General features: G+C 69.0%; 59 protein-coding genes, 2 pseudogenes and 1 CRISPR repeat array (1 of these 62 running past the window's edge). Of the genes and pseudogenes, 40 read left to right on the plus strand and 21 right to left on the minus strand.

What is annotated here, in order from left to right; translation table 11 throughout:
* From ACWD4G_RS31785 to ACWD4G_RS31905, 25 genes and pseudogenes are all read left to right on the plus strand, one after another.
* Positions 1–339 (plus strand): annotated as a pseudogene (locus tag ACWD4G_RS31785) (hypothetical protein); the annotation flags it as partial.
* Positions 340–565: 226 nt separating this feature from the next.
* Complete coding sequence (locus tag ACWD4G_RS31790) at positions 566–1,042, plus strand: hypothetical protein (protein WP_451299785.1); 477 nt, start codon at positions 566–568, stop codon at positions 1,040–1,042.
* Between the two features lie 102 nt (positions 1,043–1,144).
* Positions 1,145–1,585, plus strand: a complete 441-nt coding sequence (locus ACWD4G_RS31795; protein WP_451299546.1) for a hypothetical protein — start codon at positions 1,145–1,147, stop codon at positions 1,583–1,585.
* 11 nt (positions 1,586–1,596) lie between these two features.
* Positions 1,597–1,794, plus strand: a complete 198-nt coding sequence (locus ACWD4G_RS31800) for a tetratricopeptide repeat protein (RefSeq protein ID WP_451299548.1) — start codon at positions 1,597–1,599, stop codon at positions 1,792–1,794.
* Positions 1,791–2,657 (plus strand): relaxase/mobilization nuclease, encoded by an 867-nt coding sequence (locus ACWD4G_RS31805; RefSeq protein ID WP_451299550.1) that lies wholly within the window; start codon positions 1,791–1,793, stop codon positions 2,655–2,657. Before ACWD4G_RS31800 ends, ACWD4G_RS31805 begins: the two co-directional genes overlap by 4 nt.
* A 359-nt stretch (positions 2,658–3,016) precedes the next feature.
* Positions 3,017–3,790: a hypothetical protein gene (locus tag ACWD4G_RS31810; protein ID WP_451299552.1), complete on the plus strand. Its 774-nt coding sequence runs from the start codon at positions 3,017–3,019 to the stop codon at positions 3,788–3,790.
* Positions 3,790–4,191, plus strand: a complete 402-nt coding sequence (locus ACWD4G_RS31815) for a hypothetical protein (protein ID WP_451299554.1) — start codon at positions 3,790–3,792, stop codon at positions 4,189–4,191. The genes ACWD4G_RS31810 and ACWD4G_RS31815 overlap by 1 nt, the downstream gene beginning before the upstream one ends.
* 92 nt (positions 4,192–4,283) lie before the next feature.
* Positions 4,284–4,445, plus strand: a complete 162-nt coding sequence (locus ACWD4G_RS31820; protein ID WP_451299556.1) for a hypothetical protein — start codon at positions 4,284–4,286, stop codon at positions 4,443–4,445.
* A gap of 24 nt (positions 4,446–4,469) precedes the next feature.
* The gene (locus ACWD4G_RS31825; protein WP_451299558.1) at positions 4,470–4,850 is read left to right on the plus strand and encodes a hypothetical protein; all 381 of its coding nucleotides are present in this window, start codon (positions 4,470–4,472) and stop codon (positions 4,848–4,850) included.
* The gene (locus tag ACWD4G_RS31830; protein WP_451299560.1) at positions 4,847–5,647 is read left to right on the plus strand and encodes a DUF317 domain-containing protein; all 801 of its coding nucleotides are present in this window, start codon (positions 4,847–4,849) and stop codon (positions 5,645–5,647) included. Before ACWD4G_RS31825 ends, ACWD4G_RS31830 begins: the two co-directional genes overlap by 4 nt.
* A 30-nt stretch (positions 5,648–5,677) precedes the next feature.
* A complete protein-coding gene (locus ACWD4G_RS31835) occupies positions 5,678–6,034 on the plus strand; it encodes a hypothetical protein (RefSeq protein WP_451299562.1) in 357 nt (118 codons plus the stop codon).
* A complete protein-coding gene (locus ACWD4G_RS31840; RefSeq protein ID WP_451299564.1) occupies positions 6,025–6,843 on the plus strand; it encodes a DUF317 domain-containing protein in 819 nt (272 codons plus the stop codon). The genes ACWD4G_RS31835 and ACWD4G_RS31840 overlap by 10 nt, the downstream gene beginning before the upstream one ends.
* Before the next feature lie 323 nt (positions 6,844–7,166).
* Positions 7,167–7,463 carry a hypothetical protein gene (locus tag ACWD4G_RS31845; RefSeq protein WP_451299566.1) on the plus strand — a complete coding sequence of 99 codons (297 nt, stop codon included), beginning with the start codon at positions 7,167–7,169 and terminating at the stop codon, positions 7,461–7,463.
* Between the two features lie 2 nt (positions 7,464–7,465).
* Positions 7,466–8,224, plus strand: a pseudogene (locus ACWD4G_RS31850) (DUF317 domain-containing protein); the annotation flags it as partial.
* 61 nt (positions 8,225–8,285) lie between these two features.
* Positions 8,286–10,079: a type IV secretory system conjugative DNA transfer family protein gene (locus tag ACWD4G_RS31855; protein WP_451299568.1), complete on the plus strand. Its 1,794-nt coding sequence runs from the start codon at positions 8,286–8,288 to the stop codon at positions 10,077–10,079.
* A 602-nt stretch (positions 10,080–10,681) separates the two neighbouring features.
* Positions 10,682–11,296, plus strand: a complete 615-nt coding sequence (locus ACWD4G_RS31860; protein ID WP_451299570.1) for a hypothetical protein — start codon at positions 10,682–10,684, stop codon at positions 11,294–11,296.
* A 38-nt stretch (positions 11,297–11,334) separates the two neighbouring features.
* Complete coding sequence (locus ACWD4G_RS31865) at positions 11,335–11,490, plus strand: hypothetical protein (RefSeq protein WP_451299572.1); 156 nt, start codon at positions 11,335–11,337, stop codon at positions 11,488–11,490.
* 11 nt (positions 11,491–11,501) lie between these two features.
* Positions 11,502–12,179: a hypothetical protein gene (locus ACWD4G_RS31870; protein WP_451299574.1), complete on the plus strand. Its 678-nt coding sequence runs from the start codon at positions 11,502–11,504 to the stop codon at positions 12,177–12,179.
* The gene (locus ACWD4G_RS31875; protein WP_451299576.1) at positions 12,176–12,919 is read left to right on the plus strand and encodes a DUF317 domain-containing protein; all 744 of its coding nucleotides are present in this window, start codon (positions 12,176–12,178) and stop codon (positions 12,917–12,919) included. Before ACWD4G_RS31870 ends, ACWD4G_RS31875 begins: the two co-directional genes overlap by 4 nt.
* Before the next feature lie 290 nt (positions 12,920–13,209).
* Positions 13,210–13,578 carry a hypothetical protein gene (locus ACWD4G_RS31880; protein ID WP_451299578.1) on the plus strand — a complete coding sequence of 123 codons (369 nt, stop codon included), beginning with the start codon at positions 13,210–13,212 and terminating at the stop codon, positions 13,576–13,578.
* Positions 13,579–14,249: 671 nt separating this feature from the next.
* On the plus strand, positions 14,250–14,456 hold the full coding sequence (locus tag ACWD4G_RS31885) for a hypothetical protein (protein ID WP_451299802.1): 207 nt from the start codon (positions 14,250–14,252) through the stop codon (positions 14,454–14,456).
* 97 nt (positions 14,457–14,553) lie between these two features.
* Positions 14,554–15,426, plus strand: coding sequence for a hypothetical protein (locus tag ACWD4G_RS31890; protein WP_451299786.1), 873 nt, complete (start codon positions 14,554–14,556; stop codon positions 15,424–15,426).
* Positions 15,427–15,431: 5 nt separating this feature from the next.
* Positions 15,432–16,703, plus strand: a complete 1,272-nt coding sequence (locus ACWD4G_RS31895) for a DNA cytosine methyltransferase (RefSeq protein ID WP_451299788.1) — start codon at positions 15,432–15,434, stop codon at positions 16,701–16,703.
* Entirely contained in the window at positions 16,704–17,831 is a 1,128-nt protein-coding gene (locus ACWD4G_RS31900) for a DnaB-like helicase N-terminal domain-containing protein (protein WP_451299580.1), read from the plus strand.
* Between the two features lie 63 nt (positions 17,832–17,894).
* Positions 17,895–18,083: a hypothetical protein gene (locus tag ACWD4G_RS31905; RefSeq protein ID WP_451299582.1), complete on the plus strand. Its 189-nt coding sequence runs from the start codon at positions 17,895–17,897 to the stop codon at positions 18,081–18,083.
* An 81-nt stretch (positions 18,084–18,164) separates the two neighbouring features.
* Here the strand turns inward: ACWD4G_RS31905 and ACWD4G_RS31910 are convergent, their stop codons facing one another.
* The 3 genes from ACWD4G_RS31910 to ACWD4G_RS31920 all read right to left on the minus strand — a co-directional run bounded on the left by ACWD4G_RS31910 (position 18,165) and on the right by ACWD4G_RS31920 (position 21,869).
* Positions 18,165–18,818, minus strand: coding sequence for an HNH endonuclease (locus ACWD4G_RS31910; protein WP_451299584.1), 654 nt, complete (start codon positions 18,816–18,818; stop codon positions 18,165–18,167).
* Positions 18,819–19,054: 236 nt separating this feature from the next.
* Complete coding sequence (locus ACWD4G_RS31915) at positions 19,055–20,572, minus strand: AAA family ATPase (RefSeq protein WP_451299586.1); 1,518 nt, start codon at positions 20,570–20,572, stop codon at positions 19,055–19,057.
* Between the two features lie 100 nt (positions 20,573–20,672).
* The gene (locus ACWD4G_RS31920) at positions 20,673–21,869 is read right to left on the minus strand and encodes an IS110 family transposase (protein WP_451299588.1); all 1,197 of its coding nucleotides are present in this window, start codon (positions 21,867–21,869) and stop codon (positions 20,673–20,675) included.
* Between the two features lie 23 nt (positions 21,870–21,892).
* Here ACWD4G_RS31920 and ACWD4G_RS31925 point away from each other — a divergent pair, with 23 nt between their 5' ends.
* Together ACWD4G_RS31925 and ACWD4G_RS31930 are read left to right on the plus strand one after the other, a co-directional pair.
* A complete protein-coding gene (locus tag ACWD4G_RS31925; protein WP_451299590.1) occupies positions 21,893–22,783 on the plus strand; it encodes a hypothetical protein in 891 nt (296 codons plus the stop codon).
* A complete protein-coding gene (locus tag ACWD4G_RS31930) occupies positions 22,738–23,256 on the plus strand; it encodes a DUF317 domain-containing protein (protein ID WP_451299790.1) in 519 nt (172 codons plus the stop codon). The genes ACWD4G_RS31925 and ACWD4G_RS31930 overlap by 46 nt, the downstream gene beginning before the upstream one ends.
* 887 nt (positions 23,257–24,143) lie before the next feature.
* Positions 24,144–27,095: direct repeats of the CRISPR family, unit length 37 nt; unit sequence GTTGCGATCCTCGGTCGCCCCGGAGGGCGACCGCCAC.
* 144 nt (positions 27,096–27,239) lie between these two features.
* Here the strand turns inward: ACWD4G_RS31930 and cas2 are convergent.
* The 7 genes from cas2 to ACWD4G_RS31965 all read right to left on the minus strand — a co-directional run bounded on the left by cas2 (position 27,240) and on the right by ACWD4G_RS31965 (position 35,814).
* Positions 27,240–27,530: a CRISPR-associated endonuclease Cas2 gene (gene cas2 / locus ACWD4G_RS31935; protein ID WP_451299592.1), complete on the minus strand. Its 291-nt coding sequence runs from the start codon at positions 27,528–27,530 to the stop codon at positions 27,240–27,242.
* On the minus strand, positions 27,531–28,565 hold the full coding sequence (gene cas1c, locus ACWD4G_RS31940; protein WP_451299594.1) for a type I-C CRISPR-associated endonuclease Cas1c: 1,035 nt from the start codon (positions 28,563–28,565) through the stop codon (positions 27,531–27,533). It abuts the gene before it with no gap.
* Positions 28,562–29,227, minus strand: coding sequence for a CRISPR-associated protein Cas4 (cas4, locus tag ACWD4G_RS31945; RefSeq protein ID WP_451299596.1), 666 nt, complete (start codon positions 29,225–29,227; stop codon positions 28,562–28,564). Before cas4 ends, cas1c begins: the two co-directional genes overlap by 4 nt.
* On the minus strand, positions 29,224–30,096 hold the full coding sequence (gene cas7c / locus ACWD4G_RS31950) for a type I-C CRISPR-associated protein Cas7/Csd2 (protein WP_451299598.1): 873 nt from the start codon (positions 30,094–30,096) through the stop codon (positions 29,224–29,226). The genes cas4 and cas7c overlap by 4 nt, the downstream gene beginning before the upstream one ends.
* An 80-nt stretch (positions 30,097–30,176) precedes the next feature.
* Positions 30,177–31,994, minus strand: coding sequence for a type I-C CRISPR-associated protein Cas8c/Csd1 (gene cas8c / locus ACWD4G_RS31955; RefSeq protein WP_451299600.1), 1,818 nt, complete (start codon positions 31,992–31,994; stop codon positions 30,177–30,179).
* 7 nt (positions 31,995–32,001) lie between these two features.
* Positions 32,002–32,745, minus strand: a complete 744-nt coding sequence (gene cas5c, locus ACWD4G_RS31960) for a type I-C CRISPR-associated protein Cas5c (RefSeq protein ID WP_451299602.1) — start codon at positions 32,743–32,745, stop codon at positions 32,002–32,004.
* 792 nt (positions 32,746–33,537) lie between these two features.
* Positions 33,538–35,814, minus strand: coding sequence for a CRISPR-associated endonuclease Cas3'' (locus tag ACWD4G_RS31965; RefSeq protein ID WP_451299604.1), 2,277 nt, complete (start codon positions 35,812–35,814; stop codon positions 33,538–33,540).
* 119 nt (positions 35,815–35,933) lie between these two features.
* Between ACWD4G_RS31965 and ACWD4G_RS31970 the strand changes: the two genes are divergently transcribed.
* Together ACWD4G_RS31970 and ACWD4G_RS31975 are read left to right on the plus strand one after the other, a co-directional pair.
* Positions 35,934–36,104, plus strand: a complete 171-nt coding sequence (locus ACWD4G_RS31970) for a DUF4259 domain-containing protein (RefSeq protein WP_451299605.1) — start codon at positions 35,934–35,936, stop codon at positions 36,102–36,104.
* A 923-nt stretch (positions 36,105–37,027) separates the two neighbouring features.
* Positions 37,028–37,702, plus strand: a complete 675-nt coding sequence (locus tag ACWD4G_RS31975) for an HNH endonuclease family protein (RefSeq protein ID WP_451299607.1) — start codon at positions 37,028–37,030, stop codon at positions 37,700–37,702.
* Positions 37,703–38,121: 419 nt separating this feature from the next.
* Here ACWD4G_RS31975 and ACWD4G_RS31980 read toward each other — a convergent pair whose 3' ends face one another.
* The gene (locus ACWD4G_RS31980; protein WP_451299609.1) at positions 38,122–38,514 is read right to left on the minus strand and encodes an ATP-binding protein; all 393 of its coding nucleotides are present in this window, start codon (positions 38,512–38,514) and stop codon (positions 38,122–38,124) included.
* A gap of 275 nt (positions 38,515–38,789) precedes the next feature.
* Between ACWD4G_RS31980 and ACWD4G_RS31985 the strand changes: the two genes are divergently transcribed.
* Positions 38,790–39,068, plus strand: coding sequence for a DUF397 domain-containing protein (locus ACWD4G_RS31985; RefSeq protein WP_451299610.1), 279 nt, complete (start codon positions 38,790–38,792; stop codon positions 39,066–39,068).
* A gap of 87 nt (positions 39,069–39,155) precedes the next feature.
* Positions 39,156–40,088, plus strand: a complete 933-nt coding sequence (locus ACWD4G_RS31990) for a helix-turn-helix domain-containing protein (RefSeq protein WP_451299612.1) — start codon at positions 39,156–39,158, stop codon at positions 40,086–40,088.
* A 16-nt stretch (positions 40,089–40,104) separates the two neighbouring features.
* Here the strand turns inward: ACWD4G_RS31990 and ACWD4G_RS31995 are convergent, their stop codons facing one another.
* From ACWD4G_RS31995 to ACWD4G_RS32015, 5 genes are all read right to left on the minus strand, one after another.
* Positions 40,105–40,887 carry an SAM-dependent methyltransferase gene (locus tag ACWD4G_RS31995; RefSeq protein WP_451299614.1) on the minus strand — a complete coding sequence of 261 codons (783 nt, stop codon included), beginning with the start codon at positions 40,885–40,887 and terminating at the stop codon, positions 40,105–40,107.
* 234 nt (positions 40,888–41,121) lie between these two features.
* Positions 41,122–41,655 carry a hypothetical protein gene (locus ACWD4G_RS32000; protein ID WP_451299616.1) on the minus strand — a complete coding sequence of 178 codons (534 nt, stop codon included), beginning with the start codon at positions 41,653–41,655 and terminating at the stop codon, positions 41,122–41,124.
* Positions 41,636–42,466, minus strand: coding sequence for a helix-turn-helix domain-containing protein (locus ACWD4G_RS32005; protein WP_451299618.1), 831 nt, complete (start codon positions 42,464–42,466; stop codon positions 41,636–41,638). The genes ACWD4G_RS32000 and ACWD4G_RS32005 overlap by 20 nt, the downstream gene beginning before the upstream one ends.
* 362 nt (positions 42,467–42,828) lie before the next feature.
* Positions 42,829–43,089: a hypothetical protein gene (locus ACWD4G_RS32010; RefSeq protein WP_451299620.1), complete on the minus strand. Its 261-nt coding sequence runs from the start codon at positions 43,087–43,089 to the stop codon at positions 42,829–42,831.
* A gap of 711 nt (positions 43,090–43,800) precedes the next feature.
* Entirely contained in the window at positions 43,801–44,439 is a 639-nt protein-coding gene (locus tag ACWD4G_RS32015; RefSeq protein WP_451299621.1) for a hypothetical protein, read from the minus strand.
* A gap of 121 nt (positions 44,440–44,560) precedes the next feature.
* Here ACWD4G_RS32015 and ACWD4G_RS32020 point away from each other — a divergent pair, with 121 nt between their 5' ends.
* Positions 44,561–44,779, plus strand: coding sequence for a hypothetical protein (locus ACWD4G_RS32020; RefSeq protein WP_451299623.1), 219 nt, complete (start codon positions 44,561–44,563; stop codon positions 44,777–44,779).
* A 207-nt stretch (positions 44,780–44,986) separates the two neighbouring features.
* Here the strand turns inward: ACWD4G_RS32020 and ACWD4G_RS32025 are convergent, their stop codons facing one another.
* Together ACWD4G_RS32025 and ACWD4G_RS32030 are read right to left on the minus strand one after the other, a co-directional pair.
* Complete coding sequence (locus ACWD4G_RS32025) at positions 44,987–45,874, minus strand: DUF5655 domain-containing protein (protein ID WP_451299625.1); 888 nt, start codon at positions 45,872–45,874, stop codon at positions 44,987–44,989.
* A 476-nt stretch (positions 45,875–46,350) separates the two neighbouring features.
* Entirely contained in the window at positions 46,351–46,623 is a 273-nt protein-coding gene (locus ACWD4G_RS32030) for a hypothetical protein (protein WP_451299627.1), read from the minus strand.
* Between the two features lie 284 nt (positions 46,624–46,907).
* Here ACWD4G_RS32030 and ACWD4G_RS32035 point away from each other — a divergent pair, with 284 nt between their 5' ends.
* From ACWD4G_RS32035 to ACWD4G_RS32060, 6 genes are all read left to right on the plus strand, one after another.
* Positions 46,908–47,765, plus strand: a complete 858-nt coding sequence (locus tag ACWD4G_RS32035; protein ID WP_451299629.1) for an acyl-CoA thioester hydrolase/BAAT C-terminal domain-containing protein — start codon at positions 46,908–46,910, stop codon at positions 47,763–47,765.
* Positions 47,758–47,883: a hypothetical protein gene (locus tag ACWD4G_RS32040; RefSeq protein ID WP_451299631.1), complete on the plus strand. Its 126-nt coding sequence runs from the start codon at positions 47,758–47,760 to the stop codon at positions 47,881–47,883. Before ACWD4G_RS32035 ends, ACWD4G_RS32040 begins: the two co-directional genes overlap by 8 nt.
* A gap of 434 nt (positions 47,884–48,317) precedes the next feature.
* Entirely contained in the window at positions 48,318–48,662 is a 345-nt protein-coding gene (locus ACWD4G_RS32045) for a hypothetical protein (RefSeq protein ID WP_451299633.1), read from the plus strand.
* Positions 48,663–48,809: 147 nt separating this feature from the next.
* A complete protein-coding gene (locus ACWD4G_RS32050; RefSeq protein ID WP_451299635.1) occupies positions 48,810–49,289 on the plus strand; it encodes a hypothetical protein in 480 nt (159 codons plus the stop codon).
* Positions 49,290–49,425: 136 nt separating this feature from the next.
* Entirely contained in the window at positions 49,426–49,914 is a 489-nt protein-coding gene (locus ACWD4G_RS32055; protein WP_451299792.1) for an Imm49 family immunity protein, read from the plus strand.
* A 316-nt stretch (positions 49,915–50,230) separates the two neighbouring features.
* Complete coding sequence (locus ACWD4G_RS32060) at positions 50,231–50,689, plus strand: hypothetical protein (protein WP_451299637.1); 459 nt, start codon at positions 50,231–50,233, stop codon at positions 50,687–50,689.
* 391 nt (positions 50,690–51,080) lie between these two features.
* Here ACWD4G_RS32060 and ACWD4G_RS32065 read toward each other — a convergent pair whose 3' ends face one another.
* Positions 51,081–51,551: a hypothetical protein gene (locus tag ACWD4G_RS32065; RefSeq protein WP_451299639.1), complete on the minus strand. Its 471-nt coding sequence runs from the start codon at positions 51,549–51,551 to the stop codon at positions 51,081–51,083.
* A gap of 598 nt (positions 51,552–52,149) precedes the next feature.
* Between ACWD4G_RS32065 and ACWD4G_RS32070 the strand changes: the two genes are divergently transcribed.
* Entirely contained in the window at positions 52,150–54,711 is a 2,562-nt protein-coding gene (locus tag ACWD4G_RS32070) for a GH32 C-terminal domain-containing protein (protein WP_451299641.1), read from the plus strand.
* Between the two features lie 131 nt (positions 54,712–54,842).
* Here the strand turns inward: ACWD4G_RS32070 and ACWD4G_RS32075 are convergent, their stop codons facing one another.
* Together ACWD4G_RS32075 and ACWD4G_RS32080 are read right to left on the minus strand one after the other, a co-directional pair.
* Positions 54,843–55,145 (minus strand): putative quinol monooxygenase, encoded by a 303-nt coding sequence (locus ACWD4G_RS32075; protein ID WP_451299643.1) that lies wholly within the window; start codon positions 55,143–55,145, stop codon positions 54,843–54,845.
* Between the two features lie 75 nt (positions 55,146–55,220).
* Positions 55,221–56,183 (minus strand): carbohydrate kinase family protein, encoded by a 963-nt coding sequence (locus tag ACWD4G_RS32080; RefSeq protein ID WP_451299645.1) that lies wholly within the window; start codon positions 56,181–56,183, stop codon positions 55,221–55,223.
* Between the two features lie 423 nt (positions 56,184–56,606).
* On the opposite strand from ACWD4G_RS32080, the gene ACWD4G_RS32085 reads away from it, so the two are divergent.
* A protein-coding gene (locus ACWD4G_RS32085; protein WP_451299647.1) for a substrate-binding domain-containing protein crosses the window boundary here: on the plus strand, positions 56,607–57,107 show its beginning. The gene runs 522 nt beyond the window's last position; 501 of the gene's 1,023 nt are visible here — the first part of the coding sequence; it begins with the start codon at positions 56,607–56,609; its stop codon lies beyond the right edge, outside the window.

The raw sequence follows: 57,107 nt of genomic DNA on the forward strand, positions 1-57,107 counted from the left end.
CGAGCACCAGAGCGCGTGACGACGTTCGATGCCAACGGCGGCCACCACAACCTCGGCGACGCCATCGACGCACTCGACCACGGCCTCGAACTCAGCCGCCCCGGCGCCGGCCGCCTCCTCGTGATCGTCACCGACGCCCGGTACGGCAGCGACGAAACCGCGCAAGCCGTCACCCGCGTCAAGCAGCTCACAACCGCCGGCTGCGCCGTACTCCAGCTCACCCTCACCGCCAAGTCCCGCCACTTGCCGGGGACCACCTTGCTGCACCTGCCCCGGCCCTCCAGCGCTCCCGCCGCCATCGCCAAGGCGGCAACAGACGCCATCCGCAGGACACGCTGAGACGACGCAAAAGGCGGCAGCGTCCCCGAGACCACCGCCAAGCACTCCAGACCACCTCCGTCCGCCGCACGAATCGTGCATCTGATGCACGAACCTCCGCGACGACGCAGACCACCACCCCAACCGCCAACGAAAGGCACTCGATTTGAAGCCCCAAACCAGCAGCCCGACCTCGAACGTAACGCCCGTCAAACGGAATTCCCCGGGGGTCCGTACGAGATGGACGATCGAGCATGCTCCTTGCGGCCATGAGGTCGTCCATGACCTGTCCGACCGCCCGGCCGACCGGCGGGCGGGGTTCGCCCGCTGGCTCGCCCGACGGCAATGCTCGGACTGCTGGAAGGCCGCCCGCGACGCCGATACCGAGTCCAAGGAGCAGTGGCTCGCGGCCAAGCGCGCCGCGGAGCAGCAGGCCGCTGCCGAGTGGGCCGAGAAGTTCGACATGCCGCCTCTGGAAGGACCAGAGAAGGCACTGGAGTGGGGCGAGCGTTCCCGCCACCAGCTGATGACCGCCGCACATACCGCCCTCGTCCTCGAAGGCACCTGGGAGGAGGCGGACTGGGCGGAGCTGGAGGAGAAGGCCCGCACGGTCACCAGGGCCGGGTGGTGGATCGATCAAAGGGATGCAGAGGGCTCTGAACTGGTCGAACTCCTCGACGCCGCCAACGATTCCGACCGCGCGACGGAGAACCCGCACCGCTGACGGCAGCGGGAACATAGCCGATGATCGCCGGTTAGCCAAACCGGCGATCCTGCGGACCATTGATCCTCCCACCGCCACCCCGCACCGCGTGGAAGGACCTGCATGCTCCCGCCGTCTTGGACGCCTCCGCCGACTCCGGCCTTCGCGCCGACGCCCGATCCGCTCACTCCCGCCCGGGACATCACCCACCGGCACTTCCACGCCGGCGACGAGGTCATCGTCCTCAAGGGCGTGGCCGGCGGGGAATTGTGGGGCGATGCCTTGCGCGTGGTCGCCTCCTCGTGGCACACCCCGACCGACGAGGACGGATGGCGGCTGCGCGATGCGACCGGCGGCCAGCAGTCCTACCTCACCGCCCACCCCCGCTACATGGTCCACCTGAAGCGCCGGTGCCCGGACTGCCTGATCTACCTGCGGGCCATGGAGGACTACCTCCTGCCGAAGTACGCCTCCCGCAACGAGCTGATCGACTGCGGCTGGTACACCACCACGGCCCTCGGCCAGCTCGTGCACGTCAACGACGCCCGGGCCGGCAGCCGGTGAGCATTCCCGTCGTGCTCTTCAGGGAAGCCGGCGCACTGCGTCAGCTCGGCCGGTACGACGACGGGCTTGCGGCGATCGACCGGGCTCTGGACCTTCTGCCGCCGGGTGATGTGTCGGTGCACGCGGATCTGGTGCGCGAGCGTTCCCTGATCGCCGCCGTCGGCGAGGTGTCGCTGTCCGCACGCACCATCGGGGGCACACCGACGTGATCCCACGCGTCAACGAGCGCAGCATCGCCGCGCAGTACCCGCTCTCCAAGGCGCTGGGCCGGGCCCTGTCGGCGCAGGAGGGTCTTACCGAACACACCGTCGTCGCCTACTGGCCGGGGCTGGACGTTTGCACCCTGGACGACGAGCAGGAGATCTGGACGTCCGCCCAGTGGGCCGAGCATCTCGACGACCCGCTCATGGAGCACCCGTTCGCTGCCGGCCCGCAGGGCGACCGGCGGGCGATCTTCCACGTCGACGTCCGGCTCCACCCCGACGACCGTGATCTCACCGGCCCGGAGTGGGCTGAAGCCGCCCACCGCCTCGCCCGTGCCGCCGGGATCGAGATCCCTGGCGACGACAGCGGCTGCCGCTGGATCGGCGTCCAGGCTCAGACCGGCCGCCTCGACCTGATCGCCAACCTGATCCGGCTCGACGGCACTTGGCAGCAGCAGCCCACCAGCCTGCTCCGACGGCTCTCGGATGAAGCCCGCCGCATCGAGCAGGAACTGCACCTGATCCCCGTGCGCACAGCTCCGGAGCGCCAGGCCGTCGACCGGCCCGCGCCGACCGCGGCGACTGAGCTCGCGACCGTCCTGGCGCAGCTCGCCGACGAGCAGTGCGGGCCGCTGGCCACCGTGCGCGGCCTCATCGAGCACACCGCGCACCGCCTCGCGCGCCAGCCGGGTGCCGTCGGCCCCGGCACGGCGCACCGCCTGGAGCTGATCGCCCAACGGCTCCTGGGTATCCAGCAGGACCTCGACGCCACCGTCGCCCACCTCGCGGCCCGCCCTCCGCGCACCGTCCCTCGGCCCGGCATCGCCACCGCACCGCCAAAGGTGCGGTACACACGACGATCACTGTAGTAAGCCCCGCTCTTGCCGCGTGCCAAGCCGCTTCCTGGGCCTCGCCGTAATCCCCACTCCTATGAGGTCCTCGCTCGCGGCGAAGACCCCGAAGGCCGAAGCATCCTGCAGCGCTGCGGCGTCGTGCCCGTCGTCCACGTTCGCGTCCGCGAGACCTACCGCCTAAACCGCGGCCCGGCTGCAGCCGTCGGCTATCACATCGGCGACGAGGCGTTCGATACCGGCCAGCGCCCGCCCCGCTCGGTGCCCAGGTCGCCGACCGGCATGCCCGTACCCCGGCCGCAGCGCACGTGCCGACCCCGCCTCCGGCCATCGCGGGCCTGCGCCCTCACCCCTCCTGCTTCATTGATAAGGAAGACATGCACGACCACGACTCCGATCCCGGTCGCCTCGCCTCGTTCGCCGACGTCCTCGCCGGCGAACTGCCCGGCACGTGGAGCAGTACCTACTACTCGCCCGAGCGCAAGGACGATCTCGCCGAACTGGCCGACCACGTCTGGGACATGGACCTCGTCGCCGAGTCCCTCGCCGCGCACCCGATCCGGCACGCGGCCGTGCTGACCCGCAAGGACGGCGCCCAGCTGGCTGTCATCGACCGGCACGACGAGCGGGAGGGCTTCCTGATCGCCGCCGTCGCCCCCCGTGACGTCCCTGGGCACGCGTTCAGCGGGATGCGCGAGCCGGACGGCATCGCGCTGAGCGACGACCCGTTCCTGAGTGCCGAGACGGTCGCTGGTGACCTGCTGGCCCGCTACGACGCCGCGCTCGCCCAGGTCCGGCACAACTCCGTTGGCCTGGCCCGCCAGCCCGACGCTACCCAGCCATCCCCGGCGCGGCGGGTCGTGCTCACCTGGCAGGCCGACGGCAGCCTCGCCACGGCCTCCGCCAGCGACACGGTTGCCGCTGTCCTGGTCGCCAACGGTTTCGTCCACGACGAGCAGACCGGCTCTTATCGGCTGAGCGGGGACGACACCGCTGTCCAGGCTCGAGCCGTCCGCACGATGGGCGAGCAGCTCGCCGCCCAGGGCGTCACCACCGCGCTCCAGCATCCGACTGCGCGGCCCGCGCCCACGGCCACCGCGCCGGCGGCCCCGCCGCCCCAGGCTCGTACCTCGATAACGCGGACCCGGTGATGGGCAATCGCGCCGACGACGAAGGTACCGACGTCGAGATCTACCGCAAGCCCTTCACCGGCACCGTTCACGCCGACACCCCCACCGGTGCGCCCGAGGAGCTCCTCGCCCTGCTCGACCGTCTCGGTTTCGAGCGCAAGACCGCGGTGACGGCCGGGCCCGTCTACATCTGGCACGAGGCGCCCGCACACCTCACCGAGGACGAGAAGAAGCGGATCGCCACCCGCGCTGTCCCCGCTCTGATCACGGCCGGATACGAGGTCTTCCTTCCTGACTACCTCTTCGACGCGGTCGTCTATCAGCAGGCCGTGCACGACATACGCAGCCGCCAGGCCCAGCCCCAGACGCCGAAGCCCGCTCCAGCAGCCGCAGCCACCGCTTCGCCTCGACGTAACCCCTAAGCCCGAAGGGCGGCCCCGTCACGTGCCGGGGCCGCCCCGGCCGCCGCAGCACCGACCGGGAGAAACCCGTAACACCCCGCATACCACCGCCGATGTCCCGCCGTCTCACACCCCGCCTCGCCACCGCTGTGTTCCGCCGTTATCTGCGCGGCTGCATTCCCACCGGCGCCCACCGGATCGTTCCGCCGGCCAGCGCACACCCCGAGGCCGGCCTCGACGAAGCCCGGCGGATCGGCCACCGCCACCACCACTGACCCTCAATCCCGCCCAGGAGGGCCATGCCCCACCCCACCCCGAACCCGGACCGGCTGGCCGACGAGATCGCCCGACAGCTCGGCCAGCTCTCCGACCACCTCGCGATACTCCCGGCAGGTGAGGCCACCCGCGTCATCGCACGCGTCCTTAACCCCGAAGACGGAGTCCTCGGCCGTTTCACCCACCTCGTGGCCACCGGCAGCATCTTCGCCAAAACCCAGGCCGAACACGGCTCCCTGCCCGCGGAAGTGTGGCTCGCCCTCGGCCGCGCCGCCAACGAACTGTATGACATGGGCCTGGATCTCGACGAGCACACCGACACCCTCCAGCGCCTCCACACCCGCCCCGCCGTGACGGCCAAACCCCCGACCGCTGCTCCGCTCGTCGTACGGCGGCGCCGGTGAAGCGAAAGCAGTGGCAGGGCTGGGGACCGGGCGAGCAGGCAGAGCAGCACTACCTCGTCCAGCCCCGCGCCCTTGCCGGCGGCGGCGATCTGAGGCACGTCTGCGAGTTCCTGCGCGCCTGCGGATGGCAGGACAAGTCCAAGCGCAACGGACCGCTCGTCCTCGACAGCCCCGACCGTTCGATCCGGATCGGCTACAACCCCTACGTCCTGCCGGGCGGTTGGACGATCCACAGCAAGGCCACCGCTCACCAGGACGCATGGACCGTGTCGTTGGGCCGGCAAACCCCGGTGGAGATCGTCGCCGGACTCACCGACGCCCTCACCAAGCCCCGGAGCGCGCACGCCCCCAACGTCTGGGCCCCCCTGAAGGAACAACGCTGGAACACCACCCGTGACGATGGACAGTTCATCGCCACGAGCCCAGACCGGGCAGCGTGGATGCAGTTCCACCAAGACCCCAGCGGGCAGGCCATCTGGTGGTCGGGAGCACAGGACGAGCAAGGCAACGGCTGGACCGCGACCTTCACCGCCTCCACCCCCATGCACCTCGTCCAAGCCTTCTCCGAAGCGCTCGCCAGCCCCGAACCCGTCATGCGCCCGCGAGGCCGTGTCCCGCACAGCACGCAGATCCGCACCACCTCCGTCTCTGTTCTCCCCTCCCAGCTCAACGCCTGGCAGCAGGCCCGCGTCCACGCCGCCCGAGCCGCCACCTGGGCCCGTAACGCCACAGCCAGCCGTCCCCGCACCACGGCCCGCCCCCACGCCACCGCCGGCCGCCCCCGCGCCCGCCGCTGACCGGCCCCCTACTCCCTTTCAAGGAGCCCTGTGCCCGCGCTCACCCCGGACGACATCCACACCGCCATCCAAACCCTGTCCCGACTCACCGAGTACCTGCACGACGCCCCCGACCCCGGTGAGGCACTGGCCCTGGTCGAGCCGCTGCTGGATGAGTACACCGGCATCCCCGTCCAGCTCGGCGACACCCTGCGCGCCCTGGCCCGCGCCGTACTCGACCACCCGGACACCCCGCGTACCCCCGACCTACACCTCCTGATCGCGGAGCTGCGCACCGCCGCGTGGGAGCAGACCGACCAGCACACCCTCCACTACGCTCTCGACGACCTGCGCACCCTGCTCACCAACAACTCCCCGGACACGCCGGAGTGCGCACGGTGCCGGTGAGCGAACGGCAACTCGCCGAGTTCACCGACAAGCACGCCTGGCGAATCCCCTTCGACACCAGTCCGCGCCACCTTGCCGGCCCCGGCGATGCCCGCCACGTCACCCACGGCCTCGCCGCCGTCGGATGGACCCTCGCATCCGACCCCCTGAGCGCGGAAATCGTCCTGCGCAGCCCCGACCAGCGTCACAGCCTGCAGTTCGACCCACAGTCCGCCACCTCCGCCTGGTGGCGACTGCGGGGAGGGCACAGGGACACGAAACCGGGCTGGTACGCCGAGTTCGGCGAACTCGTCCCCGCCGAAATCCTCAGCAGCGTCACCGATGCCCTCATTTGCCCACCGCGCGCCGAACCTCCGGACCCCTGGCAGACGCTGTCCTCGGCCGGCTGGCTGCCCGACGAGCAGAACAGTGCCCACTCACCGGACGGCATGTGCCACATCGAGCTGCGACCCCTCGGCGGCCAGCAGAAGCCGTCCTGGCACATCGAAACGGGTGAGCACGGCCATGGCCATCCTGTAGGCCCGCGGATCTGGCACGCGTGGTTCGACCACCACACGCCCCCGCATCTGGTCAGCGCGTTCGTCACCACGCTCGTGGACACCGCCCCACTCCAGCGCGGCATGTTCGACCGCACCGCCCACTACAGCGTCGTACAAGGGCCGAGCCCGCTGACCCCGCAGCAGGTGGTCAAGGCGCACACCACCCGCTTGGAGAGCCTGCGCACCCAGGCTCGCCGCCGTCAGCGGCCGGCCACCACCAAGGCTGCGGGGCCGCCGCCCGCGACCGAAGTGACTCCTCTCCGGCGCTGACCAACCGGCCGCAGCCCACCGCCTCCCCCAAGGACACCGCCATTCCCACCCCCTCCGATTCCGACCGCGCGCTGCTCAAGCAGCTCGGCCGCTTCCTGCGCGACAGCCAGAAGATCCTCGATTCCTGGAACGTCTACTCCGACGAGCACACCGACCTCGACGGCTGGCCCTACGACGAGGACGCCTACGGCCGGCGCGCAAGTCTCCGTGACTCCGCGACCGCCGAGGCGTTCGAGAACGTCGGCGACGGGGCGCGCCATCTCCTGGCCACCGCCCAGGCCCAGCTCACCCACCTGCCCGCCCGTACGGTGCAAAGCCGCTGGGTGTGGCAACTCGGTGTTCTGCACGAAGCGCTCGACCGCCTTGATGGCCTGCACGAGAAGTGGCTGGAGACCCGCGACAGCCTCCCCGCCGGCGCCCGCCCCGGCACGGAGGCGTTCGACGACGCCCTAGCCGTCCATCACGCCGAAGCGTGGAGTTCCCTCGACGACTGGGCCACCCACGGCCACGTCATCCGCGACATCAACACCGCCGCCCGGCACGCCCCCTCGCCCCTGGCCCCGCCACCGACCGCGACCGCAGCCCCCGCAACCGGACGCGCGAGCCGGGTACGGAGCTGATCGTGTCCACGCCTTCCGAGACCGTGGAGGTCGACTTCGTCGCCCCGCGTCACCTGGCCGGCGCCGGTGACCCCGCATGGGTCACCGTCCCCCTGCACCGCGCCTGCGGCTGGAGCTACGGCCACGACCCCCTGCAGCCGCGCGTGATCCTCTCCAGCCCGGACCAGAAGGCCCGCTTGCGTCTGGAGCCCGATCCCGACGGACAGTGGTGGACCCTGCAGCACGCGCCCGAGCGGGACCGGCCAGCCTGGTACGCCACCTTCGGCGCCCGCACCCCAGTCGAAATTATTGCGGCCCTGACCGACGCCCTGACCGACCCGGGCGACATCCCAACCGCCCACGTCGCCCCGTACGAACCGCTCGTGATGGCAGGTTGGAGGACCGTTCCCGGCAAGGACGGGCTCGTTTCGCCCGACGGCACGGCCCACGTCGAGTTCTGCATCAGCGCAACATCCAACAGCTGGTGGGTCACCACCATGCTCAGTGAGACCCAGGGACCGGTGTGGCAGGCCCACTTCGGTGAGCACACCCCACCGCACCTGATCACCGCTTTCACCCGCGCGCTCGCCGACCCCAGCCCCGTCCCCCGCACCGGCAGCCCGCTCAGCATCCCGGCCTACGGCACCAAGCTCGTCACCCGCGGGTACCGGGAACTACCCGCCGCCCAGGTCGCCTCGGCCCTGGAGGACCGTGTGCACGCCCTCGCCGCCCGACGTACCGGGCCGCCGACGGCACCGCCTGCCCCACGACGTCCTCCGGCCGGCCGGGCCCTACCCGCTGACCGCCGCCAACGTCTGCAGCTCCCGGAAGAACACACCGCCCTTGACTCCTCCCGCCAACAGCTCATCCGCCGACGGGTACGACATCGCCTTCCGCCTCCTTCTGGGAGTGCTCGCCGTCGCCATCCCCCTGTCCCACCTCTCCTGGCTCAGCGGCAACATCACCGCCTGGCTGACCGGTCACGACTGGGCGCCCTACCAGCCGACCGCCGCCCTGCTCCACCCCGACCGGCTCTGGCCACAGACCGGGGAGACATCCCTGCTGATCGGCGCACGCATCGTCCCGGTCGCAGTCCTGCTCGCGCTCGGCGTCGTGACCGGCCTCCTGTTCTCCCGCCACAAGAACCGCGGCGGCGGCCGGAGAAAGAAGATCACCGGGATGGCCAAGCCCAAGGACATCGAGCCGCTGCTGGCCAAGGCGATCACCGCGAAGGCCCGCTCGCTGCGCCCGAGTCTGAAGAACGCCAAGCACATCGACGCCACCGACACCGGCATCCTCCTCGGCAACCTGCAGGGGACGAGGCACGAGGTCCGTATGGGGTACGAGGACGTCGCGGTCGCGATCATGGCACCGCGCTCCGGCAAGACCACCTCCCTGGCGATCCCGTCCATCCTCAACGCTCCAGGCCCGGTCCTGCTCACCTCGAACAAAGCCGCCGGCGACGCCTTCACCGCTACGCTCGACGCCCGGGCGGCAGTCGGCCGGACATGGTCGATGGACCCGCAGCAGATCGCGCACGCCGAACGCACGATGTGGTGGAACCCCCTCGCCGACGCCACAACACTCGACGGCGCCGGACGCCTCGCCGGCCACTTCCTCGCCGCGTCCGTCGACGCGAGCCAGCAGGGCGACTTCTGGTCCAAGGCCGGATCGAACGTCCTGTCCCAGCTCTTCCTCGCCGCAGCCCTCGACGACCGCCCGATCACCGACGTCATGCAGTGGCTGGCGTTCCCCGCGGACCGCACTCCGCTGGACATCCTGCGCGACCACCGCTTCACGGCCGTCGCCGCGCAGCTCAAGGGCACCGTGGAAGGACCGCCGGAGACCAGGGACGGCATCTACGAGACCGCCCGCCAGTACGCCGCCGCGCTGCTGAACAGCGAGATCGCCGCATGGGTCACCCCACAGCCGGGCGTACGGGAGTTCATCCCGGCCGAGTTCGTCGGCTCCGCCGACACGCTCTACCTGCTGTCCAAGGACGGCGGTGGAGGAGCTTCAGCGCTGATCGCGGCGTGCGCGGACTCCGTGATGCGAGCCGCGACCGGGCAGGCCGAACGTGCCGGCGGGCGGCTCGATCCGCCGATGCTCGCGATCCTCGACGAGGCCGCCAACGTCTGCAAGATCAGTGATCTGCCGGATCTGTACTCCCACCTCGGGTCCCGCGGGATCATTCCGATCACCATCCTGCAGTCCTACCGCCAGGGCCAGAAAGTCTGGGGCGACGCGGGCATGGACGCCATGTGGTCCGCCTCCACCGTCAAGGTCATCGGCTCCGGCATCGACGACCCCGACTTCGCCGACAAACTGAGCCGGCTGATCGGCGACCACGACGTCGAGACCACCTCCACCTCCCGCTCCGAATCCGGCACATCGACGTCCGTGTCGATGAGGCAGGAACGAATCCTGCCCGCCGACGCCATCCGCGCCCTGCCCAAGGGCACCGCGCTCTGCTTCGCCACCGGCATGCGCGCCGCCATGCTCGACCTGCGCCCCTGGTACCTGGAGCCCGGCGCCGACGAGCTGGCCGCCGCCTCCGCCCGCGCGTCGAAGGCCATCACCGCCCGCGCCATCGCCAAGGCGGCGCCGAAGCAGAGCGACTTCAGGCCCGCGTCCTAGGAACGGTGACCCCGGTCTGAGCGCCCTGTTGTTCCTCAGCGTCCGTCAGGAGACGGCTCGTCGCCCCGTATGGACCCAGCGATCTCAACGATCTGACGCTGCACTCTGCACCCGATGCGGTCATCGCCAGCGTCCGCCAACACGGCATCGCCGACGGCTCCGGTGGGTTCCCCACTGTCCTGCGCCGCATCAAGTTGCCCGGTCACCTCGCCATCCGGCTCGCCGGAGACGCCTACCGCCCCTCAACGAGGACCAGCCGCCCTCCTCCGCCCGGCATCCAGCCCGAAACAGGCCGCCAGACATGTCGGCCAAACCGTGGCCCGTTACCTCCAACTACCTCCAGGCCCTCGTCCCGTTCGCCGCACGCGCCAAGCCCGGCACCCGAGCCACCCTCGACTGGCAACTCGACGCGATCGACCGCCAACGGGATCTGTACGCGCGCTTGTGCAGCGCCCACCAGGCTTGGGACGAGGCCCGGGCCTCACTGACCGGCCTCAAGCCCTCATCCGGAACCCGGCAGGGGCCCACGCCGCCACCGCCCACCCGGCTGCTCATGCCAGCCCGTGCCCGTATCCCCGCTGAATTCACCACCCGGACTTCCCTTGGCCATCATCGACCACCACGACGTGTTCGTCGGCTCGACCGACGACGCCTGGACGTTCCTCGTCCTCAACCGCCCCATCCGCGGCGCCGCCCGCATCCTGACCGCGGCGGGCTTCACCACCCGCGCCCACCGGGGCCGCACCCTCTACCTCCTGCCGCCCGAGACCGCCGAGGACGCACACGAACGCGCCGGCATCGCCGCCTACGGGCTCATGGCCCACACCCTCGACTTCGCCGACCTCGCCTGGACCACCCGCCACCCCCACACCCACGCCCACGGCGCCAGACCCGAGGTCACCATCGACTTCCACAACGGCACCGTCACCGCCATTGCCCTCACCACCCGCGCCGGCGAGATCCTCACCCAGCATGGCTTCACCCCCACACCCGCCGTCACCCAAGCGGCACGGCCCTACGCGCTTCCCGCCGCACTCGGTGAGATCGACGCCCTGACCGCGGTGGTCCGTGCCGAGACCCACCTGAGCGCGGTGGGCATCACCGTGCGCGTCGGCCTCGGAATCCCCACTCCCGACGGCATCCCGCCCGCGCCCTCCCACCGGCCCGCCACTCCACCGCCGCCCTCACCAGACCAGACCCCACGCCGCCACCGCTGACCCCCACCACCCTTGCCGTCCTGCTCATCCGGAGTTGCATGCACCCCACCGACCTCGACGCCGAGATCAACCACGTACGGCGGCTCGGCCGCGACTTCGAGGACCTACGCATCGAAGTCCTCTCCCTGGCCCTGGCCCTGGCACCCACACCCTCCAGCAGCTCACCCCGAAGATCACGGCCATCAACCGGCTGACCGAGCAGGCGATGGAACGCCTCACCGTGCTCGACGCCAGCCAGTACGCCGGCGTCCCCGGCAGCCTCCTCACCCTGGAAACCTTCTCCGCCACCATCTACGCCGCCAGCCTCGCCGCCTGCGACCTGACGGCCGTGATCCAGGCCAACCCGCTGGAGGGTATGCCCTTCGCTGGAGCGTCCGTTGACAAGGCCGCCCTGCGTGCGGCACGGCTCAAGGTCGCGAGGCCGGAGATGGCCGAGCACCTCGCGGACGCTGTCCACCAGCTCGGCATCGCTTCCACCGGCTGCCGCTACGTCGCCAGCGGCATCGCCCGGGACCTGAACAAGCACCGTGAACGGTCCCCGGACACCACGGCGCCGGAGATCACCGGCAGTCAGTACGCCGCGCTCGCCGCGCTGGCGAAGGAGGGCGGCCTCCTCTACGTCTTCCGTACACACGGCACGCTCCACGCCAGGCTCACGGGCGGTGGCCGGGTCAACATCAGTACGTTCAAAGCCCTGGACCGGCGCGGCCTGGTCCGCGTCGACGCCTCCGCCCCGCTCGCCGAGGGCCGGCGTATCACCGTGACCGACGACGGGCAGCGTGCCCTGGCCCACCACCAGCCCCCACAAGCCACCCCATGGCCCAAGGCCGCGAACGCCGCGGCGGCACCGGCCGTGGCGGGGCGGGCGGGGGTGGGGCGATGAGCGAGTTCGCGCGCCACGACCGGGTGATGGTCTCCCCGCGGCATCTGGCCGGCACCGGCGAGAGGCGCATCTCAGACGCCCTGGCCCCGCTGGTCCGTCTCTTCGGCTGGCGCCACACCCACGACACCGCGGCCGACCGCCTCGCCCTGGACAGCCCCGACGGCAGCCTGTTCATCGACGTCGAACCCGACCGCCCCGCTGGCCCGTTCTGGCGCATCGCCCATCACGCCCCGTACTGGGAAGCCCAGTTCACCCGCCTCACCCCCGTCGAAGCCATAACCGCCCTCACTCAGGCCCTGCCCCAGCTGACGGGGGACACCCGGCACGCCGAACAGATCCCCCTCACCCCGCTCACCCTCGCGCAGATCGCCGACCTCAACACCTGGACCCACACCAGCGACGAGGACGGGGCGGAGTCCTTCGTCTCCCCCGACGGCCACTGCACCCTGCGCCACGAACCCGGAGCGGAGATTTCCTGGCAGGCGAACCATTCGGTGCACGACGGGTTCAACACCCATTGGACCGCCACGTTCACCCGCGACACCCCACCCCAGCTCGTCGCCCAGTTCTTCGCCCACCTCTCCAGCCCCGAACCGGTCGAGCGCGAATTCCGCGAAATCCCCTACCTCGCCCGTGACATGGGCGACGCCCTGATCACTCCCGTCCACGGTGCGGCCGTCAACCCCCACGTCCACCACACCATCGCCCAGATTCCGCACACCCGGCAGCGGCGCCGCTGACCGTCGCGAACATCGCGGCATCCGGCGATCTGGCCTCCCGGCGCTGACACGCAGCCCAGCCCGCCACGAGCCGGTCACTACGGGATGCGCCGTCTCCGCAACCGGTGACACGGACCAATGTCAGCTCTTTCCGTAATCGTTTCTGGAGCCCGACTCTGACTTCATCCGACCGCCCGGCTCAGGCCGGCGAATCATCTCAGCCCACGCAAGACGGCCACACGCCGGTGCCGGACGAACCACACAGCAACGCACCACACACCACCGCCGAACTGCGCGCCATCACACGGAGGTTGACCTGGCATCAACGTGCCGCGCTGCGTGTCATCGCCCGTACGCCCAGCCGTCTGCGGCACCGCACCGGCAACACCCCCTACATCGACACCCACACCTCGACAAAGATCGCGATCACCACCTGGCGCGCGCTGGAGGGCAAACGGCTCGTCCACCGCGACCACGACGCCCATCCCTCCTCCCCCATCGGGCAGCGCCTCGCACTGACCCCACTCGGGCTGGCCGTCCTCAACCACTTCCACCGCCTCACCTTCCCCGTCTCGGCCACACGGCTGTGGCCTCCCGCACCCCCGGCACACCTCACCACCCTCCCCACGGCTCCCCCACCAGCACGACCCGCCGCACCTACACGCCCGCCAGCCCGCTGAAACCCTCGGACCGCCCGCACAACCCGCCCCTCCCGCTCCCATTCGTTCCCTTCCAGGCCCTTCGCCGATAACCACACCACCCGACGACGACGTCATGTTCCGCGTGCCCCCGCCGCCGACCCTCGTGGAACAGATCCTGTCGCTGGCCGACTGCTACACCCGGCACAACGACACGATCGACATCCTCCGCCTCACCTACGACCCGCACCCCGATCCCGACGCCCATCTGCGATCCACACGCCGTCTGGGCCACGAGGCCCACACTGCGATCAAGGCGATCCGGGACAGCCGGCTCCGCTCGGACGCGGTGGTCAACGCCGTCGTCCGTCTCAAGCAACTTGCCCACCTCGCCGCAGGAGCCGCCCGCCGCCTCACCGCCGCGCAGCAGGCCCTGCCCGACACCGGGCAGGAACGCCCGGACCGGCTCCGCCTCTTCGACCGGCGCATCCTGCCCGCACGAAAACTGACCAGCCTGGCCGCCGAGACAGTCATCGACTGCGCGGTCGGCGTCGCCTGCAAGCTGCCCCCTCACCACCGCACAAGCACTCCGGGCACCCCGGTTCTCGACCCCCGGCCCGCATCACGCCCGGGGCGAGGTCGCCTGCGGCAACATCGCCGTCACCGAGAACCTCGGCCGCCACTACGTCTCGTCGCGCCGCCAGCTCATCCCGATGCAGGCCGTGCGTGCGCTGCTCACCCCCGACCCGGTCACGGCCGAGCTCCAGACCGCACCGCCCTCCCACCGCGGCGGCCGGCCGTACGACCTCGTCCACCTCACCCCCGCCAGCGCCCCCATCCATCAGCCCTCAGCCGTCACCACACTCTCCACAGCCCGTCCCGCGCCCGCCACAACGACCACGCCCCGGGCACGACGCTGACCACCCCTTTCCTCCGCTCCACGCAGAAGGTCCCGCCATCTCCGCAACTCCCGCTCTCACCTGTATCTCTCTCGGTGCCGGAGTCCAGTCCAGCGCCCTGCTCGCCCTCTCCGCCAACGGCCTGCTGCCCAAGGCCGATTACGCGATCTTCGCCGACACCGGCTGGGAGCCCCGCGCGGTCTACTCCCATCTCGACCGCCTCGAACGCGAGATAGCCACCCCGGCAGGCATACCTGTCCTGCGGGTCTCCGCAGGCAACATCCGCGACGACGCCCTCGACCCCGGCCACCGGTTCGCCTCCATGCCCCTCTACATCCTCAACCAGGACGGCAAACAGGGCATGACAAGGCGGCAGTGCACCGGCGAGTACAAGATCAAACCGATCAAGAAGAAGGTCCGCGATCTCCTCGGCCACCCCTACCCCCAGCGCATCCCCAAGGGCGTTTTCGTCGAGCAGTGGGTCGGCATCTCCACCGATGAGTTCCACCGGGCCAAGGACGCCGACGTCCGCTACATGCGCAACCGGCACCCGCTCATCGACCTCGGCTGGTCCCGCACCGACTGCCTCCGCTACCTCACCTCACTCGGCCTGGCCGACACCCCGAAGTCGAGCTGCCTGGGCTGTCCGTTCCACGGCAACGCCCAGTGGCGCACCATCCGGGACACCAGCCCCGAGGAATGGGCGGACGTGGTCGCGTTCGACGCAGCCATCCGCCAGGGCAACGCCCGCGCCAACGCCTCCGGCAACCCACTCCTCGGCCAGGCATTCCTGCACCGCTCCCGCGTCCCCCTCGACCAGGCCCCCATCGACCATGTCACCGCCGCCGAGTGGGCCGCCCGCCAGCAGCAACTCGACGACACGGAAACCGTGGCCGAGGAGTTGGAGCAGGGGGTCGTGGACGGCTGCTCCCCCTGGGCCTGCCGCGGCGAGGCCGAGGCGGTGCGGGAGGACTTCGGGCTCGCCTCGTGAGACGGATCATCCTCGATCTGTTCGCCGGCCCGGGCGGCTGGAGCCACGCACTCACCACTCTCGGCATACGCGATGTGGGTCTGGAATGGGATGAGTGGGCGTGCAAAACCCGCGCCGCGGCAGGCCAGTTGACGATCCGGACCGATGTCGCCGCCTACCCGGCATGGATCTTCTCCGGCCGCGTCCTGGGGCTGATCGCCTCCCCGCCCTGTCAGGCGTGGTCGATGGCGGGCAAGCGGCTCGGGCTGGTCGACCAGCCGCTCGTCCACCAGGCCGTCGCCGACCTCGCCACCGGACACGACACCCGAGAACACCTCCTCGCGGCGTGCGCGGACGCGCGCTCCCTCCTGGCGGCCGAGCCCATGCGCTACCTCCACGCCCTGAACACCGTCGGCGAACCGGAGTGGGTGGCCATGGAGGAGGTCCCGGACGTGCTGCCCTTGTGGAAGCAGTACGCGGCCATCCTGCGCTCCTGGGGCTTCAGCGTGTGGACCGGGATTCTCAACGCCGCCGACTACGGTGTCCCCCAGACCAGGCGGCGGGCGATCCTGCTCGCCTCCCGGGTCCGCACCGCCCAGCCCCCGCCGCCCACCCATGCCCGACTCGCCGAGCCGGACAGTCTGTTCGGGCCGGGCCGCGCCCGGTGGGTGTCCATGGCCCAGGCCCTCGGCTGGGGTGCCACCGACCGCCCCGTCCCCACCGTCTGCGCCGGCGGCGGACCAGGCGGCGGCCCCGAACCCTTCCCCTCCGGCTCCCGCAAAACCCTCACCGACGCCCGCACCCGCGGCACCTGGAAACCCCCCACCACCAGCACCGTGATCCACAAACCCCACACGCGCGGGGCAGGTTGGACCGCCCGGCACGGCGAACGCGCCGCCACTCCTACCGACAAGCCCGCCACCACCTTCACCAGCAAAGCCGCCCACTGGACGTGGGCACTGCGCAGCAACAACCAGACCAACGCCACCGTCCGAACGGTCGATGAACCGGCCGGGACGCTGTTCTTCGGCCATCGCGCCAACGAGTGCACCTGGGTCGCCCAACCCCCGGCCGACCAGGACGAGACGGCGGCGGATGTGGTGCCGGAGCCGATCCGGATCACTGCCCAGGAGGCCGGCATCCTGCAGTCCTTCCCAGCCGACTACCCCTGGCAGGGCAACAAGGGCCAGCAGTTCTCCCAGATCGGCAACGCCGTCCCCCCACGCCTGGCCGCCCACCTCCTCGCCCCGCACCTGAACAAGCCCTTCAACCCCGACGACTTCACCCTCGCCGCCTAAATGCCCCACACCCCCACCCCTCCCACCAACCCGGACGAGGACGATCCCGACCGCGTGCCGGCCCCGAAGCCCGCGCACTACGCCGAACAGGCCCTCCTCGGCGCCCTCCTACACGCCCCAGCCCGCCTGACCGACACCGGCTCCCTCACGGCCGACCACTTCGAAAACCACACCCACGCCGCACTGTTCACCGCAATCCGCACCCTCCCAGCGCCCGACCCCGAGGAGCACGCGAAGAACACCACCTGGATCAACCAGGTCCTGAACCACGCCCGCCCCCACGCCCCGGCCCTGAGCGCCCCCTACCTGCATGAACTGGTCCAGTTCTGCCCGAACCACCGGCACGCCACGGCCTACGCCCGGATGATCCGCGCCGACCACACCCGCCGCGCCCTCCGTCTGCATGCCGAACGCCTCGCCCGAACGGCCACCGACCCGGCACTGCCGCACCCGGCGCAGACAGTGCTGGACCAGGCCGACACCCTCGGACAGCTACTGGACGACCTCGCCGGACAGTTCACCCCGCACCCCGGCTCCCTCCCCCGCACCCCACCACCCCCCATGGACTCCCGAGAGACGGGTGAGGAGGACCTCGACGAGGAACGCGACCTCCTCGCCTCGGCCACCGCCATGCCCCAGGAAGCACGGCACATGCGGTGGCTCACCCCGGCAGACTTCACGCTGCCCCTGCACGCCGCCCTGTGGCAGTGCATCACCGCACTCGTCCACCGCGGCGACATGGTCGACCCGGTCACCGTCCTCGGCGAAGCCCAACACCACGGCCTGATCACCCACACGCTCACCCCCCGCGACCTGATGGCCCTGGTCTCCACCCCATGCGGGTCACCCGAGTACTGGGGCGAAAGAGTCCTCCAGCGCGCCCTTCTGGCCCGCGCCCACACGGTCGCCCAGACGATCACCACCTACACCGACGACCCCGCCAACACCCCCCACCAGCTCATCACCGGCACCCGCCGCGCACTGGCCGACCTCCATGCCCTGCGCACCCGCTTCAACCGCGCCACCACACCAGCACCCGCCCGCACACCAACGCGCCGGGCCGCCCCGCCGGTCCGCGCCGACCCACCTCAGCGTCCGGCCCCGACCACCACGCCTGCCCGCCGATAGCCCCTGCCGGGCCCGGCCGCATCAACAGCCGGGCCCGGCACCCCGAATCGAGCCCACCCCTTCATGCCCGACAACCCGGTCGACGCCCACGTCCGCCTCGACACTCACCCCGCCCACCCCAGCGCCGTCACTGCCACCCTCACCGGCAGCCAGCACCACATCGCCCAGGCCCTTCTCGCCGCACACGGCTTCGAAAACCTCGACGAGCACACCATGGTCCTGGCCCGGATCGACAGCGAAGAGTCTCAATGACTGAGTCAAGCGCCTGCATGGGCTTTGGCTCTCCGAGGTGGGCTCTGTCTGTAGCCGCCTTGCTCCTCCGGGGCAGAGCACTCAGCTCGACTGTGACTGTGAGGGCGAGACAGTAGCCGTTTGGCCTTGTGGGTCCCATATGACACAGCCCACGGTGCAGAACCAGTCACTGGCTGCAAGAGCCATATAGGCGGCGCCTTTCCAGTGGTTGCGCCAACGCCGGTTCCAGCTCTCGGCCTGAAGCTGAAGATAGTCCCGTACTGCCCCTGCCCCGCCAGCCTCGAAAGAACGCTGTAGCGCATACGCGTTTCCGGCAAGTTCCGTGGCACCCTGAGCGCCATACAGGTCAGCCAGGCCCAGCGTCTCGAAGTGGTGGATGACGCGCGCCCGAAGATCGTCGGACCAACCACGTGGAGGGTGGACAAAGAACCTCAGTGCGGTAGGTGCCCCTTGCAGAACCTCCGCAGCCAGCCACTGCTCGTCGTCGATATTGTCGAAGTAGGGATGGAGAGTCTGTTCCTCTGCTTGGTTGGGAGCAGCGGACTGCTTCGTACGATTGCAGTCGCTGCAGCAGGGAATGAGGTTCGCAGGAGTTACCGCAAGGAGGGGGAACACGCTTTTAGGCAAGTGGTGGTCCAGTGTGGTGACTTCTCGGTGACCACACAGCGGGCACACCACAGCGGCCATCTTCAGCTCGTCATAGATCGCCCTCCCCGGCCGACCGATTTTCGCCATCCTGTCCGTGTACACCTTGGGTAGAGCGGCAGCAAGGTCAGACGAGGCTGGCCTGAAAGAAGACTGGTCGAGGGTATGGAGGGCAGCTGCCTCTGCCGCTGTTTCGAAGCGTGACGACGCGGCAACGACGTCCTCTTCGATGCCCTCAAGCCGCTGCCCAAGCGGCTGGCGGATGCCAGGTATACACCTCTGGTAAGTCTCACGGGCTGTGGGACGAGGGAGAGGCAATGGCCACATTATCTACCGCCCTCCCGCTGATCCCGCAGCGCGATCAGAGCGCGCGCGAGGCTTCGTCCTTCGCCACCGAGCTGCCCCTCAAGCCAGTCAATGATTTCCTCGTAGGACATGCCGTCATCGACTGCTTGCCGAACCTCCTGGTGAAAACCCGTGCGGGTGATCTCCAGCCCAAATGACTCGTGCGTGAGGATGCCTACGTTCTCGCCGTAGGTCTCGATAGCGGGCCTCTCCGCCTTCACCATGTCGCCGGACCGGTACAGCTTCCACACACACCTTCGGGGCGTCTCTTGCAGCACGACCGGTGAGTGCGTGGCGATGATTGCAACGCCGTTCCGGTCGACTAACAGGTCGGTGAGAGCGCGCATGAACGCAGCCAGGAGCGGCGGGTGGAGGTGCGTCTCGGGTTCGTCAATGAGGACTAGCGTGCGCTCCGAGACAAGGTCAGCCAAACGCGTAATCGCCAGGAGTACGATTTTATGGCCCGAACTTAGGCGGTTGAACAACGCAAGCGGATCAGTGGAGCGCACCTCAGGAATTCCGGGAACCATCGGCGCTGCAGCGGCCACCTGGGCATCCCGGAACAAGGGGTCGGAGCCCAATGTTGATACGGCTTTGTGCCACCGCTCCAGTCGCGCACCTGTAAGCGTTTGCATCACCTGCGCGAACTGATAAGCGGGGTCAGTGAGACTACGGCCTGGCAACATGGAGTCGGCAACGGGCATTTGATAGAGGGTGACATGAGCATGGTGAATCCCCTTCGTTGCCCGCACTGGGTTGAGAGGGTCGAAGGCACTGAAGGCAATGGAAACGAGGTTGGTGAACAAAGGCTCGTTGGCAAGGCTGGCAAGGGAGTTGGTCACCTCGCCGACCTCGTGGGGCTGCGCGGAGCCATCTGCAACAGCCCTGGCCAGGTTTTGCAGCAGCCGTGTCTTGCCTACTCCGTTGCTTCCGATCAGGGCATGAACGTTTGTCGGAGGCGAAACCTCGGGAAAAACTTTGAAGTCGAGCTGCAGCGGTACAGCCAACGGGTCTACCGGTGGAGCGGTGTAGGAGAAGGCATATTCAATAACCCGCAAGCCGCCTCGAGCGATACGTCGGAACTGGCGCGTAACAGTGCTTGGCTGGATGCTGCGGAGCAAGGACCTTTGCGTGACGTCTTCGTTCTGCACTTGCTGAAAGAGCGCAGAGTCGAACGCGATGTCACAGAGGGCGCCCAGGATGGTGGACGCTACTCCCAGCTCGCGGAGCGCCTCGTAGTAAGTGTCGTCCTGTCCCACGGAGAAGTACGTCGCGTCCAGGCGATCGAACTGCTCAGGAAGCGAGGGACCATCGCCTTCTTGCATACCGAATCGCCCGATCTTGACCTGGCCGATTCCGGTGATGTTGCCGCCTTTGCGATGCAAGAGGAGGAAGGTGGTCCGGTACCCGTGGTCCTCCCAGAGCGTCTGTGTGAGGAACGCTGCCTCAGGCCCACGCCGCGTGGGCACGGTTCCTGCTGGCAAGACGGTGAACTGCACAGCTCCTCCTCGGCGGAAGGCATCAGGCTAGCCTCGCCATCCTGCCAGCTACCGGTGGTCAGGACACGGAACTGCCGGACAGAGCCGTCCTCAAAGATCCTTATTGCCTGAGCGGCGCGACAGGTGTGAACGCTCGGTTGTCGCGCAGGAGAGCCCACAGGACGCTTGCGCGCCGGCGGGCGAGCGCAATGACGGCCTGCACGTGCTTGCAGCCCTCGCTGCGCTTCTTGAGATAGAAGTCCCTGTTCGGGCCCTCGCGGATGATGCTGGTCTGCGCGGACAAATAGAAGACCCTGCGTAGGCGCCGGCTATAGCGCTTGGGGCGGTGCAGGTTGCCGATGCGACGACCCGAGTCCCTTGGCACGGGCACCAGCCCGGCTGCGGAGGCCAGGTGGCCAGCGTCCGCGTAAGCCAACAGATCCCCAGCGGCTACGACGAACTCGGCACCAAGAATTGGGCCCATGCCTGGCAACGATTCGATGATCTCGGCCTGAGGGTGGGTGCGGAAGACTTCCCGGATCTGGCGGTCGACACGTTTGAGTCGGTCATCCAGGCAGAGGATCTGCGCAGCCAAATCGGCGACGATCTGAGCGGCGACGTCCTCGCCGGGCAGGGAAGTGTACTGAGACTGAGAAGCCTCCAGCGCGGCAGTGGCCACTACATGGGCGCCGCGGACGCCTCGACTGGCAAGCCATGCGGTCAGCCTGCTCCGCCCGAGGCGACGGATGGTGGCGGGAGTCTGGTATCCGGTCAACAGGACAATGGCCCCCTTGTGGGCCGAGTAGTCGAAGGCCCGTTCCAGCGCGGGGAAGACGCCGGTGAGCACGTCACGCAGCCGATTGATCATCCGTACTCGGTCGGCCACCAGGTCCGAGCGGTGCGCGGTCAGCAACGCGAGGTCGGCGGCCAGCTGGGCAGGCACCTCGATGACTGTGAAGTCCTGGCGGTGGCGGGCTGTTTCGGCGATGACGTAGGCGTCGCGGGCGTCGGTCTTGGCCTCTCCCCGGTAGGCTCCGGCCATGCGGTTGACTGTGCGGCCAGGCACGTAGACGGCCTGCTGGCCATGGGCAGCGAGCAGGGCCAGCAGAAGGGCTGACGCCGTGCCAGAGATGTCCACCGCCCAGCAGATCTCATCCGCCAGGTCCAGGATTTCACCGAGCGCCGTCATGATCGCTGTCTCGTCGTTGTTGATCTTCTTCGACCACAGGGTCGCACCGGCCTCATCGACCACTGCCGCCCAATGATGGCCCTTCCCCGCGTCGATCCCACACCAGGCTTGGCCACGTCGCTTACTCACTCGCCCTCCACGTTCCCCACAGCGTGCCGTGGGCCCGAGGGACACCCCGCTGTCCGCTCCGTAAACAGCGACCGCACAATGCGCGCACATCTCAATCAGCAGCCAGGGCGCCCCGAAGAGCCGGACGGCCACTCCTCGCTAGCCACCAATGGCAGGCCCTACTCAGCCACATCCGGCCCTCCTGGGCCGTCCAACAACTTACGGAGCCCTACTGGGCGCACCAGGCCACCCACGCCCTGCACACCGAAGGCATCACCACCGACATCACCCCCAGCCTGCGCGAGGCCATTAATCAGGACTGGGAGTGGGCGAACTACCCCCTGCACGGGCTGACCCGGGAGGAGATCCGCGAGGTCTCCAGCCACGCCCAGCAGATCCACGACGACATCCGCCACGGCCGGCTCATCATCCACGCCCACGCCCACGACGGCCACACCACCATCGCCATCGGCACCTACCGAGGCGGGCAGACCGTCGCCCTGCACGGCGAGAACCACCTGCGCACCATCACCGACACCTACCAATCCCCCGCCCACGCCGTCGCCTCCTTCCACCGCCTCCACGGCAACGCCGTACGCCCCGGACCCTCCCCCATGACCGACACCGAACAAGCAGCCGCCCACGCCCGCACCACCTTCACCCCACCTGACACGGCACCCACCCCCGAGGCACCGCGTGTGGAGACAGTGCCCGCGTACGCCGCCCACCCCGGCGACCACGAAGCCACCCTGGACGACTTCCTCACCGAGAACCCGGCTGGGAGAAATACACCACCTGGGACGACCGCACAACGATCGCCAACCACGAATCACTCACCCTGCGCATCCTCTTCGACCACGCCGCCGAAACATGCGACCCGAAGTGGACCATCGCCGCCTACGAGACACCCGTCAGCGAACGCCTGTGGTGCATGACCCTCACACCCGCCACCCCCGCCCCCGTCCTGGACACCCTGCTGATCTCACTCACCCTCGGCGACCCGTGGCACACCGCCCTCGGCAACCCCCTCACCGAGCGGACCATCGCCGACGCCACCCGCCCCCTCGCCGACGCCGGCTGGACCCCCACCATCAACGGCCACCAAATCCACTGGCAGACCCAACATGGCAACGTCGGCGTCCAGTTCGACACCCTCGCCGCCAACACCCCCTTCACCCCCAACAACGCCTGGACCATCTGGGCCGGCCCCGACATCAACCACCCCACCTGGACCATCCACGCCTCCACCTACACCCCCACCAACCTCCTCACCCACCTCACCGAACAGCTCGCCCACGGCACCGGCACCCGCCAAACTCCCACCCACCACAACCAGCCCACCACCACGAACACCACCACATCACGGCCATCGCCACCGCCAGACCCACACCGCCGGCGCCGACACTGACCAAGAAATCGCGCACCGGAGGGCCCCCGGTACCTCTACAACATCCTGACCGGGTTGCGATCCTCGGTCCCCCCGGAGGACAACCGCCACCATCGAGGAAGTCGCCGTAAGCGCGCTGGTTGTTGTAGTTGTGATCCTCGGTCGCCCCGGGGGGCAATCGCCACTCGCCGACGCCAAGCAGGCCGTCGCCGTGGAGTTGCGATCCTCGGCCGCTTCGGAGGGCGACCGCCACCACCAGCTGCTCGACACTGGCCATGGACTTGGAGACGTTGCGATCCTCGGTCGCCCCGGAGGGCGACCGCCACGCTTCCGCCTCCGTGCTGGTCGCGGCGGTGATGCTGTTGCGATCCTCGGTCGCCTCGGAGCGTAACGAAGGGCGATCGCCACTGGACGGGCCGTGGCGGTGCCGACACGGACTTGAAGTTGCGATCCTCGGTCGCCCGGAGGGCGACCGCCACCGACGTCCAGGACGCCAACGCCCGTGTGGTCGAGGCGTTGCGATCCTCGGCCGCCCCGGAGGGCGACCGCCACCAGGCCCCGCTTGAGCATCCCGTCGACCAGGTCCTCGGTGTTGCGATCCTCGGTCGCCCCGGAGGGCGACAGCCACCCGTGCCGGCGACCGCCACTCTCAGCGGTGCCCGTTCCAGAGAGGTAGCTCGCGTAGTTGCGATCCTCGGACGCCCCGAAGGGCGACAGCCACGTGAACGGGGTCGGTGACGGTGGCGGTCCACCGGGTGTTGCGATCCTCGGTCACTCCGAAGGGACGACCACCGCCCCACCGGCCGTCCGGCGTTCTCGGCCTGCTTACCCATATTGCGATCCTCAGACGCCCCAGAGGGGCGACCGCCACTCCGCTCCAGGACCTCGCCCGGCCGCGTGTACATGCGGTTGCGATCCTCGGTCACCCCAGAGGGCGACCGCCACCACCGTCAGCAACGACGAGACCGCCCGCGAGTACGAGTTGCGATCCTCGGACGCCCCGGAAGGCGACCGCCACACGCGGATGAGCGCGCCGGACAGGTAGCCGTCCACCTGGTTGCGATCCTCGGTCGCCCCAGAGGGCGACCGCCACTTGCCGCTCATATAACCGCCCTCGCGGCCATCATGGTGTTGCGATCCTCGGTCGCCCCGGAGGGCGACCGCCACTCCTGCAGGGTGTACACGTCGTCGCTGGCGTACGCCGCGTTGCGATCCTCGGTCGCCCCGGAGGGCGACCGCCACACGCCGAGGGGATTTCCAAGTGCACCGTGAACTGGTCGTTGCGATCCTCGGTCGCCCCGGAGGGCGACCGCCACATGGGACTCGGAGTGCGGCCGGACGACACAGCCTCGTTGCGATCCTCGGTCGCCCCGGAGGGCGACCGCCACGGGGTGGCCCAGTTGCGCACGCCGAGTTGCCCGTCGTTGCGATCCTCGGTCGCCCCGGAGGGCGACCGCCACACGGCTGGCTCTACAGGGTCTCGGTCCCGGCCTGGATGTTGCGATCCTCGGTCGCCCCGGAGGGCGACCGCCACGGTCCACCGCTTCTCCGGGATGCCCATGCCGGTGGAGTTGCGATCCTCGGTCACCCCGGAGGGCGACCGCCACGGGAGCGGACCCATCCGAGCCGCACCATGTGGTCGTTGCGATCCTCGGTCGCCCCGGAGGGCGACCGCCACGGTCCACCGGTTGCTTGACGGCGAGCACGACACCGAGTTGCGATCCTCGGTCGCCCCGGAGGGCGACCGCCACGCCGAACGCAAGGTCAATCCGGTCTTCCATTACGCCGTTGCGATCCTCGGTCGCCCCGGAGGGCGACCGCCACATGACGCCGGCAGCGACGACGGCCTGGAGGAGACCGTTGCGATCCTCGGTCGCCCCGGAGGGCGACCGCCACAACGGCGTGACGGGTGTGGCCGCTCGGGGCTGAGCGTTGCGATCCTCGGTCGCCCCGGAGGGCGACCGCCACCTGGCGCGCGAACGCGTTGCCCTCCTCAAGGGTGAGGTTGCGATCCTCGGTCGCCCCGGAGGGCGACCGCCACGACCGCACCCGACTCGGTCACCTTCCGCGCCATGCAGTTGCGATCCTCGGTCGCCCCGGAGGGCGACCGCCAGTTGGGCCAGGTCGCGGCTGTCCCGGCCGGTACGAGTTGCGATCCTCGGTCGCCCCGGAGGGCGACCGCCACATCGACGAGGCGCGCGCCATGCACCGCATGGGCAAGGTTGCGATCCTCGGTCGCCCCGGAGGGCGACCGCCACTGGAGGGGGAGACGCTGCGCACCGCCGTGCACGTCATGTTGCGATCCTCGGTCGCCCCGGAGGGCGACCGCCACACATCCGCGGGATCGCCTCTTCGGTGAGGTTGATCGTGTTGCGATCCTCGGTCGCCCCGGAGGGCGACCGCCACGACGGCACCGGCTTCGAGCTGTCCCTCGCCACCGTGGTTGCGATCCTCGGTCGCCCCGGAGGGCGACCGCCACCCGACTGCGCGTTGGTCCTGCGCGACGTGTACGAGCCGTTGCGATCCTCGGTCGCCCCGGAGGGCGACCGCCACAACATCCCCATCCTCTACACGTCCACCGTCAAGGTGTTGCGATCCTCGGTCGCCCCGGACGGCGACCGCCACGTCGGTTGTCGCGGTGCTGGAGGCGGCTGCGGACGCGTTGCGATCCTCGGTCGCCCCGGAGGGCGACCGCCACATGTTGTGCGCCCGAGCCGTCTCGATCAGGTGATACGTTGCGATCCTCGGTCGCCCCGGAGGGCGACCGCCACCAGGCCGCGTACAAGCGCCTCACGGCCTACTACAAGGTTGCGATCCTCGGTCGCCCCGGAGGGCGACCGCCACCAGACTCCCCCCTCGCATTGTCCGTCTGACCAGCGGGTTGCGATCCTCGGTCGCCCCGGAGGGCGACCGCCACCGGACGGGCCATCCGCTCCGAGACCCTGATCTCGGGGTTGCGATCCTCGGTCGCCCCGGAGGGCGACCGCCACTCGTCGTACGCGCCCAACTCGACTCCGGCCGCGCGGTTGCGATCCTCGGTCGCCCCGGAGGGCGACCGCCACCGGTGTACGTCGAGCGGCGTCCCCAGGGGCCGGGCGTTGCGATCCTCGGTCGCCCCGGAGGGCGACCGCCACGAGCACGCGCGCTTCGGCACCGCCGCGTCGATCGGGTTGCGATCCTCGGTCGCCCCGGAGGGCGACCGCCACCCAGGAGTGCCCCGAGTTCGGCGCGTTCGGCGGGCAGTTGCGATCCTCGGTCGCCCCGGAGGGCGACCGCCACCCCGGTTGTGGTGCTCGTGCTCGCGTCCACGCCTCGTTGCGATCCTCGGTCGCCCCGGAGGGCGACCGCCACGGCTGGTGTGGCGGATGTTCGAGGAGTCGGTTGCCGTTGCGATCCTCGGTCGCCCCGGAGGGCGACCGCCACGCGCACTCCGCGGCCGAGTAGCCCTGGGTCGCGAGGTTGCGATCCTCGGTCGCCCCGGAGGGCGACCGCCACCTTGTCCGCCGTCCGCGCCGCGCTGCGGGCCGCGCCGTTGCGATCCTCGGTCGCCCCGGAGGGCGACCGCCACGCGGCCGGGGTCAGCGCGGTCCGCTCCCAGAGCCCGTGTTGCGATCCTCGGTCGCCCCGGAGGGCGACCGCCACCTCCGAGGCTGCTGACCATGTCGCCCACCGAGTCGTAGTTGCGATCCTCGGTCGCCCCGGAGGGCGACCGCCACTTCACGGCCGCCGGGACGCCGACCGCCTTGGTCGGGTTGCGATCCTCGGTCGCCCCGGAGGGCGACCGCCACCATGGGCTCGCTCATGCCGCAGCCTCCTCAGCGTCGTTGCGATCCTCGGTCGCCCCGGAGGGCGACCGCCACGCTGGCTGACCAGCAAGGTCACAGTAGTTGATGGTTCCTTCGAAGCCGCTGAGACCAGGCAAGTAGGGCGCAATCGGATGTTTTGCTTCGGTGCGACCTGCGTGTCGCGTGTGTATTTGAGGTCCCGAAGCATGCTGACACCGGTCACAGGACGAGGTCTTCGTGGTGTGGCTGCACCTGAGCGATGCCGAGAGTCTGAACGCTGTCGAAGCCGCCCGGGGGCAGGCGGTACAGGCGGATGCTGTCGGTGTCGGGATCGATGGTATCGCTGAGTTGGGCCAGCAAGCGGAGGAGGCTCTTGTCGTCAGCGACGATTTCGAAGACGGATTTCTGGACGCGCAGGCCGTGGCCTTCGCAGAGTTTGGCGACGCGGCGCAGCCGGCGGCGTCCTGCTGGGCTGGTGGTGTCGACGTCGTAGGTGAGCAGGAGGTCCATTCAGGCGGCCGTCCAGGGGAGGTAGCCGGGTAGTTCGCCGCGCAGGTGGCGGGCGAGGAGGCGGGCCTGGACCACCGGGAGAAGGCCGGCGGGGACGCTGCGTCCGGCGATGGGATGTTCCCAGGTCTGGGTCTTCCACTCCTGCCAGGCGCTCAGCAGTGTTGTGCGGCCGTCATCGGTGAGGCGTACGGCGCCGCCGGTGACGTGTTCGAAGTGTTCGGCGCGCAGTTGGCGCCGGTTGAGGAGGGTGAGGGCGAAGCGGTCGGCGAGTACGGGGCGGAATTCCTCCATCAGGTCGAGGGCCAGAGCGGGTTTTCCTGGGCGCAGGCCGTGCAGGAAGCCGATGTAGGGGTCGAGGCCGACCTGTTCGGTGGCGCCGTGGACGAGGCTGCGCAGGAGTCCGTAGGTGAAGGAGAGCAGTGCGTTGACCGGGTCGGTGGGCGGTCGGCGGTTGCGGTGGGTGAAGGTGGGGATGTCGGGGCTGGGGCGCAGGGCGTGTTGCATGGCGGCGAAGTAGCCGCGGGCGGCGTTGCCTTCGATGCCCATGACGATGTCCAGGGAGTCGGCGGCGCCTGTCTTCGTCAGGGCTTCGGCGAGGTCGTCGGCGGTTTCGCGGATGCGTTCACGTGCGGAAGGCGCGGCGTCGCGGGCGGCTCGGAGCAGGATCCACCGGCTGTTGCGGATCTTCCCGGCGACGATGTTGCGGGCGATGGCGAGCCTTGCCTCGGTGTCGTCGTGGAGTTGGTGCTGGGCGTGCCGGAGGAGGACGTTGCCCTGGACGGCCCCGTCGAGGCGGGCCATGTATCGGCCACCCCTGGTCATCCAGGTGATGGGCCGGTTGTCCTGGGCGCAGCGGGTGATGAGTTCGGTTGAGAGGTTGATGTGCCCGTAGAGGACGATGCCGTCGAGGCGGCGCAGGGGCAGGACCCGTCGTCCTTGGGTGTTGGGGAGATGGACGCGGAGGGTGTCGTGCTCCAGGCGTAGGTCGGTGCCTTGTGTCTGCACATACAGGGTGTTCAGGAGTTCGGTGGTCACGCGTCGTCGTCCTGGAGGTCGTCGAGGAGGTAGAGGTCGGTGAGGGCCTTGCGGTAGCGGAGGGTGCCGGCGAGGAGCTTTGGCATGCATCCGGTGGCCATGGAGCAGCGTCGGCAGCGGCCATCCGCAACGGGGGCAGGCAACCGGTCGGTGGTGAGCAGACCGCGTACCGCGTCTGCCAGTTCGAGGACGCGGGTCCGAAGCGCTTCGTCGACGGGCACTGAGTGGCGTCGGCGGTCGGCTGCGGAATAGATCGCGGCCTCGGGAACGGGGGTGCGGAACATCTCCTGCAGGCAGATCGCCTGGGCAGCGGCCTGTACATCGGCTGGGCCGCCCGGATGGTAGCGGCCCGACTTGTGCTCCACGGGCAGGATTCGGCCGTCGGCATGGAGCTCTACGGTGTCGCAGATGCCGGTCAGGCCGTAGGCGTCGTGCCAGACGGGCAGGGCGTGGAGTGTGCGTACGTTGCCTCGGCCGCGGTTGCCTGGGGTGTCGACGCGTTGGTGGAGGAGGGTTCCCCGCACTGTGGCGGCGTCGTCGGTGAAGGCGTCTTCGAGGAGGATGAGGCCGCATTGGCGTGGGCAGTAGGCGTAGTGCTCCAGCGCGGAGAGGGAAACCTGGACGAGGTCTTCCTCTCCGCGCCGCTGTGCTGGTGTGCTCATCCGATCAGGGTGGTGAGGGTGACGCCGTCGGGCAGTCCGGCCTCCGGCACGTCGACTTGATAGTCGGTGAACGCGCGGGCGGTGGCGTCACCGGGGCCTTTGACGGTGATGCGGTCCATCAACTGGCGGGCGGGGGCTTTGCCGTACTTGTCGTCGTGGGTGAAGACGTACAGGCCGCGCAGGTTGAGTTCGCCGCGGGCGGCAGCGCGGTCGTGGTCGAACATGAGGGTGAAGGCGCGCCAGAACATGGCGAGGTCGTCGCTGGTGACTCCGGTGCGGGCGGCGAGAGGGGCGCTGAAGTGGCCTTCGCCGCGGTAGAGGCCGTAGGGGACGATGTGCTTGGTGCCCATCTCGGTGTTCTTGCCGGCGTCCACGTCTTCCTGCTTGGTGGGGGTGACGCGGGTGATGCCGTATTCGAGCGGGGTGACGGGGTCGACGGAGCGGGAGAAGGTGAGCTGGACGGGCCCGCGGACGCGGCCGGCCTGGCGGTCCTTCTTGCCGGTAGTCATCACGGCGCCGAACATGCGGATGTCGTAGAAGGTCTGGCACATCCACTGCTGGGCGTCGAACTGGCTGGCCTTGTCGCCGAGGGCGTCGGAGGCGTAGGCGCGCTCGTGCTGGGCGTTGAGGGCGACGCCGGCTTCGACGTAGATGTCGTAGCCGGGCTTGTTCTCTTCCTCGTTGAGGAGGGAGACGGTGTTGCGGATCTTCCGCTTGAGGGCGACGTCGGTGATCAGGCCCTGGCCGGAGACGGGGTCGGTGCGGGGCATGCCGCCGGCGTCGGGGTCGCCGTTGGGGTTGCTGTCGCGTGCTTCGATCAGGAACACGAAGTCGATCTTGCGAGTGGGGTCAAGGTGCGGCGCGGTCATGGAATGGCTCTCCTGGTCTAAGTGAGGTCTGGGCCTGCAGGGTCGGACAGGGCAGCGTCGTGTGGGATGTGCTGCGGCGGTCAGGCCGTGGGCTGCTCAGTTTCGGACTCGTCCGGGTTGCCGGCGTTCTCGCCGGCTTCCTTCGCCTTCTTGTGGGCGGCGCGGGCCGCGTTGTCGGCGGCGCGCTGCTCGTCATAGCCGAGGACGAACCATGCCTGCTGGCGGGTGGTGAGCATCAGGGGGATGCCGTCGTCGAGCTGGGCGAGCGCGGCGAATGCCTCGGCCAGGCGGGCATCCAGGGCGTAGTAGGTGCCGCGTTTGTCCCGGCGCAGCCGTTTGAGGTGGCCGGTGGCACCGGTACGCAGGGTGGTCAGGACGGCGGCGGGCGCCGTCATCGCGGTGCCGAAGTACTTCTCGCCGATGGTGGTGTTGATGTCGCCCAGGGCGGCGCGCTGGATGGCTTCCAGGACGGCGAAGGCTCGACCGCACAGGTAGCCGGGCTCGCTGTTGAGGGTGTCGAGTTGGGGGGCGGGGCCGGTCACCTGGTGGTCCTTCCGGTTCGGGTGCAGTGCGAGGCGGAGCAGGGCAATGCGGGGGCGGTCGACGCGGCCGTCGGCGCGGATGCGCTGCAGCAGGTGGGGCAGAAGGCGGGCCGGCAGCGGGCCGCGGGTGAGGGCGGCGTTCAGCAGCTCGTTCTCCAGGCCCTTGGGAGCGCTACGGGCGACGTACCGTCCGGCCTTGCCGTCCCAGCGGCCGGCTGCCAGGGCCAAATGCCACAGCGGCAGGTGGCGGTGCTTGTGCTCCCAGCCGTCGTAGACCTGGTGGTGTGCGAACCATGCGCCGAGGTGGTTGCGCAGGCGGCCGACGGGGATGTCCAGCCAGTCCGACACCACCGCGCGGGCGTTGTTCAGCCCGAGGGTGAGCGCGTAGTAGGCGCTCGGGTCCAGGCGCTCGGCGGCAACCGGGTCGGGGCACTCGTGCAGGGCGTCCAGCAGCTTGGCGACGCTCTCCTCGGTCGGGGTGTCCAGTGATTCGAAGAGGTCGTCGACCGGCTCCTTGGTCCACCACACGGTGACCGTGTCACTGCCGCGGCGGCGGTGGGTGTCGGTGGCCAGCAACAGGTTGAGGGCGGCCATGGCACGGCTCCCACAGCGCTCGCACACCGGGGTGTTCACCAGCTGCAGGGCGCCGCCACGGCCCTGGGCAGCGGTGTTGACACTGATCAGCTGGGAGTCGCGGCCGAGGCCGCTGGTGGGGATGGCCCCGGACCTGATGCTCTCGGGGATCGTGGCCAGCAGCTCTCTTTGCCGGCCGCACACCAGGCACAGGCCGGTGGCGCCGCTGCCGGACTTGCGGGCCCTGACGGTCGCCGCCCAGGTAGCGCATGCCGTGGGCAGCTGGTGCAGCCAGGTGCCGTCGTGGCCCATCAGCGCGACGGTGTCGGCGGAGGTGATGTCCTCGGGACGTTCGACGCGGGCCAGGCCGCCGCTGGAGACGAAGGCGTGCACGGCCTGCGCGTACGGATCGTCCTCGGCGGTCTGGGTCCAGGAGAGCAGCAGGTCGGTGTACTCGCGCTGGCGGCGGATCGCTTCCGCGGCAGCGGCTTCGCTCACGGTGCCGTCGGTGCCGGTCTTCGGTACCGCCAGGACGTACTGCGCAGTGTCCACCAGCAGGTATGGAGGCGGCGTCGTGCCTGAGCGGTAGGCGTAGGGGGCGTTGCTCGGCCGCAGCTTGTCCTTCGAGCCCTTTGGCGGGCGGCGGTTGTACAGCCGGGCCGTTAAGCCGTCGGCGTCGATCCGCAGCGCCCATTGGATTTTCTTGGGCCGGTAGTAGGCGGGAGGGAGTTCGCCGTCGGCCTCGGCCCGTTCGGCGAACTCGGTCAGACGCTGGAGCAGCATGGGCGCCTCACCCTGCCTGGGCGCCGTCGGCCCGCCAGGCGGAGCCGGCGGGCATGGCCACGTCGCTCGCCCCGAGGGCCTTGAGCGGCACCTGCAGCACGCCCTGGTGCAGCTGAGCGTGGAACCAGCGGTACTGCTCACCGCCGGATGCCGGGTAGACGATGGAGTGCAGCATGACTCCCAAGTCCTCATCCCGCGCGATGGGCGTGGCATCGGTCTGCGGACCGAACGAGGCGCTGAACTCGCGGCAGCCGAGGAACGGCTGAGCAAAGCAGGCGCCTTTGTCCACACGGCGGCGCAGTTGCTCGCGGTACTTCTCCTCGCGCCCGCCCTGGCCGCGTTCGGTCAGGACGACCTGGGCACGGATGCGGTAGTGCACATCGCGCAGCAGCATGCTGTTGCGCTGGTCCCGGTCGTTCTCGACGTCGTACCGGCGGCGCGAATCCTTCCGCAGGGCCGTGACCTCGCCCGCCGTGATCACGGACTTGACCTCGTTGCGGCGGATCGACGTCCACTCGATCGGCCGGAGGACCTCGATCGCCCGCACCACGTACTGGAATTCTGGCTTCCAGAAGATGGCCTCCAGCATCCCCGCCGCCGCGGAGGGTCCCAACACCGGATACGAGACCCGCTCCACCTTCAGCTCCGGCCGGGTGAAGCAGGCCAGCGGACCGGCCACCTCCACCACAAGATCCGGAAACGCCCAGCCGTCGTTTCCACGCCGCTCACCTCGCTGTGATGCAGCGGTCATACGAGAAGCCACCCTCACACAACCCCTTTCCTAGTTGCCCAACTCTCCACGTATTGCACCGGGTTGACGCCCAAGGGCGATGCCGGTAGCTGCACACCGTAGAGATAGCCACTGACATCGCCCCCTGACCTGCCGGTTATCCGAGGTGAAGGCGAAGCCTTCCGCGCCGGACCAGATAGATGACGACGGTCACCACGACGCCCGTGACCGTGACGGCGCCCGACTCGCTGGCGGATCGATGACCACGAGAAGTCACTCTCCTTCTTTGGACGTACTCGCTTGGCTTGAAGCAAGGCTGGTGAGAGTGAGGAGCCGTTGTCACGGGTTCCGTGGAAATACGAGCGCAGCCACGCCGATCGGTGTACTGGGCGGACACCAACAAGCGGGGCCCAAGGACCGCGTCCCAGGACCCCGCATCCGTTGCCCAAGCACAGCGAGGCACGACCAAAGTTGCGATCCTCGGTCGTCCCCGAAGGACGACCGCCACTGCGGCACCACCGTGAGTGCCGCCCAGACAGGAGGGTTGCGATCCCCAGTTGCCCCGGAGGGCGACCGCCACCGCCCAGAACGTTTCACGAGCCCTGAACGGGCCGTGAGTTACGACCCTCGGTCGCCCCGGAGGGCGACCGCCATGCTTGTTCTTCAGCACCTTGTCATCGTTCAGTCGCGCTCCTCGGTCCTGCCAGGAACGTCGTCCAGTCGGCAAGGCCGCCACGCAGCCCGGTGCGGTGGGCCACCTCGCCATGTTGGCACGCCTCAAGGCCGAGCAGCCGCCAGCTCATTGGATCTGTCTCAGAGAGTGAAGCCCCTGCGGTCTTCCGGCTCGTCCGGGTCCAGTCCTCGCTGCTCGTGGTAGACGCCGAGCCACAGGATCAGGTCACCGGTCACCGGCACGGCAAGGCCGCAGCGAACGGCCGTTTCCGCCTCCTGGCGCGGCAGGGAGGCCGTGTGCGGCTGCAGGCTGCGCAGGACCTCCGGCCCGCACGGACGGAAGGGGTCACGCAGCCGGGCGACGGCTGTCTCGATCGCTTCCCGGTCCGCCTCGTCGCGGACGACGATGGCCGGGACGCTGTGCTCGTCCTCGATCATCTGGAAGGCGAGGTCGACCTTCGGGAAGTCCAGACGGCGGCGCAGATTCTCGATCTCCTCACCCAGTCCCAACTGCAGGGCGTAGCGGACGGGGTAGTAGCCATCCAGCGCCACAAGGTCATCGGGATCAGCAAACTGCGGTCCGAAATAGGTGTCGCTGGCCTGCACGGCCGCCTCGTACTGAGTCCCGCCCGGCTGACCGCCGTCCGTGGGCTGGAAGATGACCACCGTGCCACTGGACAGACGCCCGTCGCGGTTACAGCGGCCCGCCGCCTGCTGCATCGACTCCGCCGGCGCCCACGCCCGGTACACGCGCGGAAAGTCGAGATCAACACCGGCCTCGATCAGGCTGGTGGACACGACTTGCACCGGCTGTCCAAGGGCGAGCAGCGTCTTGATCCGGGCAATGACCTCGCGGCGGTGCGCGCCCGTCATACGCGTCGACAGGTGCAGCACCTCCCCCTCGGCCGTGGCCCGTTGAAGATGGCGGTGGAGTCGGGCAGCGTCCTTGGTAGTGGCCGTCACGGTCAGCACCTGCCGATGCCCGGCCGCCTCGGCAGCGATGCTCTCCAAGGTGACGTCCTCGCCGGTGCGCCACTCGTAGGTGACCCGGCGCAGCGCGGCGAACAGCGCGGACGGATCCTCCACGATCGCCTTCCGCTCCAGGCCCTCCCACCGGGGCAGCTCCCAAAACGACGGCTGAGTGGCCGACACCAGCAGCACCGTGACCCCGAAGTGGTCGACCAGCCCCCGCAGCACACTCAAGATCGGGACGAGCAGGCGATCCGGCAGGGCCTGCACCTCATCCAGCACGATCACCGACCCGGCCAGGTTGTGCAGGCGCCGCATCTGCGACGGCTTGTGCGAGAACAGCGACTCAAACAGCCGCACCGTGGTGGTCACCACGAACGGTGCGTCCCAGTTCTCCGCCGCCAGCCGCGCGGCATGTGCCCGCCGCTCCGACTCGGCCCGCTGTGCCTCCGACAGCCCGTCGAGCGGCGCCTCCGTATCGAGATCCACCGCGCTGTGGTGTTCCAGCACCACAGCCTCCTCCCCGGAGCCGGGCTCGGGATCGAGAAGGTCCCGGTAGACGGCGGCGTTCTGCTCCGTGATGGAGATGTACGGCACGGCGAGAACCACGCGCCGCATGCCGTGCACGGCCGCATGTCGAAGGGCGAAGCCTCCGGCAGCCAGCGTCTTGGCCCCACCCGTCGGCACGTGCAGCACGTACACGCCCGGCTGTCCCGAGGCCGCAGCACATGCCTGCTCGTAGACCGACTGCCGCACCGCGTCCACTGGAGACGGCTCCCGATCAGCCAGCACTTTCGCCCGCCGTACCTCATACCGCTCCACCAGCGCGCCCATGTTCGCCGGCTCACGCAGCCGTGCCACAGTGCTGTCGAAATGTGCGGACGTATCCAGGAAGTCCGCGTCCACCACGCAGCTGAACAGCATCCGAAGCAGCAGGTCCAGGCCCAGCCTCCGCTCAGACTTGGGCAGATCCCACAACCACGCCGGTGGCGTGGGGCGCGGCTCCGGATGGATCTCCGGAATCACCTCCTCCACAGCACGGATAGCCTCGTCGACAAGCCGGGCGTACTCCCCGCCAGGCTGTGCCTTCACCAGCTCGGTCCGCAGCTTGTCCATATCGGGCAGACCGCCATGGTGACCGAAGACCACCCCGCCGAACTCCAACTGCGTGTACCGGTCCGCGAGCAGGGTACCGGCGTGCTTGTGCGGCAGGCCGACCCTGCCGCCACCGCGGCGTTCCGCCTCCAGAAGCCTGCCCTGCCATGAACAGGTGCCCTTGCCCACATCGTGGATCAGCGCAAGGTACGCGGCCAACTCCCCCGCCCTGAACACCTCGCCAAACCGACTCGCCAGCGCCGCCGAGCCACGCAGATGCTCCTCCAGCGAATGCCGGCTCCCCGACACGGCACTGCGGCTGTGCGCGTACAACTGGTCTCCGGACGCGGGCATAGCGAACCTCCCAAGACAGAACGCAATCTCTGCTGGAACCTTGCGAATCGGAAACGTACACGCCGCCACTGACACCGACCCGGGGGCCGCACAATTACACATCGGGCGCAGAACCGTGCATGGGAACGTGGGGGACCGGCCCGTTCGACAGCGGCCTCGCCGCAGAGTTCGTCGACGAACTTGAGGGTCTGTCTCCTCAGAAGGCCATCGATGTGCGCGAGCGAGCACTCCAGCGAGTCACGCGGCCTCCGGAGCACGCGTCGCTGGCGGAGACGGCGTCGAAGCAGTAGCCGCTGCGGCTCTCGTCGCCAGCACAATCCCGGACAGCGGGATCGTGAGTTTGCCGGTGGTGACGGCAAGGCGTCCGCACAGACTGGCGCCGGCTCGTCCGCCCGGGAACAGGGCGATGTCGGTGAGCTGGGCGGTGAGGGCATTCGTGCGGCGTGCGTGTCGACGCGTCAGGCCCGGGATCTGCTCGTCGAAGGTTCGACATCCGCAACTGTTGTTGCCGCACACGAGACGACGTGCCCGCAGGTCCAGTCGCACCTGCCGACCAGCAACGGGACGGTCCGCCAGACACCGCTGGTAGTAGCAGTGCACTCGCGAGGATCTCCATCCACATCCCGGACAGGCGGCCGACCCCACCGTGGACCGCACGGCAAGACGGACCTCAGCGTCCCCAAGGGCAACCTCTTCTACCTCGACTCCGGCCCCTGAAGAAGGAGGTCAGCGAGGCGAACCACATCCCCCACGCGCTGGTGATGCCCGCCTGCTCTTGATCGTCACGCACCCCCAAATCAGCGACAGAGCCCAAGAAGTGGACCGGAGCCGCGACTCGTGTGTATAGCCATCATGAGCGGCCGGGATCGACAGGCCCCAGTCAATGCCGAGTGAAAGCTGGCTCTGCTGGGCCAGTTTGCGTATCGATCGAGGAATGCGCTGATGGTCGGGTGTGAGGTTCCCACCGGCTCCGAGGAAAGTCAGGACGTCGTGTGTTATACGAGATGGTCCGGCTCATGATCGCCATCCGGCCAGCGGTCACTGGCACCGAACCTGGCCGGCGGGAGTCCCGCGCGGCATAGGCCGCGTCAGCTAGGCGACGATGTGACTTACCGTCTTCACGGGTGAGTCGACGGCCGAGCGGCGGACAACCGGCTATCGGGTCCGCTACCAAGATCACAGCCTGTCTGTGGTCTTCGGAAGGAATCCCCTCATGCGTCTCGCCCGTGCCGCCGGCGCCGCGTCCGCCGTCGTCTCCATGTACACCCTCCTGCTCGCTCCGACCACCACGGCGTACGCCGTCGCTCCCGGTGACACCGTCGTGCTGCCCGCCCGAGACGCCCTGCTGGCCCTGCCCGTCCAGGACGAGGACCGCACCGGCTACGAACGCACGAAGTTCCGGCACTGGACCGACGCCGACCGCGACGGCTGCAACACCCGCAACGAGGTTCTCCTGGAAGAAGCCGTCACCGCCCCCGCCCAGGGCAGCAACTGCGCGCTGACAGGCGGCTCCTGGTACTCACCGTACGACGACACCAGCTTCACCCAGGCCCGCGCCCTTGACATCGACCACCTCGTACCTCTCGCCGAATCCTGGGACTCTGGTGCCTCCGGATGGACCCCGGCCGAACGCCAGGCTTACGCCAATGACCTCGACGACCCCCGCGCCCTGATCGCGGTCTCCGCCGCCAGCAACCGCTCCAAAGCCGACCAGGACCCGGCCACCTGGCAGCCGCCGGCCGCCAGCTACCGGTGCACGTACGCCACCGACTGGATCGCGATCAAAACCCGCTGGGGCCTTGCCGTCGACCCCGCCGAACAGGCCACGCTCGCCGAGGTCCTCGACGGCTGCCCGGACACAATCATCGAGGTCACCCGCGCCCGCTGACCCCGGCGGTCGTCCATCCGACCACCGGGGCCGGAGGCGCGGTCGGCTCATGGAGAACGGGGCGCCCTCCGCGGCTGCAGCCCGAGCCTTGGCCAGCCGCCGTCCTCCAGGCCCTGGCCCGCTCCCACGCGTGCTTACGGGCCCACGCCCAGAGTGCCGTGCCGCAGCGCCCTGCCCACCGAGAGGCTCGACCACGCCCGGTGAATACCGACGAGCTGGAGGTGGCCCTTCATGAACGCCGCACGCCGGGTAGGGCGCCCAGTCCTCGCTGCATCGTTGACCGGCGGATGATCCCTCGCAGACCGCGCCCCAGGCCGACCTCACCGCGACGTCAACCCCGCCGATCTGCCCGAGCTGGACGCCGCCACCGCCTGGAACGGCAGCCGCGCGGAGAATCACTTGTGGTAGAGCCAGGGCCGCTAGAGCGGGATGCGGGCCCACACCGCTTTGCCTCGGTCCTGCGGGCTCCACCCCCATGTGGCGGACAGGGCGGTGACGACGTGCAGTCCCCGGCCTGCGGTGGGCAGGCCGCTGCTCGTGAGGAGGGTCGGCCGGCGGGGACTTGGGTCGAGCACGACGCACGTCACGGCGCGCGGGCTGGTGGCCAGCCCGAGCCAGGCTCCTTCCCGGCCAGCGGTCGTGTGGCGCAGGGCGTTTGCGGCGAGTTCGGCCATCACTCTCACCGTGTCGTCCACGGCGCGGTCCACGCCCCACCGCCGGAGGTTGTCCTGGGTGAACTGCCGTGCGCGGTCGAGTCCTTCAGAACTGGGGTTGATCTTCGCGGCGGCGAAGTTGGCGGCGGAGACGCCCATCGCCAGGCCCCAGTCGAGTGCCGGTGATTCGCCAGGCGGCGCTACCCGTGCAGATCCAGCCAAGCTGACCGCTCGCGGCTCTTCGCCCGGTCGCATGGCCAACCACCCCCTTGCTTGTCGGATCATCACATGGACAAGAACGCCCTTTCGGGGGACGACATGCATGAAAATCACGCTCTAAGATCGACGGAAATTCCATGTGCCCATGAAAATTTCACGGGCGTCGCCGTCTCTGCCGTCAGGCCCGCACGACGCTGTGCGGGCGGGGCCGGGCCGTGCGGAACTGCGCCGACGTCAGCGGGAAAGGACGAGAGTTGGGAGCCTACGCAAACGGAGTCGCGGCCGACAGCATCACCGGCATCCGGTGGGTGAAGAGTTCGGCCAGCACACCGGAGGGCGGAAGTTGTGTAGAATTTGCGGCCCTTCCGAACGGGGAAACCGCCGTACGCAACTCCCGGTTCCCCGGAGGACCGGCCTTAGTGTTCACACGTTCGGAAATGGCGGCGATGCTGACTGGCGTAAAGGGGGGAGAGTTTGACCACCTGGCCGACTGAATATCGATGCTCCAGGCTTGCGGTCTTACTCACCAGATCCCCACTCTGGCCCTGGAGTTGGACCAGCGGGTGACCAAGGGAGTCTGAGTGTCTGGCGGTCAAATCCTTCGGGCTGTCGGAGACGGCGACGACCCGGGCGCCTATCCGGCCGGTGCGAGCCGGGTGGTGGGCGCCCACCTGCGCCAGTTGCGCAAGGACAAACAGCTGCGGCTGATTGATGTAGTGCGGTCGGGCGTGGTCGGCTCGGCGGCCACCCTCAGCCGCATCGAGAACGGCACCACGCCGCTGAAAGCCAACACGGTGCTTGGCCTGGCCAAGTACTACGGGGTCACCAGCGAAGCCGAACTGAACTCTCTGGTCACGCTGATCGAGCGGGCGCGGCAGACTCTGTGGTGGGAGGAGTTCCGCGATGTGGTCCCCGGCTGGCTGGAACGCCTCATCAGCGTCGAGACCGCCGCCCGCGAGATCCGCACCTACGAAGTGCAGTACGTGCCCGGCCTGCTGCAGACTGCAGAGTACACGCGGGCCCTCACACGGCTCGCCTTCCCCGACCTGTCCGCCGACGACGCCGAGAAACAGTCCGAGCGGCGCGAGCGCACGGTGGCCGTGCGCCAGCGGCGCCGCGCGCTACTGCACGCCGCCGAGCCACCCCACTTCTACGCGCTGGTGGACGAGGCTGTCCTGGCCCGGCCGGTCGGCGGGCCGGCGGTGATGCGTCAGCAGTTGCGCGAGCTGTACAGCCTGGAGGAGAACGTCGAGCACATCCGCATCCGCGTCCTGCCGTTCAGCGCGGGTGACGCGGTCATGGCCCCGGCCCCGTCCATCACCTTCCTCGCCTTCCCCCCGGACGGCGGCGAGGACATGGTGTACCTGGAAGTACGCAACGGCGGAAGCTACCTGACCCACACCACCGAGGTGGAACGCCACCGGCTGGTGCTGACCAGTCTGTGGGCCCAGGCGGCCACACGCGAGGAGACCCTCGACCTGCTGCAGCACTACATCGACCAGCTGGCCGACTAAATCCTCTCCTGCGCTTCTAGGGTTTGCGTGCGATGCCGCCGTAGACGCTCCAGGTGCGGTCGGGGCGCGGAAGTTTCAGATGCGTGCCGGGCCTCCACTGGGCGACGTCGCCGATCGGGCCGCCGATGGGTTCCAGGCCGTCGAAGAAGCGGTCGATCTCGGATGGCGCCCTCACCACCCATGGGCGGCCGGTCAGCCGGTGCATCAGCTGCGAGACCTCGTCCCGCGCGCCGGCGTCGTCGCTGACGAGGTCGCTGACCACCAGGCAGCTGCCGGAGGGCAGTTGGTCCATCACGTGACGGACCAACTGCCAGGGATCTCGTTCGTCGGCGACGCAGTGCAGAGAGAACAGAAACAGCACACCCACCGCCGCCCGGCGGCGCAGCACGCCGGCCCGCTCGCTGGCGCCGAGCACGGCTGTGGTGTCGCACATGTCGGCGTCGACGATCAGAGAGTGCTCGCTGTCCAGCATCATCCGGGCGTGCGCCACGACCATCGGATCGTTGTCGACATAGACCACACGGACCGCGGAGTTGGCGCGGCGGGCGACGTGGTGGACGTTGTTCCGGGCGGTCGGCAGCCCCGAGCCGTGGTCGAGGAACTGCTCGATCTTTTGGACGGCAGCAAGATAGCGCACCGTTCGGCGCAGGAACTGCCGGTTGATCCGGGTCAGTTGATGAGTATCTGAAACTAGCTCAGCAAGACGCCCGGCGGCTTCGCGGTCGGCCGGGTAGTGGTCGGTTTCACCGAGGAGAAAGCTGTAGATGCGTGCGTCGCTGGCCTGACTCACATCGATCATCCGCACGGCCCCCGCATGCCCTCGCCCGACGCACACCTCGGCAGGAAGCCCCGCACGACGGTATGTCAAGTAGGCACTCCATGCTAGGAGTTACGCGTTACATGATCCACCTCAGACCTCGGGTTTGCGGTCGCCCACAGGAGTGAAATTGCATCCCGGGCTCCGTTTCGGGCATCGATGACCTCACCGGCGTACGCGGGCGCACGTAGCGACCGGGCGGCGAGGTGGGCCGTGTCAGGCGGCTGCACCGGTCCGTACGGCGGATTTCAGCAGCGTGGTGAACTCGCCCGGCTGCCAGCCCATCACCGCGGCGGCCTTCTCCTCGGGCAAGCCCAGCCGGTAGCGCAGCAGTACGGCGTCGGCCTGCGCGAGGGGCAGGACGCGGTAGAGGGCCCGGTCGTCGGCAGCGGCGCGGGTGATCCGGGCGGTGAGCAGCCGCCAGGCCAGGGCGGAGGGCGAGGGGCTCTGCAGTGCCTCGGCCCACACCATGGCCAGGTCGCCCAGCGCCGCCCGCGCCAGGATGCGCCCGTGCCCGTCATCGCCCACCCGCAGGGCGGCGTAGCGGGTGTAGATGTCCAGGTGGACCTGGCAGAACGCGGTGAAGGCGGCCGGCATGCCGATCTCGACCTCCGCGCCGTCGCATCGGGATGCGGCCGTCACCCCGACGCCGGAGGAGGCGAGGGCTCGGCCCGGTGACCGCCGCCGTCCTGCCGGCAGCCTCGATCGGCGGCGGTCGGCCTGGAAACCGTCAGGTGAGCTCGCGCGCACCGGGTACTCCTTGGCCGGGGAAGAAGTCAAGCGCGATCAGGAACGCCGTCTGGACCTCGTCCCACAGCGGACGGACCAGGGCGGGGCTGCCACCGAGCCGGGTGACGATCCGGCCGGTGGTTTCCCAGTCAGGAACGAGGTCACCACCCAGAACGGCGGCCAGTTCCTCACAGTCCTTGGGCATGTGCCCTCCGTCAGCTGTACGTCCTGCGGCCAGGAGCAGACCGCGCAGTGTTCCCTGCAGCCGCGCCAGCGCTGTCGACGCGGAGGCCCGGGGCAAGGGGTGCCGGCCGTGGGCCCACTCCCACAGCACCCGGAAATCCTCCGGTTTCCCGCCGGCCGCCGTGACCACGGTGAACACGGTCGCCCAGTCCGGCACGCGCTCCCCCGCCAGCAGCCGGGACAGCCCCGAGGGGGACAGCCCCGCCTCCTGCGCAACCTCCTGAGCCGTCTTGTGGCGGGAACGCAGGAGGAAGGACAGAGCGGAGCCGAGACGCTGCCGGTGGTCCGTGGTACCGGTGGGCGGTACGGCATCGGCCGACTCCGGTACCTCGACCGCAGCTTGCCTGGCCCGCCGGCACATCTGCCGACGCAGGCTCCGTTCGTTCCACTTGGCGCGGGCGGTCGCCTCGCTGACTTTCGCCTGACGTGCCACGTCGCCCCAACTGGCCCCTTGCGTCCGGGCGTCGTGCACGGCGGCCCCCCAGTAGTGGGCAACCTCGGCGCCGACCGCCGCCGCGCGCCCGGCGAGTTCAGCCAGATCGGCACCACGGTGTTCGGCACTGACGAGTTCCGCGGTCAACGCGTGCAACTGCTGAGCGACTCCCGGGCCCCAGCGCGGGGAGAGCATCACCGGCGCCGGCCCCGTCGGCTGCGGGCGACTGCGTAACCGCTGCGCCCGCTGCTTGCACGCTTCCTGGCAGTACTGGCGCGGACGACCCCGCCCCTTTTTCCTCCTGAACCGGCGTCCGCACTGCGTGAACGCGCAATAGCCGTACTGATAGCGCTCCTTCTGCCCAGAGCGCGGTGCCTTCTCATTCATATTTCTCGCCCATCCGCTGAGTCTGTGGCACCCCAGAGAGCGGAAACCCCCTCCGGCACCATCCCCAAAACCCATTGCGCTGCGGTGCGGGGCGGGACCCGGCATCGGGTCCCCACCCCGCACCACTACCATCAACGGCGGCGGAAGCGCTGGTAGCTGAAGACCGAGCGGTCGGTGACCGCCCCGGCCACCAAGGCCCACCACACCTGCTCGGGCACTACCGGCCCGTAGACCGCCGAAACCGTCGCCAGGAGAGTCATCGCGACCGAGCCCCAGCGCACTTTCACCACCAGGCAACTCAGCAGATTGGTTTGGGGCAGCAAGACCAGCGGAATGCTAGTTTCTGTTGCTGCCGGACGCGGCCACACCAGCCACCGGCGCAATTGAGTCATGTGCATTTCCTTTGATGCAGGGCTGTACATGGGTCATCGGTCGGGGCCCCTGTGCTAGAGGGGTCCCGACTCATGCTTCGCAACTTAGCCGCACACCATGATCAACATCACGTCACCGGGCGTCCGTGAAAACGGAACCCTCCAAGGCCCATTGACAGACCGGACGGTCACCCTCCGCCGGGAAACGACCAATACAGGTCACCCTTTGACCATCGCGGGCGAAACGATGGCGATATGGAGTCTGAATGCGCTGACCTTACCCTTCGGAACCGCTCATCAGACCCTCATGAAAGTAGCCCGATCGGGTGATCCAAGGCTCCGCATTACGGTCTCTGATGAAAACGGAACGTGAGGGTTTCCCACCGTACTTCTCTTCCCGCCGCCCAGCCCGCGGGTCTCCCAACGCACCGGATGAAGTGACGACTTCAGGTCACCCGATGCCCTCATGACCAAAGTCCCGCCCTCCGCCGGGCAGGTCAGCCAGCGGCGCCCAGACGCCCACACCGGCGCAGGGCTGGCAACCTGCGACCATCGGCCTCCGGCCGGTCCCTCCGCCCCCTTGGCCTTCCCCCCCCGTCGCCCCGTACCACTCATGAAAAGCCCTCGTGGTGCCGCCATCACCGGCCCCGCACCGCACCCCCCCCCATGCTGGGTGCCGACTTTGGAGCTGATGGCCACCGACTGGGACATCGCCCACGGCCATGTCCGGTCTCAGTGAAGGTTGCGAACGGTTCGCTCAACATGGCGAGCCTGCGGGCCAACGCCCTCATTCTCGGCGGGCGCCGCGTGTTGAGCCGCCACCTGCTCCAGCACTGCGTACAGCCTCTGGGCACGCTGGCTGCGCGGGCTGCCGAACGACTCCCGGTCGGCAGTCAGCAGCAGTGGCCAATGCGCGCCGGTCATCCGCATCCGGCTGGCCGCTCGTACCGCGCTCAGCAGGCTTCGGTTCTCCCGCGCCGCCAGCGGCCCTTGCACCGGCGACACGAGTTCGCGCGCGGGGCCCCGCAGTTGCTGCCGCAGATGCAGCGGCACCGCCTCCCACGACGGGTGGTCCGCCCCCGGCAGCCCTAGGCCCTGGGCGGCCGCCCCGTACTCGGCCAGCGACGTCGCGGCGGGGGCCGGTGGCGCGAGTTCCTGCTCCTGATCCAGCCCAGGTTCGGGTGAGGTGGGTGACCGGTCGCCAGCCGGGGCGTCGGCGGTGCAGGCGTGGTTGGCCGATGGCCCGACGTGCGCGCACGCGGGGCAGCGCACCCAGCCCGCCTCCCGGACGGCCGCCTCGACCACCGAGCGTTCGGGGGAAGCCCCCGACGGCCTGCCGACCTGCGCAACCGGCAACAACGGTTCCAGCACAGCCCACTGCTCATTCGAGAGATCCCCACGCCCCACACCACGATCATCACGGCGCGAGGCGCGGCAACAGACCTGGTTCTAAAACACGGCCTATCTGCGCCACCGCACCCGCCATCTCGGCATGAGCAGTGCCCAGCTCGCCGAGGAAGCTATCCTCCCCGAACCGCTGGTCACCGCCTGGCTCGACGGTGCTCCCGTCACTCCCTCCCAGCTCCTGCGCTGCGCCCCGGCCCTACAGTTGTCCGAAGACTTCCTACTCGAAGCGCTGGGCGGCAGGCGAGACACGGCGTACTGGCCACTGCCTGTTCCGCCACCGGACCAGCAAGGCCACCCCGAATGACCAAGGCCAGGTCACCCGCGCCCAGGCATCAACGCGGCGGCCGAGGGGCGCAACATAGCCGAGGATCGCCGGTTGGCCAAACCGGCGAACCTCCGCATCATTGATGGTCCACCGCCACTACCTGCCCGTTCGTCGGAAGGCACCGCCACCACAACATCCACAGCCGCGCAGTCCCGCGAGCATCCGCGTCACAGCTGCACGAGGCGGCTACCCCGCCGCGTAACTCGCGCGGAAGAGGTCCACAGCCCGCTCCACGTCCCGCTCGGACCGCAACTGCACCTCCAGGTCGCCCGTACCGTGGTGGCCGAGCCCCGTCACGTCCCGGGTGAAGCCGGGCACGAGGTCGACATCCCTCGGATCGGCCTTGAGGTAGACAAGGAGCTTGGTCTTCTGCGGCGGGCAGACACAGGCGAAGTTCCGCAGACGCTGATACGCGCGGTACTGCTTGCGCTGCACCCGGCTGACGCCGTCCCCGAGGCCAAGCAACACCTCATCGACCGCCTCCGCCAGCTCCGCCAGCGCCCCACTGTGCGCGCGGACCGGCGGCAGCCCGGCCGCGCGCCGGCGAACTCGCTTGGCGGACGGCGTGCGCCCGGTGACCGAAGCCACGGTCTCAAGACCAAGCAGGTCCTTGCCGAAGAATCGGTAGCGGACCAGGTCGATGCTGCGGCGGTGCTCGCGTACGGCGTGCACGTCGTAGCGGGTGAAGTCGCCGGCGACGCAGATCAGCCTGGGCGCACTCCACAGCACCTGGGCCGCGGTCGTGGCCCCGAGCCGGTCGCGGACCAGGTGCTGGAACTCGGCCCGGTGATCCATCAGCCAGCCGAGATAGAACAGCCCCTGGTTGATGACGCCGGAGTCCACACCGCGCTTGTACTCGACAACCACGGGAGCCCCGTTCTCGTCGAGGCCCAGCGAGTCGATCCGGCCGCCGTGGACCGGGCCAGTGCTGTACTCGCTTGCCAGGAACCGGACCCCGAGCAACTTCTCCATGTTGCCCTCGACGATGCTCTGCACATCGGCCTCGGCATCAGCAAGACGCGGCGCGACCTCAGTCACGCCGCCATTCGTGTTGTAGAGCTTCAGGTACGGCACCGCCCCTCCCGTGCAGCCAGTGTGGCCGACACTCAACAGCAGGGGCTGTCGAATTTATTTCCGGGTACTCCGCAGCCTGGTCCCGGAGATCTCCGGGACACTACAATCGAGGCATGCAGGTCAGAATAGGACATTTCTAGATCGCGGGACATACGCGGGACGGCGAGCCTGACAGTTAGTCAGACAGGCCGCTGACCTGCTAAAACGTCTGGGAACTGTCCGGCCTCCGGAGCCGTGTGCGCAGGTTCGAATCCTGCCGGGGGCACTCCGGAAAAAGCTCCTGACCTGTAGAAGCACAGGTCGGGAGCTTTTGCGTTCACTTCGACTCGAACAACGTATCCCGGCGCGCGGTCAGGCAGTCGAAGAAGGCGTCCCGGAAGCGTGACGCCATCGCGAACGGCTTCCGGACGACATCGTGATGCGGCAGATCATTCCTGACACGGCCTTCGAGGTCAGAGGAGCCGGGAGGAGTTCCGTCAGGCGTTTCGGCTACGCAGGCCCGCCGACGCGAGCACCGCCGTCGGCACCGCGACCAATATCGCCCAGCCCAGGCGGCGCGACTGGTAGGTGGTGCACATCGCCTCCACTCCGTCCTCCATCGACCCATGGGCGGGGCTCCAGTCGTTGCCCAGTACGGAGTGGCACTCGGAGCGGGAGTAGGCCGAGCTGATGTCCGGCGAGCTGGTCAGCAACCACAGGATGACGCCTGCTCCGGCGCATGCCAGAAGCCACACAATTGTTTTGTTCATGCCGTGACTGTAGGCCTGCGGTCTGCTCTCACCTCGTCGGCCTCATCATCTTCGTCGTCCTCGCCGTCCTCGTATAGCTGTAAGAACGAGCTGCGTGCCACCGCATTTCTTCGACATTACTTCGACGCCGCGTGATCCGATCTGCCAAGGTGTCGGATCTCAGGCGTCGGCGGTCTCCGGTGCAAGGCTCCGTTCAACGACCCCGGGTGCGCGGTCGGTCCGGGACGAGCGACGAGGCTGATTAGGCTGTGCCGACAGGCTGAGGCGGACCAACTGGGGGCCATGTGGAGGTCATTGAGCGCGAGGTGGCCGATCCATGGGAGGGCGTTCTGGTCGCTCCTACCTGCGGCAGCGACATCGGCGTTGTGGTGCTGGCGGGTTCCAGCGGGCGCGTCGAACGGGAGAGAGCACGCATCCTCGCCGAGCAGGGCATGACGGCCTTGTCGATCCGCTGGTTCGGCGGGCCGGGGCAGTGCCCGGGAATCTGCGAGATTCCCCTGGAGACCTTCACCGCCGCCGTCGACTTCCTCCAGGCGAACGGGGCGGAGCGCATCGGCATCCTGGGCGCCTCCAAGGGGGCTGAGGCAGCGCTGCTCACGGCAGTGCACGATCCACGCGTGGACGCGGTCGTCGCGCTGTCGCCGACGTCCCGCGTGTGGTGCAACGTCGGACCAGGCCGTGACGGAGCGCAGCACCCCTATCGATCGTCCTGGACCTGGCGAGAGCAGGCGCTGCCTTTCCTCCCACTGGATGATTCCTGGGCTCCCGCAGAGCCGGGCAGCGGGCCGGTCGCCATCCGCGGATGGTACGAGCGCAGTGAGCTGACCTTCGCTCACCTGCTCCCGCCGGCGGACATCTCCGTCGACAAGGCTCGGGCCGATCTCCTGCTGGTCGCGGGCGGCGACGACGCCATGTGGCCGTCCCTTCCCTTCGCCGAACAACTGGCCAGGCGCCGGCGCTCAGCCGGGACCACCGTGCGTCTGATCGCCCGCCACGATGCCGGCCACCGCCCGCGACTTCCAGGCGAGAGCCCCGCATCGGCATCCCCGCGATTCCTGTACGGGGGCACGCCCGAAGCTGACGCGCTGTTGGGGGCGGCTGCCTGGCCCCACATCCTCAGCATGCTCCGTAGCGATGGCTGACTCTCTCAGCCCGCCCGGCTCCGTCATGGTCAGCTACTTCTACTTCGCGAACGACATCGCGCGGCAGCTGAGGACGGCCACGGCCACACAGCGCCAGGCCACATCGCCTTCGTCATGACCGGCCATCTCGCCAGTTGGGCGTACGGCTCAAGGCGGTGGGGAGTCGGGGTCAGGGCGTGGCTCCTGGGGATTGGCCGGCTGAGGTGCCTGGGTGGTGTGCAGGTGGTCGGCGGCCTCCTGTGTGAGGGTGTCGGCGGGCCATCCGGCGAGGGTGGTCAACGCGGTGCGGCGCGCCTCGGGCGTGCTGCCGGTGGGTGCGGACCGCAGCAGGGGCCAGCCGTGTTCAGGATGGCGTCGCAGGAGATGCGCGAACAGCAGTAGGGCGTGGTCGCGTTCGGGCCGGGGGCAGTGGCAAGGCGTCGTTCGGCCCTCATCGCGCAGCAAGATCACTGGTGGGGTGGCGCTCGTGGGCCCATGGCAGACTCGTTGTGCAGGATGCGGCCGGGCGACAGCACTTCTCGGCCAGTCCGGTCGCCGGGGCAGGGAGGACCCATGGGCGGGAACGATCCGCACATCCACGTTCAGTCGAAGGTGGTCCACGACGATGCCGTTACCCGCAACGTGTTGGCATCCACGTTTGGTCTGGCCGGTGATCTGCCGAGCCTTGTCACTACTGGATGCGGGCTGCGGGTGCCGTATGCGATGACCTCTCCTCGCCCGGATCGTGTCACCTGCCTTGCCTGCCGTGAGCACGCGCGGCGCGAGCACCTGCGCTTCTCGGAGGAGGTCGAACGCTTGAGCCGCATGGCTGGATCGACCATCAGCCCGGCCCAGGGGAAGCTGGCCGCAGACAGGCATCGCGACCTCGCGCAGAGGTTTGCCGACGCGGAGGGCTGAGTTCGCAGCCGGGGCCAGTGCTGACACGACGCCATGCACGGCATCGCCTACCGCACGACCTGAGTCTGGCCTGGCCACCACAGCAACGGCCGGCCCGAACAACACCGAACGTGGCCGACTGATGGAGCGCCCGGAAGGGATGGCGGCATGACCGGTCCTCACCTCGACGAGGAGCCCGCCGAGCACCGGCGATTTGCCGATTACCTGCAGGCGCTGGAGGTGGTCGCCGAGGCGGACGAAGCCGACCTGGTGGCCGCTGTGCTGCGCGACCAGGACACAGCGATGGCGGACGGCGCGGTGGGTCGCCATCTGGACCGTCGGGCCGCACAGTTGCTGACCGACGCCCGGTTCGCCGCCTGGGCCCAGGCCATGACCGAGGTGATCGACGAGCGCGGCTTCCTCACTCGTCGGCTGCGCGAGTGGGGCCTGCTCCGATCCATCGCCCTGGGCAGGCCGTGGTCAGCCGAGGATCTCACCGGGGCATCCGACTGGTTCCAGCGCATGGCCGCGACCACGCAGACCGTGACCGCACCCCACGCCCTCAGACTGCTCGCTGAACGGGGACGAACCCGCCGTGTCCGCAACGCGGCAAGCCACCGACTCCAGCAGTTGGAGCGGCCGAGATGATGTCCAAGATTTGCACCAGGCGATGATCTGCGCTCGCCTCCGCAGCCCGGGTCGTGCGTCGGCCGGCGGGGCCGACCGTCGCCAAGTGGAACTGTCTTACGGATTCCTTGGCGGAGGGGGTCACGACGTGGGAGGCATGGGTCACCGCGATGCAGGTCGGCTCGGGACTGTTCATCTCGGGAGCCGCGGCGGAGGGCCCGGTCCCGTGCCGTATCGGAAGAAAAGGGGTGATCAAGAACCTTCCGGCAACCGGCCCGCAGGAGTATCTGCATGCCGGCAACCGGCTCTCCGTCTACTGGACGCCGGGAAACCTGGAGCACCCTGCTCAAGAGACGGAACGGTTCAACGCCGCGCTGTCGGACGTGCTCACCTGGCATCACGAGTACTGGACCGGCAACGAGGCCGGTCCGGGAACGGCGAGGGCTTGGTGGCTCTGGGCCCCCTCGCCATCGCTTGCACGAGGTTCGACGCGGGCATTCCGGTCGAAGTCGAATCCGCATACTTGCCCATGCATCTCTTGGACCTACATGGGTCGGTGAATTCCTCATCTGACGCACCCGAGACCTCACCGACCCAACGTTCAGTGGACACCGGAAGACCACACGACCCGGCTCCGACGCCATGACGAGGAAACCGTCGAAGCTCTCGACGGCGATGGCCGTCGCTCGAAGCGGTGATCCGGGAAACGTGTGCGGTGTGCCGTATGCGCAGGACGGCTCGGGCCACGGAGAGACCGGCTCTGGCGATTGGCCGGCCAGCCTCGTCGTCAGCTTCAGATCCGCACTCGCCCTGAACTATGTCCGCGCACGTTTCTGCTGGTCAGCTCATGTTTCCCTTGATCACTCATGGCAGTGAATTAGCCGACGTCCTGCTGTCTGGTCGCAACGGCGCACCGTTGTCCCAGGTGCTCATCAGAAGATCACCAGAAGGGTCGATTGGTCATGCAGTACGTCGCGCGCCTCACCACCGCTCTAGCCGCCGCCGGTGCCCTCGTTCTCACCGCGTCGACGAGTGCGCACGCCACGGCGATCGGGTCGACTCCCGTGCGTACCTTCGAATACAGCGTGGGCGGCGTGACAATGAAGGTCCCGACCGGTTGCATGTTCACGCACATCATCCGGGGGAGCGGGAGGAAGATCACCTACCAGAACGCCGGCGTCGACTGCGCCTTCGTCGGGGCACTCAGCAGTGGCTTCTGCAACTGGCGCATCGACTTCACATACGCCGACACCAACAATCGCACCTACCGCACGTCACGCGGCAGGACCCACAGCGAGTGCAAGATCGACCCGATGCGGAACAACTCTCCCCAGACATTGCCTCGTTATGGCAAGGCGTGCGGCCACCTCCACGTCAACGGAGTGCGCCGCGTGAGTCAGTGCCACCACATCACGAAGTGAGGCGTTTCATGACGGAGCAGCAAGATCGAGAGGGACGGGAATCCGGCCGGGCGTGGGAAGCGCGACGGCGTCGGGCCGGTATCGCCGCGTTCCTCGTCGGTCTCGTCGCCACACTCGCCTTCTTCGGCTTCTTTCCCGGGCTCCCGCACATCGTTGACTGGGGTGCAATTCTCGTGTCACTCGTCGTGGGTGTGATTGCCCGATGGGTCTGTCAGTCCTGGATGACGAAGTCGGCCGAGAAGGAGCCCGAACACTAGTAGTTGCCTCGGTGGAGCCCTTTGCCTCCACCGGGCGCTTTTTCGAGTCACCCGCCCCAACACGCCTAGCCGTCGGAGCCTCAGGTCTTCCGGAATTTCGGCTGAACTCATCCAAGACATCAGCCCTCGCACTGTCAGGTGTTGGCGCTGAAGTACGAAGCGGCGGCGTCGACGAAGCGGTCGTGTGCGGCGCGTGCCGCGTCCTGTGCCGCGGTGAGCTCCTCGATGCTCGTGGCGGCATCGACCATGTCGTACGTGGCGACGACCATCGCCTGGGCGGTGGCGTGGACAGCCGGGTCGGGCACGAGGAGCCGCAGTGCGACCAGGGGGCGGGTGATCGCGGAGCGGGTGATGTGGGACTTGGCTCGCAGTTCTTCCAGTTCATCGTTGTCGGCGCCGCGCAGCCGAGCCTCTCCGCGCAGCCACAGGGCCCGTCGGTGGTCGGAGCCGGCGGAGGCGAGTGTGGTCACCGCGTCGAGCCGGTCGCGGCGCAACTGCTCCGCCGCGGCGGCACGTTCGGCGCGGCCGGCCGCAAGGTGTTGGAAGGTGCCGGTGACGATCGATCCGAGGAGCGTTCCGATGACGGCGAGGAGAGTGGTGATCACGATCTGCTTTCTTGGTCGGGCGTCTGGTCCGGGCCGGTGCGGAGACGGGTGCGGCCACCGTTGATCATCGTGACTTGTGTGAGTAACGATGATCAACGGCGGCCGCACGTCACAGCTCAGATCCCGTCCATGGGCGGGAGGCGTTCGAGATGGCCGGCCATGGGCTGCCGGATTGTGGACCGGTTTACCCCGGGTCGAATCGCAGCTGTGGGCGGGGCAGTTGGTGCTGGGTTTGAGAACCAACTGCCCCTACCCGTCACCACGAACCATCCCGAACCACCCCCGGAGCAGGATCGGACCAGCCCCCCAGTCGCGCGTGCCCTGCGAGGAGTTGGGGCCTCGACTGCGCCCGGCAGGCCCCAAAGTCGGTTCGGGGCAATCGTGCCCGCACCGTTGACGCACCGCCCATGTCGCGCTTCATAATCGGGCACTCGATGTCAGCGATGACACAAGTCAACGATGACATCCGTGAGGGCAATTCCCGGGTCGGCGGTGTGGACGTCGGTGTCGGTCCGGGGGATCACTTTCGGTTCGTTCGCGCCGGGGCCGCAGTCGGTGGTGTGCCGGTGTGCGGAGGACCGTGGGACAAGGAGAGACCATGGGCTCTGTACGCGTATTCCGGCATGCCCGTATGCGGTTGGTGGCGGCGGTGGCGACGGTCTGTGCTCTGGCCGCCGCGCCGCTCGCTCCCCGGGCCGTCGCCGCCGACACGCTGTCGTACGCCGAGGTCTACAGACCCCAGTTCCACTTCACTCCGGAGAAGAACTGGATGAACGACCCCAACGGGCTCGTGTACTACGAGGGCGAGTACCACCTCTTCTACCAGTACAACCCGAACGGCGACTCCTGGGGCGACATGTCCTGGGGGCACGCGGTGAGCCGGGATCTCGTGCACTGGGAGGAGTTGCCGCTCGCTCTGTCGCACGATGACGAGGAGATGGTGTTCTCGGGTGGCGCGGTCGTCGACTGGGGCAACACCACTGGGTTCGGTACACAGGAGAATCCGCCCATGGTGGCGGTCTACACGAGCGCCTACAAGAACGGCGGCGAGCAGGCCCAGTCGCTCGCCTACAGCACCGACCGCGGCCGCACCTGGACCAAGTACCAGGGCAATCCCGTCATCGACATCGACTCCAGGGACTTCCGCGATCCCAAGGTGCAGTGGTACGCGCCGACGAACAGCTGGCTGATGACCGTGTCGCTGTCCGCCGAGCACAAGGTGCGGTTCTACTCGTCCAAGAATCTCAAGGACTGGGAGCTGCTGAGTGAGTTCGGGCCGGCCGGTGCGACGGGTGGTGTGTGGGAGTGTCCGGATCTCTTCCCTCTCGCGGTGGACGGGGACCCGGACAACATCAAATGGGTGCTGGTGGTCAACATCAACCCCGGTGGTATCGCCGGGGGTTCGGCCGCCCAGTACTTCGTCGGCGACTTCGACGGCACGACGTTCACCGCCGAGGACAAGGGCACGTACACGCCGCCCGGCGGCACCGTCGTACAGGACTTCGAAGGTGCCGGGTTCGGTGAGTGGACCAGCACCGGCACGGCGTTCGGGCAGGGGCCGGCGGGCGGGGCGCTGGACGGGCAGGGGGCCGTCTCCGGTTTCGAGGGGGACGGGCTCGCCAACAGTTTCCACGGCGGTGACGGTGCCACCGGCACCCTCACCTCGCCCGAATTCACGGTCGACAGCCCCTACTTGAACTTCAAGATCGGTGGCGGACGGCACGCGCACGAGGCCGGAACCGTCCTGGCCAGCACTCCGCCCGAGGGCACGGTCCTCGCCGACTTCGAAGGCGGAACGTACCGCGACTGGGCCGCGACCGGGGACGCCTTCGGCACCGCGCCCGCCACCGGCACCCTCCCCCACCAGAACCCGGTCTCCGGATATCTGGGCGGCGGTCTCGTCAACACCTATCTGAACGGCGACTCCACCACCGGCACCCTCACCTCGCCCGAGTTCACCCTCGACAAGCAGTACGTCAACTTCCTCGTCGGCGGCGGCAACCACCCGGCCGGTTCCGACAACCCCACCGCCGTAGAACTCCTCGTCGACGGCGAAGTGGTCCGCAGCGCCACGGGCCGGGACGCCGAGGCGCTCAACTGGGCCTCCTGGGACGTCGGCGACCTCGCCGGGAAGAAGGCGCGGATCAGGATCGTCGACGACAACACCGGCGGCTGGGGCCACATCAACGTCGACCACATCGTGCTGTCCGACACCCAGGCCCAGCGCGTCTCCACGGAGACCTCCGTCAACCTGATCGTCGACGGCGAGGTCGTCCGCAGTGCGACCGGCGCCGACAGCGAGACCCTCGACTGGGCCTCCTTCGACCTGCGCCCGTACGTCGGCAAGCAGGCTCGCATCCAGGTCGTCGACATGAACACCGGCGGCTGGGGCCACGTCCTGGCCGACCGGTTCACCGCCGCCGACGAACCCGCCCTCTCCGTCGTCCAGCGCGCCGACTGGGCCGACTACGGCAAGGACTACTACGCGGCGGTGTCCTGGGAAGACGCGCCGGACGGCAAGCGGTACATGATTGGCTGGATGAACAACTGGGACTACGGCCAGTCCGTCCCCACCTCTCCCTGGCGCGGCGCGCAGAGCGTTCCGAGGGAGATGGCCCTGCGGACGGTCGACGGCCGGGTGCGGCTGACCAGCACGCCGGTGGACAGCCTGGAATCCCTGCGGCAGCAGCCGCCGACGACCGCTGCCGGTGTCACGGTCACCAACACCTCGCAGCCCCTGACCGGCCCCTCGGCCACGGGCAAGGCGCTCGACATCGAGGCGACCTTCTCCCTCGACGACGCCGATCGCTTCGGCCTGAAGGTCCGCACCGGCTCGGGCGGTGAGGAGACCGTCATCGGCTACGACACCACGACCCAGGAGCTGTACGTCGACCGCACCCGCTCCGGCGCCGTGGACTTCCACAGCACCTTCGCGGGCGGCGTCCAGACCGCGCCCCTCAAGGCCGAGAACGGCAAGGTCAAGCTGCGCGTCCTCGTCGACTGGTCGTCCGTCGAGGTCTTCGGCGGCGACGGCGAGGCCGTGATCACCGACCAGATCTTCCCCGACCCCTCCAGCACCGGCATCGAGATCTTCGCCGAGGACGGCACCGCCACCCTGGACCGCCTGCAAGCGTGGCAGGTGACGTCGGTCTGGCAGTGATGTCCATCCGGCGGTGACGACCATCCGGCGGTGACCTCCCGCCCCCGCAGGGGCCCTCGCCGAGCCCTGCTCCGCCGCACCGGTCAGGCGCGGTCGGAGCAGGGCTGACCCGTGCGCGCCGACCGGGCTCGTCACGCCCGCGTGGCGAGCGGATCGAGGAACGTCAGTACGGAGGCGTCCTCCTCGATCAGTGGGGTGAGGGCGGCGTTGAACGGGGCGCCGTAGGGGGCGTTCAGGTGGGTCTGGAAGGCGTTCTCGTCGCGGTAGACCTCGAAGATCCAGTAGGCGCGCGGGCTGGCCGCCTTGGTGTAGACGTCGAAGGTCAGGTTGCCTTCCTCCTCGCGCACCTTCAGGGCGTAGTCGTGGATCAGGCGGGCGACCTCGTCCTCCGCTCCCTCTCGGGCGGTGAACTCGGCGAGCAGGGTTTTCGTCATGGGTCCGGGTCCCTTGTCCGTGGGTGGGTGAGGGTGGGTTTCAGCCTGCCGGGTGGTTTACGGTCCTACGGGTCGTCATGCGTCGGCCGTAGCCGTGTTGCGCGTCAACTGGTTCTGCCACGGCGGGTTGGGGCCCGCGACCGAGCAGGTCAGGGCGGCGACCCGGGCCGCGAAGCGGCAGGCTTCCGCCACGTCGTCGGGGGCGAGAGCGGTCAGTCGGCCGCCGAGGAGGTCGCGGGTCGCGAGGTGGTGCAGCAGTCCGGCGGTGAAGGAGTCGCCCGCTCCCACCGTGTCGACCACCCGCGTCGTCACCGCGGGCACCCGCAGGCGTTCGCCGTCGAGTGAGGCGAGGGCGCCGTCGGCGCCGAGCGTGATCACGACCAGTCGTACCCCCGCGGCGTGCCAGATGTCGCACGCCTGCTCCGGCGGGGTGCCCGGCAGGAGCAGTGCCAGGTCGTCCTCGCTCAGCCGCAGGATGTCGGCGAGGCGGCACCAGTGGGCGAGACGGTCCCGGTAGACGTCGGGGTTCACCAGGAGTGGCCGGACGTTGGGGTCGATGCTGATGGTGGCGCCGGGTGCGGCGGCCGCCAGGAAGTCCTCCACGGCCGCCGCTCCGGGGCCGCGGACCAGGGCCAGTGAGCCGGTGTGCACACAGGCCGCCGCGGAGAGGTCCACCCGCGCCAGTTCCTCCGCCGTCCACTGCCAGTCGGCCGTGTTCTGCGCGTGGAAGGAGAACGTGGCCTGCCCCTGGGCGTCCAGCTCCGCCACGGCCAGCGTGCTGGGCTCGGCGGCGGCCACGGCGTACGACAGGTCCACGCCGGATGCCTCCAGGTGGGTGCGGAAGAGGCGGCCGAACACATCCGAGGACAGGCGGGCGAGGAAGCGTGCCGGGGTGCCGAGTCGGGCCAGGGCCACCGCCGTGTTCGCGGGGCCGCCGCCGGGCAGTACGCGCAGGGCGAGTTCGTTCGCGGCGGTCGCGGGCTCGGTGAAGGCGTCCGCGACGCACTCTCCCAGGACGGTGATCTGACGCGGGCTCATGGGCTGCTCTTCTCTCCGGAAGGTCTTCGGAAGGTCTTCAGAAGGACGGACGAGGGACGGACGAGGGACGGACGAGGGGCCGGTCGGCGGGGCGGACGAGGGACGGGAAACCGGGCGCTTCGTGACACAGCGCGTGGCACGACTCGTGGCACGGCGCGCGCACAGCTCGTGGTGCGGCGCATGGCACGACTCGCGGTACGGCGCGTGGCGCGAACTCGTGGCGCAGCCACCGACCGGTGTGCGGGACGGCGGTCGGGGGCGTTGCCGATTTGTGACGGGTGCAAGGCATTGACGTTGCCGGGAGACGGAGTCCATCATCCTCGCCAGGCAGTGTCAACGATGACATAAGTCAGCGATGACACCTCGGGGCGGCATGCTCCGAACTCCCGGCCCCGTGCCGCTCGTCATCCCACAGGAGTGATCATGTCCCGCACCACTCGTCTGTCGTCCTCCCTCCTCAGAGCCGCCGCTGCCACGGGCGTCGTGGCCCTCACCCTGACGGCCTGCGGGCCGGGTTCCGGTTCCGGAAGCGGGTCGTCCAGCTCCGCTTCGGGCGACGTCAAGGTCGGTCTGATCACCAAGACCGACACCAACCCGTTCTTCGTGAAGATGAAGGAGGGCGCGGAGAAGACCGCGAAGGCCGAGGGCGTCCAGCTGATGACCGCGGCCGGCAAGTTCGACGGCGACAACGCCGGTCAGGTCACCGCGATCGAGAACATGGTCGCCGCCGGGGTGAAGGGCATCCTGATCACGCCCAGCGACTCCAAGGCGATCGTGCCCGCCATCGAGAAGGCCAAGGCCAAGGGCGTCCTGGTCATCGCCCTGGACACCCCGACCGACCCGGAGAGCGCCGTCGACGCCCTCTTCGCCACCGACAACCTCAAGGCCGGCGAACTGATCGGCGAGTACGCCAAGGCCGCCATG

Source organism: Streptomyces sp. NPDC002643 (assembly GCF_053592555.1).

Coding starts and splice junctions, on each gene's coding strand:
- ACWD4G_RS32050 (WP_451299635.1), top strand. CDS start 48,810: ATGACCGGTCCTCACCTCGACGAGGAGCCCGCCGAGCACCGGCGATTT.
- ACWD4G_RS32045 (WP_451299633.1), top strand. CDS start 48,318: ATGGGCGGGAACGATCCGCACATCCACGTTCAGTCGAAGGTGGTCCAC.
- ACWD4G_RS31865 (WP_451299572.1), top strand. CDS start 11,335: ATGCACCCCACCGACCTCGACGCCGAGATCAACCACGTACGGCGGCTC.
- ACWD4G_RS32060 (WP_451299637.1), top strand. CDS start 50,231: ATGCAGTACGTCGCGCGCCTCACCACCGCTCTAGCCGCCGCCGGTGCC.
- ACWD4G_RS31980 (WP_451299609.1), bottom strand. CDS start 38,514: ATGGGCGTCTCCGCCGCCAACTTCGCCGCCGCGAAGATCAACCCCAGT.
- ACWD4G_RS31870 (WP_451299574.1), top strand. CDS start 11,502: ATGGAACGCCTCACCGTGCTCGACGCCAGCCAGTACGCCGGCGTCCCC.
- ACWD4G_RS31875 (WP_451299576.1), top strand. CDS start 12,176: ATGAGCGAGTTCGCGCGCCACGACCGGGTGATGGTCTCCCCGCGGCAT.
- ACWD4G_RS31900 (WP_451299580.1), top strand. CDS start 16,704: ATGCCCCACACCCCCACCCCTCCCACCAACCCGGACGAGGACGATCCC.
- cas5c (WP_451299602.1), bottom strand. CDS start 32,745: ATGACCGCTGCATCACAGCGAGGTGAGCGGCGTGGAAACGACGGCTGG.
- ACWD4G_RS31795 (WP_451299546.1), top strand. CDS start 1,145: ATGCTCCCGCCGTCTTGGACGCCTCCGCCGACTCCGGCCTTCGCGCCG.
- ACWD4G_RS32010 (WP_451299620.1), bottom strand. CDS start 43,089: ATGACTCAATTGCGCCGGTGGCTGGTGTGGCCGCGTCCGGCAGCAACA.
- ACWD4G_RS32030 (WP_451299627.1), bottom strand. CDS start 46,623: ATGAACAAAACAATTGTGTGGCTTCTGGCATGCGCCGGAGCAGGCGTC.
- ACWD4G_RS31995 (WP_451299614.1), bottom strand. CDS start 40,887: ATGATCGATGTGAGTCAGGCCAGCGACGCACGCATCTACAGCTTTCTC.
- cas7c (WP_451299598.1), bottom strand. CDS start 30,096: ATGACCGCGCCGCACCTTGACCCCACTCGCAAGATCGACTTCGTGTTC.
- ACWD4G_RS31910 (WP_451299584.1), bottom strand. CDS start 18,818: ATGGCGAAAATCGGTCGGCCGGGGAGGGCGATCTATGACGAGCTGAAG.
- cas4 (WP_451299596.1), bottom strand. CDS start 29,227: ATGAGCACACCAGCACAGCGGCGCGGAGAGGAAGACCTCGTCCAGGTT.
- ACWD4G_RS31965 (WP_451299604.1), bottom strand. CDS start 35,814: ATGCCCGCGTCCGGAGACCAGTTGTACGCGCACAGCCGCAGTGCCGTG.
- ACWD4G_RS31825 (WP_451299558.1), top strand. CDS start 4,470: ATGCCCCACCCCACCCCGAACCCGGACCGGCTGGCCGACGAGATCGCC.
- ACWD4G_RS32020 (WP_451299623.1), top strand. CDS start 44,561: ATGAGCAGTGCCCAGCTCGCCGAGGAAGCTATCCTCCCCGAACCGCTG.
- ACWD4G_RS31815 (WP_451299554.1), top strand. CDS start 3,790: ATGGGCAATCGCGCCGACGACGAAGGTACCGACGTCGAGATCTACCGC.
- ACWD4G_RS31820 (WP_451299556.1), top strand. CDS start 4,284: ATGTCCCGCCGTCTCACACCCCGCCTCGCCACCGCTGTGTTCCGCCGT.
- ACWD4G_RS32080 (WP_451299645.1), bottom strand. CDS start 56,183: ATGAGCCCGCGTCAGATCACCGTCCTGGGAGAGTGCGTCGCGGACGCC.
- ACWD4G_RS31970 (WP_451299605.1), top strand. CDS start 35,934: ATGGGAACGTGGGGGACCGGCCCGTTCGACAGCGGCCTCGCCGCAGAG.
- ACWD4G_RS32055 (WP_451299792.1), top strand. CDS start 49,426: ATGGGTCACCGCGATGCAGGTCGGCTCGGGACTGTTCATCTCGGGAGC.
- ACWD4G_RS32075 (WP_451299643.1), bottom strand. CDS start 55,145: ATGACGAAAACCCTGCTCGCCGAGTTCACCGCCCGAGAGGGAGCGGAG.
- ACWD4G_RS31885 (WP_451299802.1), top strand. CDS start 14,250: ATGCAGGCCGTGCGTGCGCTGCTCACCCCCGACCCGGTCACGGCCGAG.
- ACWD4G_RS31810 (WP_451299552.1), top strand. CDS start 3,017: ATGCACGACCACGACTCCGATCCCGGTCGCCTCGCCTCGTTCGCCGAC.
- ACWD4G_RS32040 (WP_451299631.1), top strand. CDS start 47,758: ATGGCTGACTCTCTCAGCCCGCCCGGCTCCGTCATGGTCAGCTACTTC.
- ACWD4G_RS32070 (WP_451299641.1), top strand. CDS start 52,150: ATGGGCTCTGTACGCGTATTCCGGCATGCCCGTATGCGGTTGGTGGCG.
- cas2 (WP_451299592.1), bottom strand. CDS start 27,530: ATGGACCTCCTGCTCACCTACGACGTCGACACCACCAGCCCAGCAGGA.
- ACWD4G_RS31975 (WP_451299607.1), top strand. CDS start 37,028: ATGCGTCTCGCCCGTGCCGCCGGCGCCGCGTCCGCCGTCGTCTCCATG.
- ACWD4G_RS31905 (WP_451299582.1), top strand. CDS start 17,895: ATGCCCGACAACCCGGTCGACGCCCACGTCCGCCTCGACACTCACCCC.
- cas8c (WP_451299600.1), bottom strand. CDS start 31,994: ATGCTGCTCCAGCGTCTGACCGAGTTCGCCGAACGGGCCGAGGCCGAC.